Source organism: Actinomadura sediminis, assembly GCF_042675525.1.
GTDB classification, from domain to species: Bacteria; Actinomycetota; Actinomycetes; order Streptosporangiales; family Streptosporangiaceae; genus Spirillospora; species Spirillospora sediminis.
The window spans coordinates 55,768-110,343 of the sequence record NZ_JBHTJA010000012.1 but is presented as its reverse complement, the minus strand read 5'-3'; the positions used below and the strand labels follow the sequence as shown (position 1 = coordinate 110,343).

Annotated in this window: 58 protein-coding genes and 1 pseudogene (2 of these 59 cut by a window edge); 26 read left to right on the top strand and 33 right to left on the bottom strand. The window is 73.0% G+C overall.

The window, feature by feature from the left end:
- On the top strand, window positions 1–1,816 hold the 3' portion of the coding sequence (locus ACFQ11_RS09675) for an alpha/beta hydrolase (RefSeq protein WP_378297658.1). 323 nt of this gene lie to the left of the window's left edge; 1,816 of the gene's 2,139 nt are visible here — the last part of the coding sequence; its start codon lies beyond the left edge, outside the window; its stop codon occupies window positions 1,814–1,816.
- Window positions 1,817–2,757: 941 nt separating this feature from the next.
- Here ACFQ11_RS09675 and ACFQ11_RS09670 read toward each other — a convergent pair.
- From ACFQ11_RS09670 to ACFQ11_RS09660, 3 genes are read right to left on the bottom strand one after another with little or no spacing between them, the layout of a single operon-like run.
- Entirely contained in the window at window positions 2,758–3,900 is a 1,143-nt protein-coding gene (locus tag ACFQ11_RS09670; RefSeq protein ID WP_378297657.1) for a phosphorylase family protein, read from the bottom strand.
- Window positions 3,901–3,910: 10 nt separating this feature from the next.
- Window positions 3,911–4,261 (bottom strand): tetratricopeptide repeat protein, encoded by a 351-nt coding sequence (locus ACFQ11_RS09665; RefSeq protein ID WP_378297656.1) that lies wholly within the window; start codon window positions 4,259–4,261, stop codon window positions 3,911–3,913.
- A gap of 59 nt (window positions 4,262–4,320) precedes the next feature.
- Window positions 4,321–6,054: a pyruvate dehydrogenase gene (locus ACFQ11_RS09660; protein ID WP_378297655.1), complete on the bottom strand. Its 1,734-nt coding sequence runs from the start codon at window positions 6,052–6,054 to the stop codon at window positions 4,321–4,323.
- 126 nt (window positions 6,055–6,180) lie between these two features.
- Between ACFQ11_RS09660 and ACFQ11_RS09655 the strand changes: the two genes are divergently transcribed.
- The 4 genes from ACFQ11_RS09655 (at window position 6,181) to fahA (ending at window position 10,039) form a co-directional block, all read left to right on the top strand.
- Complete coding sequence (locus ACFQ11_RS09655; RefSeq protein WP_378297654.1) at window positions 6,181–6,723, top strand: MarR family winged helix-turn-helix transcriptional regulator; 543 nt, start codon at window positions 6,181–6,183, stop codon at window positions 6,721–6,723.
- 93 nt (window positions 6,724–6,816) lie between these two features.
- Window positions 6,817–8,016, top strand: coding sequence for a homogentisate 1,2-dioxygenase (locus tag ACFQ11_RS09650; RefSeq protein ID WP_378297653.1), 1,200 nt, complete (start codon window positions 6,817–6,819; stop codon window positions 8,014–8,016).
- Window positions 8,013–8,870, top strand: a complete 858-nt coding sequence (locus tag ACFQ11_RS09645; RefSeq protein ID WP_378297652.1) for a hypothetical protein — start codon at window positions 8,013–8,015, stop codon at window positions 8,868–8,870. Before ACFQ11_RS09650 ends, ACFQ11_RS09645 begins: the two co-directional genes overlap by 4 nt.
- Window positions 8,867–10,039: a fumarylacetoacetase gene (gene fahA, locus ACFQ11_RS09640; RefSeq protein ID WP_378297651.1), complete on the top strand. Its 1,173-nt coding sequence runs from the start codon at window positions 8,867–8,869 to the stop codon at window positions 10,037–10,039. Before ACFQ11_RS09645 ends, fahA begins: the two co-directional genes overlap by 4 nt.
- 49 nt (window positions 10,040–10,088) lie before the next feature.
- On the opposite strand, the gene ACFQ11_RS09635 is transcribed toward fahA, so the two are convergent.
- Together ACFQ11_RS09635 and ACFQ11_RS09630 are read right to left on the bottom strand one after the other, a co-directional pair.
- Window positions 10,089–10,649 carry a YdeI/OmpD-associated family protein gene (locus ACFQ11_RS09635; RefSeq protein WP_378297650.1) on the bottom strand — a complete coding sequence of 187 codons (561 nt, stop codon included), beginning with the start codon at window positions 10,647–10,649 and terminating at the stop codon, window positions 10,089–10,091.
- A gap of 59 nt (window positions 10,650–10,708) precedes the next feature.
- Window positions 10,709–11,284 carry a GlcG/HbpS family heme-binding protein gene (locus ACFQ11_RS09630; protein WP_378297649.1) on the bottom strand — a complete coding sequence of 192 codons (576 nt, stop codon included), beginning with the start codon at window positions 11,282–11,284 and terminating at the stop codon, window positions 10,709–10,711.
- Between the two features lie 268 nt (window positions 11,285–11,552).
- Between ACFQ11_RS09630 and ACFQ11_RS09625 the strand changes: the two genes are divergently transcribed.
- Both ACFQ11_RS09625 and ACFQ11_RS09620 read left to right on the top strand, forming a co-directional pair.
- Window positions 11,553–12,815 (top strand): sensor histidine kinase, encoded by a 1,263-nt coding sequence (locus ACFQ11_RS09625; protein ID WP_378297648.1) that lies wholly within the window; start codon window positions 11,553–11,555, stop codon window positions 12,813–12,815.
- The gene (locus tag ACFQ11_RS09620; protein ID WP_378297647.1) at window positions 12,812–13,450 is read left to right on the top strand and encodes a response regulator; all 639 of its coding nucleotides are present in this window, start codon (window positions 12,812–12,814) and stop codon (window positions 13,448–13,450) included. The genes ACFQ11_RS09625 and ACFQ11_RS09620 overlap by 4 nt, the downstream gene beginning before the upstream one ends.
- Window positions 13,451–13,474: 24 nt before the next feature.
- Here ACFQ11_RS09620 and fmdA read toward each other — a convergent pair whose 3' ends face one another.
- The 3 genes from fmdA to ACFQ11_RS09605 form a co-directional block, all read right to left on the bottom strand.
- Entirely contained in the window at window positions 13,475–14,722 is a 1,248-nt protein-coding gene (gene fmdA / locus ACFQ11_RS09615; protein ID WP_378297646.1) for a formamidase, read from the bottom strand.
- Window positions 14,723–14,737: 15 nt separating this feature from the next.
- Complete coding sequence (locus tag ACFQ11_RS09610) at window positions 14,738–15,022, bottom strand: FmdB family zinc ribbon protein (RefSeq protein ID WP_378297645.1); 285 nt, start codon at window positions 15,020–15,022, stop codon at window positions 14,738–14,740.
- 92 nt (window positions 15,023–15,114) lie between these two features.
- Window positions 15,115–16,236: a CobW family GTP-binding protein gene (locus tag ACFQ11_RS09605; RefSeq protein WP_378297644.1), complete on the bottom strand. Its 1,122-nt coding sequence runs from the start codon at window positions 16,234–16,236 to the stop codon at window positions 15,115–15,117.
- A gap of 57 nt (window positions 16,237–16,293) precedes the next feature.
- Here ACFQ11_RS09605 and rpmG point away from each other — a divergent pair, with 57 nt between their 5' ends.
- From rpmG to ACFQ11_RS09590, 3 genes are all read left to right on the top strand, one after another.
- Entirely contained in the window at window positions 16,294–16,458 is a 165-nt protein-coding gene (rpmG, locus tag ACFQ11_RS09600; protein ID WP_378297643.1) for a 50S ribosomal protein L33, read from the top strand.
- Between the two features lie 310 nt (window positions 16,459–16,768).
- Complete coding sequence (locus tag ACFQ11_RS09595; protein ID WP_378297642.1) at window positions 16,769–17,590, top strand: metalloregulator ArsR/SmtB family transcription factor; 822 nt, start codon at window positions 16,769–16,771, stop codon at window positions 17,588–17,590.
- Window positions 17,591–17,649: 59 nt separating this feature from the next.
- Window positions 17,650–18,219 carry a dihydrofolate reductase family protein gene (locus tag ACFQ11_RS09590; RefSeq protein WP_378297641.1) on the top strand — a complete coding sequence of 190 codons (570 nt, stop codon included), beginning with the start codon at window positions 17,650–17,652 and terminating at the stop codon, window positions 18,217–18,219.
- A 42-nt stretch (window positions 18,220–18,261) separates the two neighbouring features.
- Here ACFQ11_RS09590 and ACFQ11_RS09585 read toward each other — a convergent pair whose 3' ends face one another.
- Window positions 18,262–18,858 carry a hypothetical protein gene (locus ACFQ11_RS09585; protein ID WP_378297640.1) on the bottom strand — a complete coding sequence of 199 codons (597 nt, stop codon included), beginning with the start codon at window positions 18,856–18,858 and terminating at the stop codon, window positions 18,262–18,264.
- 344 nt (window positions 18,859–19,202) lie between these two features.
- Complete coding sequence (locus ACFQ11_RS09580; protein WP_378297639.1) at window positions 19,203–20,066, bottom strand: alpha/beta fold hydrolase; 864 nt, start codon at window positions 20,064–20,066, stop codon at window positions 19,203–19,205.
- A gap of 85 nt (window positions 20,067–20,151) precedes the next feature.
- Here ACFQ11_RS09580 and ACFQ11_RS09575 point away from each other — a divergent pair, with 85 nt between their 5' ends.
- Together ACFQ11_RS09575 and ACFQ11_RS09570 are read left to right on the top strand one after the other, a co-directional pair.
- On the top strand, window positions 20,152–20,703 hold the full coding sequence (locus tag ACFQ11_RS09575; protein ID WP_378297638.1) for a CGNR zinc finger domain-containing protein: 552 nt from the start codon (window positions 20,152–20,154) through the stop codon (window positions 20,701–20,703).
- 128 nt (window positions 20,704–20,831) lie between these two features.
- Window positions 20,832–22,298 (top strand): aldehyde dehydrogenase, encoded by a 1,467-nt coding sequence (locus ACFQ11_RS09570; RefSeq protein ID WP_378297637.1) that lies wholly within the window; start codon window positions 20,832–20,834, stop codon window positions 22,296–22,298.
- Window position 22,299: 1 nt separating this feature from the next.
- On the opposite strand, the gene ACFQ11_RS09565 is transcribed toward ACFQ11_RS09570, so the two are convergent.
- The 7 genes from ACFQ11_RS09565 to ACFQ11_RS09535 all read right to left on the bottom strand — a co-directional run bounded on the left by ACFQ11_RS09565 (window position 22,300) and on the right by ACFQ11_RS09535 (window position 28,013).
- Window positions 22,300–22,842: a MarR family winged helix-turn-helix transcriptional regulator gene (locus ACFQ11_RS09565; protein WP_378297636.1), complete on the bottom strand. Its 543-nt coding sequence runs from the start codon at window positions 22,840–22,842 to the stop codon at window positions 22,300–22,302.
- Between the two features lie 203 nt (window positions 22,843–23,045).
- Entirely contained in the window at window positions 23,046–23,864 is an 819-nt protein-coding gene (locus ACFQ11_RS09560) for a RidA family protein (RefSeq protein WP_378297635.1), read from the bottom strand.
- Entirely contained in the window at window positions 23,861–24,931 is a 1,071-nt protein-coding gene (locus ACFQ11_RS09555) for a Rieske 2Fe-2S domain-containing protein (protein ID WP_378297666.1), read from the bottom strand. The genes ACFQ11_RS09560 and ACFQ11_RS09555 overlap by 4 nt, the downstream gene beginning before the upstream one ends.
- A 5-nt stretch (window positions 24,932–24,936) precedes the next feature.
- Window positions 24,937–25,155 (bottom strand): recombinase-like helix-turn-helix domain-containing protein, encoded by a 219-nt coding sequence (locus tag ACFQ11_RS09550; RefSeq protein WP_378297634.1) that lies wholly within the window; start codon window positions 25,153–25,155, stop codon window positions 24,937–24,939.
- Window positions 25,152–25,745 (bottom strand): alpha/beta fold hydrolase, encoded by a 594-nt coding sequence (locus ACFQ11_RS09545; protein ID WP_378297633.1) that lies wholly within the window; start codon window positions 25,743–25,745, stop codon window positions 25,152–25,154. The genes ACFQ11_RS09550 and ACFQ11_RS09545 overlap by 4 nt, the downstream gene beginning before the upstream one ends.
- Before the next feature lie 101 nt (window positions 25,746–25,846).
- Window positions 25,847–27,238, bottom strand: a complete 1,392-nt coding sequence (locus ACFQ11_RS09540) for an MFS transporter (RefSeq protein ID WP_378297632.1) — start codon at window positions 27,236–27,238, stop codon at window positions 25,847–25,849.
- A 133-nt stretch (window positions 27,239–27,371) separates the two neighbouring features.
- Window positions 27,372–28,013, bottom strand: a complete 642-nt coding sequence (locus tag ACFQ11_RS09535) for a MarR family winged helix-turn-helix transcriptional regulator (RefSeq protein WP_378297631.1) — start codon at window positions 28,011–28,013, stop codon at window positions 27,372–27,374.
- 165 nt (window positions 28,014–28,178) lie between these two features.
- On the opposite strand from ACFQ11_RS09535, the gene ACFQ11_RS09530 reads away from it, so the two are divergent.
- The 11 genes and pseudogenes from ACFQ11_RS09530 (at window position 28,179) to ACFQ11_RS09480 (ending at window position 36,999) form a co-directional block, all read left to right on the top strand.
- The gene (locus ACFQ11_RS09530) at window positions 28,179–28,709 is read left to right on the top strand and encodes a cupin domain-containing protein (RefSeq protein WP_378297630.1); all 531 of its coding nucleotides are present in this window, start codon (window positions 28,179–28,181) and stop codon (window positions 28,707–28,709) included.
- A gap of 2 nt (window positions 28,710–28,711) precedes the next feature.
- Window positions 28,712–29,254 (top strand): annotated as a pseudogene (locus tag ACFQ11_RS09525) (ferredoxin reductase); the annotation flags it as partial.
- Window positions 29,255–29,418: 164 nt separating this feature from the next.
- The gene (locus ACFQ11_RS09520) at window positions 29,419–29,661 is read left to right on the top strand and encodes a 2Fe-2S iron-sulfur cluster-binding protein (RefSeq protein WP_378297629.1); all 243 of its coding nucleotides are present in this window, start codon (window positions 29,419–29,421) and stop codon (window positions 29,659–29,661) included.
- A gap of 10 nt (window positions 29,662–29,671) precedes the next feature.
- Window positions 29,672–30,619, top strand: a complete 948-nt coding sequence (locus tag ACFQ11_RS09515; RefSeq protein ID WP_378297628.1) for a VOC family protein — start codon at window positions 29,672–29,674, stop codon at window positions 30,617–30,619.
- Window positions 30,616–31,398 (top strand): aspartate dehydrogenase domain-containing protein, encoded by a 783-nt coding sequence (locus ACFQ11_RS09510; RefSeq protein ID WP_378297627.1) that lies wholly within the window; start codon window positions 30,616–30,618, stop codon window positions 31,396–31,398. The genes ACFQ11_RS09515 and ACFQ11_RS09510 overlap by 4 nt, the downstream gene beginning before the upstream one ends.
- Window positions 31,395–32,126 carry an alpha/beta fold hydrolase gene (locus ACFQ11_RS09505; protein ID WP_378297626.1) on the top strand — a complete coding sequence of 244 codons (732 nt, stop codon included), beginning with the start codon at window positions 31,395–31,397 and terminating at the stop codon, window positions 32,124–32,126. The genes ACFQ11_RS09510 and ACFQ11_RS09505 overlap by 4 nt, the downstream gene beginning before the upstream one ends.
- 55 nt (window positions 32,127–32,181) lie before the next feature.
- The gene (locus ACFQ11_RS09500) at window positions 32,182–32,937 is read left to right on the top strand and encodes an SDR family oxidoreductase (RefSeq protein ID WP_378297625.1); all 756 of its coding nucleotides are present in this window, start codon (window positions 32,182–32,184) and stop codon (window positions 32,935–32,937) included.
- Window positions 32,938–32,948: 11 nt separating this feature from the next.
- Complete coding sequence (locus ACFQ11_RS09495; RefSeq protein ID WP_378297624.1) at window positions 32,949–33,731, top strand: SDR family oxidoreductase; 783 nt, start codon at window positions 32,949–32,951, stop codon at window positions 33,729–33,731.
- Window positions 33,724–35,355: a thiamine pyrophosphate-binding protein gene (locus ACFQ11_RS09490; RefSeq protein ID WP_378297623.1), complete on the top strand. Its 1,632-nt coding sequence runs from the start codon at window positions 33,724–33,726 to the stop codon at window positions 35,353–35,355. Before ACFQ11_RS09495 ends, ACFQ11_RS09490 begins: the two co-directional genes overlap by 8 nt.
- A gap of 295 nt (window positions 35,356–35,650) precedes the next feature.
- Complete coding sequence (locus tag ACFQ11_RS09485; RefSeq protein WP_378297622.1) at window positions 35,651–35,881, top strand: hypothetical protein; 231 nt, start codon at window positions 35,651–35,653, stop codon at window positions 35,879–35,881.
- Window positions 35,882–35,901: 20 nt separating this feature from the next.
- Entirely contained in the window at window positions 35,902–36,999 is a 1,098-nt protein-coding gene (locus tag ACFQ11_RS09480; protein ID WP_378297621.1) for a HigA family addiction module antitoxin, read from the top strand.
- 90 nt (window positions 37,000–37,089) lie between these two features.
- On the opposite strand, the gene ACFQ11_RS09475 is transcribed toward ACFQ11_RS09480, so the two are convergent.
- The 6 genes from ACFQ11_RS09475 to ACFQ11_RS09450 form a co-directional block, all read right to left on the bottom strand.
- On the bottom strand, window positions 37,090–37,791 hold the full coding sequence (locus tag ACFQ11_RS09475; RefSeq protein WP_378297620.1) for a DJ-1/PfpI family protein: 702 nt from the start codon (window positions 37,789–37,791) through the stop codon (window positions 37,090–37,092).
- Window positions 37,792–37,816: 25 nt separating this feature from the next.
- Window positions 37,817–39,148, bottom strand: a complete 1,332-nt coding sequence (locus ACFQ11_RS09470; RefSeq protein ID WP_378297619.1) for a Dyp-type peroxidase — start codon at window positions 39,146–39,148, stop codon at window positions 37,817–37,819.
- 282 nt (window positions 39,149–39,430) lie between these two features.
- Entirely contained in the window at window positions 39,431–40,204 is a 774-nt protein-coding gene (locus tag ACFQ11_RS09465; RefSeq protein WP_378297618.1) for an ABC transporter permease, read from the bottom strand.
- Entirely contained in the window at window positions 40,201–41,172 is a 972-nt protein-coding gene (locus tag ACFQ11_RS09460; RefSeq protein WP_378297617.1) for an ATP-binding cassette domain-containing protein, read from the bottom strand. Before ACFQ11_RS09460 ends, ACFQ11_RS09465 begins: the two co-directional genes overlap by 4 nt.
- 29 nt (window positions 41,173–41,201) lie before the next feature.
- Entirely contained in the window at window positions 41,202–41,867 is a 666-nt protein-coding gene (locus ACFQ11_RS09455; RefSeq protein WP_378297616.1) for a DUF4097 family beta strand repeat-containing protein, read from the bottom strand.
- Window positions 41,868–42,052: 185 nt separating this feature from the next.
- Entirely contained in the window at window positions 42,053–43,015 is a 963-nt protein-coding gene (locus tag ACFQ11_RS09450; RefSeq protein ID WP_378297615.1) for a GNAT family N-acetyltransferase, read from the bottom strand.
- Between the two features lie 197 nt (window positions 43,016–43,212).
- On the opposite strand from ACFQ11_RS09450, the gene ACFQ11_RS09445 reads away from it, so the two are divergent.
- Window positions 43,213–44,103 carry a LysR family transcriptional regulator gene (locus ACFQ11_RS09445; RefSeq protein ID WP_378297614.1) on the top strand — a complete coding sequence of 297 codons (891 nt, stop codon included), beginning with the start codon at window positions 43,213–43,215 and terminating at the stop codon, window positions 44,101–44,103.
- 132 nt (window positions 44,104–44,235) lie between these two features.
- Here ACFQ11_RS09445 and ACFQ11_RS09440 read toward each other — a convergent pair whose 3' ends face one another.
- Window positions 44,236–44,676 carry a MarR family winged helix-turn-helix transcriptional regulator gene (locus ACFQ11_RS09440; RefSeq protein ID WP_378297613.1) on the bottom strand — a complete coding sequence of 147 codons (441 nt, stop codon included), beginning with the start codon at window positions 44,674–44,676 and terminating at the stop codon, window positions 44,236–44,238.
- A 108-nt stretch (window positions 44,677–44,784) separates the two neighbouring features.
- Between ACFQ11_RS09440 and ACFQ11_RS09435 the strand changes: the two genes are divergently transcribed.
- Entirely contained in the window at window positions 44,785–45,621 is an 837-nt protein-coding gene (locus ACFQ11_RS09435; RefSeq protein ID WP_378297612.1) for an SAM-dependent methyltransferase, read from the top strand.
- A gap of 182 nt (window positions 45,622–45,803) precedes the next feature.
- Here the strand turns inward: ACFQ11_RS09435 and ACFQ11_RS09430 are convergent, their stop codons facing one another.
- From ACFQ11_RS09430 to ACFQ11_RS09410, 5 genes are all read right to left on the bottom strand, one after another.
- Entirely contained in the window at window positions 45,804–46,073 is a 270-nt protein-coding gene (locus tag ACFQ11_RS09430; RefSeq protein WP_378297611.1) for a hypothetical protein, read from the bottom strand.
- 28 nt (window positions 46,074–46,101) lie between these two features.
- Entirely contained in the window at window positions 46,102–46,437 is a 336-nt protein-coding gene (locus ACFQ11_RS09425) for a hypothetical protein (protein ID WP_378297610.1), read from the bottom strand.
- Window positions 46,434–46,745 carry a hypothetical protein gene (locus tag ACFQ11_RS09420; protein WP_378297609.1) on the bottom strand — a complete coding sequence of 104 codons (312 nt, stop codon included), beginning with the start codon at window positions 46,743–46,745 and terminating at the stop codon, window positions 46,434–46,436. The genes ACFQ11_RS09425 and ACFQ11_RS09420 overlap by 4 nt, the downstream gene beginning before the upstream one ends.
- A 164-nt stretch (window positions 46,746–46,909) precedes the next feature.
- Window positions 46,910–48,100, bottom strand: coding sequence for a helix-turn-helix domain-containing protein (locus ACFQ11_RS09415; RefSeq protein ID WP_378297608.1), 1,191 nt, complete (start codon window positions 48,098–48,100; stop codon window positions 46,910–46,912).
- A 53-nt stretch (window positions 48,101–48,153) separates the two neighbouring features.
- Window positions 48,154–48,792, bottom strand: coding sequence for an HAD family hydrolase (locus tag ACFQ11_RS09410; RefSeq protein WP_378297607.1), 639 nt, complete (start codon window positions 48,790–48,792; stop codon window positions 48,154–48,156).
- A 149-nt stretch (window positions 48,793–48,941) separates the two neighbouring features.
- On the opposite strand from ACFQ11_RS09410, the gene ACFQ11_RS09405 reads away from it, so the two are divergent.
- Complete coding sequence (locus tag ACFQ11_RS09405) at window positions 48,942–52,205, top strand: S8 family serine peptidase (protein ID WP_378297606.1); 3,264 nt, start codon at window positions 48,942–48,944, stop codon at window positions 52,203–52,205.
- 25 nt (window positions 52,206–52,230) lie between these two features.
- Here the strand turns inward: ACFQ11_RS09405 and ACFQ11_RS09400 are convergent, their stop codons facing one another.
- The 4 genes from ACFQ11_RS09400 to ACFQ11_RS09385 all read right to left on the bottom strand — a co-directional run.
- Complete coding sequence (locus ACFQ11_RS09400) at window positions 52,231–53,160, bottom strand: hypothetical protein (protein WP_378297605.1); 930 nt, start codon at window positions 53,158–53,160, stop codon at window positions 52,231–52,233.
- A complete protein-coding gene (locus ACFQ11_RS09395) occupies window positions 53,160–53,723 on the bottom strand; it encodes a helix-turn-helix transcriptional regulator (RefSeq protein WP_378297604.1) in 564 nt (187 codons plus the stop codon). Before ACFQ11_RS09395 ends, ACFQ11_RS09400 begins: the two co-directional genes overlap by 1 nt.
- Window positions 53,724–53,789: 66 nt before the next feature.
- Entirely contained in the window at window positions 53,790–54,476 is a 687-nt protein-coding gene (locus ACFQ11_RS09390) for a class I SAM-dependent methyltransferase (protein ID WP_378297603.1), read from the bottom strand.
- Between the two features lie 7 nt (window positions 54,477–54,483).
- A protein-coding gene (locus ACFQ11_RS09385) for a hypothetical protein (RefSeq protein WP_378297602.1) crosses the window boundary here: on the bottom strand, window positions 54,484–54,576 show its end. Its footprint extends 495 nt past the window's final position; the window shows 93 of its 588 coding nt (coding positions 496–588); its start codon lies beyond the right edge, outside the window — the gene reads right to left on this strand; the stop codon is at window positions 54,484–54,486.

Below are 54,576 nucleotides of genomic sequence, written 5' to 3'. Positions count from 1 at the left end.
GAGCGGCTCTTTGGAGAAGTCGGCAGATAACTGGCAGAAAGCCGAAGAGCAGATCAAGCAAGAGATCGACCGAATCCGCACAGGGGGGCCGGTAGACATGGTGTCATTCGCGCAGCTACGCGATGCAAAGATCGGCGAACTCGACTCGGCCTGGCGTTCCTGGCGAAAACTGGTCGAGCACCTCGAAAACGCCGAGGACACCTACCAAGGCAAGTTCCTCCAGGGTGTGCGGAAGGCAGAATGGACGGGCAAAAGCGCAGAGGCCGCCATGCGAACGCTGCTCCCAATGCGAACCCGGATCCGCGTCGCCTCCGGCGAGGCCTCTGCCATTGCCAGCGTCCTCAACACCGCCCAGGGCAAGTTCCAAGCCGCACAGAACGAACTCCGATCCGCAATAAATTCAGCGGAAAGCCAATACCTCAAAGTCGGACCAGACGGCTCAATTGACTTCCCCGAAACACTCCCGGCCCGTTACACCAACTGGCAAGAGCTCCAGCGAGTGGCCCAGCAGATCCAAGGCAAGTTCGTAGCCGCCGTCAAAAAGGCCACCGTAGTCGACAACGAGATCGCCGGCGCCCTCCGTGCCCTACACCCCGACGTCCTCAACAGGAAAAACCCGCTAGCCAACCTCCAAAAGGACACAGGAATAGCAACCAAACTGGCAGGCTTCAACCCCAACAACATCCCACCGAGCAACCTCAAGTCCCCGAAAGAGGTCGCCGACTGGTGGCGTAACCTCCCTGAGGAACAACGCCACCTCATGATGAACGCCTACCCGAACAAAATCGGCTGGCTGGACGGCATCCCCTCCGAAGATCGCGACGAAGCAAACAGGACCCGCCTCGACTCTAGAATACACGACCTTCAAACAAAGTCGGATAGAAACAAGTTCGAAGAAAGTGATCTAGCTCGCCTACAAAAACTGAGCGGCGAACTTAATCGCCTTTCAATTGCCGGAAAAGACCCGTATCTACTTGGCTTGGATTCCACAACCCGCGCCGAGACCGAGACGCATGAGTATCGGACGAAAGATGGCCAACATGGCGCTGTCACCCAACCACCGGGCGGACGCGCGATCGTCGCTATCGGGAACCCGGACACCGCCCTACACACGGGAGTCTATGTACCAGGCACCGAGGCAGACCTCGGCAAGTTCGACGACTCCATCTTGCGCGCGGAGCGCCTTTACGACCAAGGTCTCAATTATTCCAACCCCGGAGAGTTGTCCACAATAGCTTGGTTGGGTTACGACGCCCCGAATGAAATCTGGCCCCATGCTGCTTCCCCTGTTTATGCAGAAGAAGGTGGACGTCGACTGGACGACTTCACGGAAGGGCTTCGCGCCGCCCAAAGCCAGGCCGGTCAAGAGAACGCACACATGACGGCCGTAGGACATAGCTACGGGACGGCTGTAATCGGAGAGGCAACCAAAAGTGATGGTAACGGGCTCGGGGTGGACGACATCGTTCTGAACGCCAGCCCGGGCACCAGAACGGATGGCGCAGACGACCTCATCATGACCGATCCGAATAATGCCGCGCGCGGCGAGGGGAATCCTCGCCATGTCTGGGCGCAAACATCACAGGATGACGACATCCGCCTGACACAGGGCGTCCCTCATGGCGGCCTCAGATTTGGCTGGCCACTGGTAGTTACACCAGAGGATGAAGAGTTCGGCGGCAATATTATGCGAAGTGACACTAGCGGCCATAGCGGCTACTGGGACGAAGAGAGTCAAAGCCTTAAAAACCAAGCGCGCGTGATCGTGGGGCAATACAATAACGTGGACCTCGCGCACGGGAGACCGCCAGAGTGAGCATACACTCAAAGTCACGTAAATCGATCATCGTCATCGCGTTGACCGCCTTCGGAGCGCTCAGCTGCCAGCAGGACACCGACACACGGGGGCCAAGCAGTCGTATGACAGTTATGACACAAGCAGACGCAAGAGCTAAAGTTGAGGGATACATTGAGCAGATCGCGCGGCGACTCGCCCCCAAGATCCGCCTACTCCCCACAGACGGAGGTCCTTCACCCTGCACCGAACCTCAGACCCCTGACGATGCCGCGGGCAAAAGCACCGAGGCATATCGATACGTCAAGTGGGCGAGAGCAAGCGACATCTCACCAAGTGAACTCGATTCCGTAGTTCGGGACATCAGAAAGCACTTTGAAGACACCGGCTGGGAAATCACTAGTTACCAACCAGCAGTAGATGGCCGGACCATCACGGACCTAGCAGCGCTCAATTCCTCGGACAAATTTGGTGCCAGTATCGAGTTGCTACACCCTGAACGCCGTCTCGTCATCAGCATTGGTTCACCATGCTTCACGCAACCGCCCGCAAATGATACTCCCGAACCTTAACGAAATGTCCGCCATACGCGCTGCGGGTCCGGGGGCGGGAGAACGATAGGCACAGCATCGCGCCCCAGCCGACGGTCAACGTGAACACCAGCACTGCCATGATCAGCAGGGCTCTTGGTTCGGGTGGCGGCGGGATCGAATCACTGTGCGGCGCCATGCCGGCGGACAGGCTCCACATGAACCTCGGCAGCGCGCACGCGAGAACGATTCCGGACGCTCCGACGAACCCGCCGACGATGGCGCCCGGCCTTGGGCCGGGGCGAGACGCGGTGATGGGCTTCTCCAGGCCGAAGAGTATTTCGGCGACCGCCTTCGCGCTCCTGAGTACGAGTACTCAGGTGCCGGGAGGCGAATGCGGAACGGGTCCCGGGCGCTTTCGCGGGCGTCGGGTCATCGGGTCTGGTCGGCGCCGAGGAGGGGTTCGTCGGGGGATCGGAGTTCCTGGTTGGGGAGGCCGTTGGGGTAGTCGCGGCGGACGCGGTCGAGGGCGGTGAGCGCGATGTCGAGGTGTTGGCGTTTGCTGGCCTCGTAGAAGACGCGGGCGCCGCCGGAGAGCTTGGGTTCGGCGTGGAGGGGTTTGTCGGAGACGCACAGGAGCGTCGCGTTGGGGATGCGGTAGCGGAAGCCGTTCGCGGCGATCGTCGCGGACTCCATGTCGACGGCGATGCAGCGGGCGCTCTTCATCATCGCGAGGGTACGGCGCTGGTTGAACTCCCAGTTGCGGTTGTCGGTGGTGTGGACGACGCCGAGGCGGTAGCGGGCGGAGGCGGCGTCGAGGCCGTCGAGCAGCATCGTGTTGAGGCGGTGGTTGGGGATGACGGGGATGTCGAGGGGGAGTGCGTCGTCGAGGACGTGGTCGGCGCGCTGGTAGGCGGTTGCGAGGACGAAGTCGCCGAGGGCCTGGTGGTTCCGCAGGCCGCCGCAGTGGCCGATCATGACCATGGTGTCGGGGCGCAGGACGGCGAGATGGTCGGTGATCGTCTTCGCGTTGGACGGGCCGACGCCGATGTTGACGAGGCTGACGCCGGTGCCGTCGGGGGCGCGGTGGTGCCAGGCGGGCATCTGGACGCCCGGACGGGACGGGCCCTCGGCGTCGGGGAACCGTTCGCGGAACGACTCGACGTGCATCGCGTAGTTCGTGAACAGGATGTGGCGCTGGAAGTACTCGGCGGGGGTGCCGGTGTAGTGGGTGAGGCGGTCGAGGGAGAGCGCCATCCGTTCGGGGCCGAACAGGAAGAGCTTCTTGCCGCGCAGGTCGACGCGGTCCTCGTCGAGGGCGTCGAAGAAGGCGGGGTCGTCGAACGGGAGGGCGGGGCGGGACGCCCGGACGGACACGGTCGCCCCGGCCCGCATCAGCGCCGACAGTTCGCGGCGCAGGTAGGGGCGGATCGCGTCCGGCCGGGCGAACTCCCCGGAGATCTCCGGGTTGGCCGTCGACCACGGGCGGCGGACGTCGACGGCGGGGTACCAGCCGTCCGCGGCGACGGCGTCCAGGGCGTCGAGCAGTTCCTCGACCGGGGGTTCGGTTGCCACGGGGGGCAGCCTAGGCCAGGTCGGCGGCGGTGAGGGAGACGTCGACGGGGGTCGCCTGGGCGACGCCCATCGCGGCGGCGAGGTTGTGGTGGACGCGCGCCTCGTCGGCCCGGCTCTGGCGTTCGAGGGTCCGGGCGAGGGCCTCGTGGGCCCACCCGTCGCTCGGGTCCAGGTCGAGCAGCCGGCGGAACGTCCGCTCGGCGGGACCGAGCTGGGCGCTGTGGAAGTAGGCACGGGCCAGCAGCTCGACGGCGGACCGGTTGCGCGGGTCGGCGTCGACGATGGCCGCGAGGAGCCGCGCGGCGGTGATGTGGTCCTTGGCGTCGAAGAACATGCGCGCCCGCTGGAAGTCCTCGTACATTTCGTGCCCCCTTCCGTTGCCGGTCCCAACCCGAAGGCGGGCCGTTCTGTTCCCGCGGGTCAGGGGCGGGGGATGTTGCGGAGGTTGCTGCGGGCGAGGTCGAGCATCTTGCCGACGCCGCCGGTGAGGACGGTCTTGCCCGCGGAGAGCGCGAAACCCCGGAGCTGCTGCGGGGTGATGTGCGGCGGGATGGAGAGGGCGTTCGGGTCGGTGACGACGTCGAGGAGGAAGGGGCCCCCGGCGGCGAGGGCGCGTTCCAGGGCGGGACGGACGTCGGCGGGGCGTTCGACGCGGGACGCGTCGATGCCGGAGGCGGCGGCGATCGCGGCGAAGTCGACGGGTTCGTGGTCGGTCTCGTAGGAGGGGAGTCCGTCGACCATCATCTCGAGCCGCACCATGCCGAGGGACGCGTTGTTGAACACGATGATCTTCACGGGCGTGTGGTGCAGGCGGACGGTGAGGAGTTCGCCCAGCAGCATGCCGAGGCCCCCGTCGCCGGACATCGAGATCACCTGGCGGCCGGGGGCGCCGAACTGGGCGCCGATGGCGTGCGGGAGCGCGTTGGCCATGGAGCCGTGGACGAACGAGCCCATCACGCGGCGGCGGCCGTTCGGGGTGATGTAGCGGGCGGCCCACACGTTGCACATGCCGGTGTCGACGGTGAAGATCGCGTCGTCGGCGGCGAGGTCGTCGAGGACGCTCGCGACGTATTCAGGGTGGATCGGCGTGTGCTTCTCGATGTCGCGGGTGTAGGCGGAGACGACTTTCTCGAGCGCGCGCGCATGCTGGTGCAGCATCGTCTCCAGGTAGGTGCGGTCTCGTTTCTGTTCGACGCGGTCGAGGACGAGCCGGAGGGTCTCCCCCACGTCGCCGTGGACGGCGAGGTCGAGCGGTGTGCGGCGGCCCATGCGGGACGGGTCGTGGTCCACCTGGATCGTGTTCCGCAGGGGCAGGAAGTCGTCGTAGGGGAAGTCGGTGCCCAGGAGGACGACGAGGTCGGCTTCCTGCATGGCGTCGTAGCAGGCGCCGTAGCCGAGGAGTCCGCTCATGCCGACGTCGAAGGGATTGGCGAACTGGATCCATTCCTTGCCCCGGAGGGCGTGGCCCACGGGTGCGAGGGTCTTGTGGGCCAGTGCCATGACTTCGGAGCGCGCGTTCCGTGTGCCGGCGCCGCAGAACAGCATGACCTTGCTCGCGTGGTTGAGCGCGTGCACCAGCCGGTCCACCTGGTCGGCGGGCGGACGGACGGTGCCGCGGCGGACGAGGAAGTCGTGGTCGCCCGTCGGGTGGGCGGCGTCGCCGCTGGCGACGTCCCCGGCGAGGGTGAGGACGGAGACGCCGCCGAGGCCGACGGCGTGCTGGATCGCCGTGCGGAGGACGCGGGGCATCTGCGCGGGCCCGTTGATCGCCTCGCAGTAGTGGCTGCAGTCGACGAAGAGGCGCTCGGGGTGCGTCTCCTGGAAGTAGCCGGTGCCGATCTGGGTGCTCGGGATCTGGGACGCGAGCGCGAGGACGGGCGCGCCCGAGCGGTGGGCGTCGTAGAGGCCCTGGACGAGGTGGGTGTTGCCGGGCCCGCAGCTCCCGGCGCACACCGCGAGGCGTCCGGTCGTCTGGGCTTCGGCGGACGCGGCGAAGGCCCCGGCCTCCTCGTTGCGGACGTGCACCCAGTCGACGCCGCCGGTGCGGCGGACGGCGTCCACGACGGGGTTGAGGCTGTCGCCGACGACGCCGTAGATCCGGCGGACGCCCGCCCGGTGCAGAACCTCGATGAACTGATCCGCGACCGTCGGCACCTTGCCACCTCCGCGCTCTCCGTGACGTTCGATACGGAATGCCCGTTCGGCCGCGGACGACACCCCGCGCCCGCACGGCGGGGTGGTCAAACCATGAACCGTCCGGGCGCCGTTAGTGTTGCGGCCATGGACGATCGCGACGGCCGCGCGGCGGACGAGCTCGACTTCTGGTCGTTCGTCGACCTCGCGGGCGGCCGGCTGGCCGAGGAGTTCGGGTTCCCGCACCGGCTGGCGACCCGGCTGCTGCTGACCCTGAACCGGGCGTCGGCGATCGTGACCTACGACCTGGAGTCGACGGTGCACCGGCCGCGCGGGCATTCGTGGGCGGGGTTCCGGCTGCTGTTCGTGACGTGGCTGGCCGGGCCGCTGGAGCCGGGCCGGGCCGCGACGCTGGCCGGGATGAGCCGGGCGGCGGTGTCGAACCTCGCCAAGACGCTCGTCGCGGACGGGCTGCTGGAGCGGGCGCGCGGCGAGCGGGACGGCCGGTCGGTGATCCTCTCGCTGACCGAGCGGGGCCGCGCGGCGATGCTGGAGATCTTCGCGGCCCAGCACGCGCGCGAGAAGCGGTGGGCGGACGTCCTCACCGAGACCGAGCAGCAGATGCTGATCATGCTGTTGACCAAGCTGATCGAGGGACGCACGGCGTTCGACGTCCGCGAGCGCAGCTGACCGGGCGCGGTTACCCCTTCCCTGGAGCGGAGAAGAGCCGTAGTGTCGGCAGAAAATAGTTAATGCGTGTATCACCTTCGGGAGGCGAGGAGCATGGCGCACTATCGCCGGGTCGGCGACGTGCCGCCGAAACGCCACACCCGGCACCGGGACGGCGAGGGTCGGCTGTACTACGAGGAGCTGATGGGCGAGGAGGGCTTCTCCGCCGACTCGTCGCTGCTCTACCACCGCGAGATCCCGTCGGCGATCGTCGACGCGCGGCCGTGGGACGTCCCGGACGTCTCGACCACGCCGAACCATCCGCTGAAGCCCCGCCACCTGCGGCTGCACGAGCTGTTCCCCGAGGAGCGGTGGGCGGGGACCGACCCGGTCACCGGGCGGCGGCTCGTCCTCGGCAACGGCGACGTCCGCATCTCCTACGCCGTGTCGGCCGCCGACTCGCCGCTGTACCGCAACGCGACCGGCGACGAGGTCGTCTACGTCGAGTCCGGGACGGCGACCGTCGAGACGATCTTCGGGACGCTGCGGGCCGAGCAGGGCGACTACGTGGTCGTCCCGATGTCGGCGACGCACCGCTGGCTGCCGACCGGCGACCGGCCCCTGCGCACCTACGCGATCGAGGCGAACGGGCACATCGCGCCGCCCAAGCGGTACCTGTCGCGGTTCGGGCAGTTCCTCGAGCACGCCCCCTACTGCGAGCGCGACCTGCACGGGCCCCACGAGCCCCTCCAGGCGGACGGCACGGACGTCGAGGTGCTCGTGAAGCACCGCACGTCCGGGGGCGTCACGGGAACCCGCATGGTGTACGCGCGGCACCCGTTCGACGTCGTCGGCTGGGACGGCTGCCTGTACCCGTACACGTTCAACATCCGCGACTTCGAGCCGATCACCGGGCGCGTGCACCAGCCGCCGCCCGTGCACCAGGTGTTCGAGGGGCCGGGCTTCGTCGTGTGCAACTTCGTGCCGCGCAAGGTCGACTACCACCCGCTGTCGATCCCGGTGCCGTACTACCACTCGAACGTCGACTCCGACGAGGTCATGTTCTACTGCGGCGGCGACTACGAGGCCCGCAAGGGCTCCGGCATCGGGCAGGGCTCGGTGTCGGTGCACCCCGGCGGCCTCGCGCACGGCCCGCAGCCCGGCGCCTACGAGCGCAGCATCGGCGTCGAGTTCTTCGACGAGCTGGCCGTCATGGTCGACACGTTCCGCCCGCTCGGGCTCGGCGAGGGCGGCGCGGCCTGCGAGGACGACGGCTACGCGTGGACGTGGTCGGGCCGGGGACCGGACCGGTGACCGGCGTCCCCGCGTTCGCCGCCGGGCTGTGCGACGACGCGGCCGTCTTCCCGCCGGGACGCGCGCCGCTCGCCGCGGCCGTCCCGGCGCACCGCCGCCACCGCACCGCCCCGTACGCCGCGCTCGTCGGCCCGCTCGTCCTGCCCGCGACCGCCCTGGACGACCTCGCGCCGCTGCTCGCCGGGGACGCGGGCGGGGCGCTCGACGTCGCCCTCACCGCCCCCGCCGGGCCCGCGCAGGCCGCCGGGGCGCTCGCCGCCGCGGCCGACCTGCCCGTCGAGCTGCACGGCCTGGAGATCGCGGTCCCCGCAGGCTGGACGGCGTCCGAGCTGGTCCGCGCGGTGGACGGGCTCCGCACGGACGTCCCGGTCCACGTCGAGGTCCCGCGGGACGAGCGCCGTCCCGCGATCGTCGCGGCGCTCGCCGCGTCCGGGCACCGCGCGAAGTTCCGCACGGGCGGCGTCACCGCCGACCTCTACCCGGACCCGGACGAGCTGGCCGCCGCGGTCGCGGCCGCCGTCGCCGCGGGCGTCCCGTTCAAGGCGACCGCCGGGCTGCACCATCCGGTCCGCAACACCGACCCCGGCACGGGCTTCGACCAGCACGGATTCCTGAACCTGCTGCTCGCGACCGACGCGGCGCTCGACGGCCGCCCCGCCGCCGACCTCGCCGCGCTGCTCGCCGACCGGGACGCCGCGTCCGTCGCGGCCCGCGTCGCCGCGCTGCCGCCCGGCCGGACGGCCGCCGCCCGCGCGGCGTTCGTCTCCTTCGGCACGTGCAGCATCACCGACCCCCTGACCGAACTCGCGGATCTCGGGCTCCTCCCGGCCGCGCTCACCGAGGAGTACGCATGACGCGCATCGCGATCCCCGACGGCTCGCCGTTCGGGCTCGCCAACCTCCCGTACGGGGTGTTCTCCGCGCCCGGGACGACCCCCCGCGTCGGCGTCCGCGTCGCCGACTCCGTCGTCGACCTCGCCGCCGTCCTCCACGACGACGTGTTCGCGCATCCGACGCTGAACCCCTTCATGGCGCAGGGGCACGAACGGTGGGTGGAGGTGCGGGAGCGGATCCTGGACGCCGTCGACGGCGACCTCCCCTCCGGTGCCGTGCACCCGGTCGCCGACGTCGCCCTGCACATGCCGTTCGACGTCGGCGACTACGTCGACTTCTACGCGTCCGAGCACCACGCGTCGAACCTCGGCCGGCTGTTCCGGCCGGACTCCGAGCCGCTGATGCCGAACTGGAAGCACCTCCCCGTCGGCTACCACGGCCGCGCCGGGACGGTCGTGCCGTCCGGCACCCCGATCGTTCGGCCGTGCGGGCAGCGCAAGGCCCCGGACGACGACGCCCCGGGCTTCGGGCCGTCCCGCCGGCTCGACATCGAGGCCGAGGTCGGGTTCGTCGTCGGCACCGGCTCCGCGCTCGGCACGACCGTCCCGGTGGACGAGTTCTCCGAGCGGGTCTTCGGCGCCGTCCTCGTCAACGACTGGTCGGCCCGCGACATCCAGGCGTGGGAGTACGTCCCGCTCGGCCCGTTCCTCGGGAAGAGCTTCGCGACGTCGGTCTCGCCGTGGGTCGTCCCGCTCCTGGCGTTGGAGGCGGCCCGCGTCGCGACCCCGCCGCAGGACCCCGAACCCCTCCCCTACCTGCGGGAGAAGAGCCCGTGGGGGCTCGACCTCGAACTCGCCGTCGAGTGGAACGGGCAGGTCGTCTCCCGGCCGCCGTACCGGGAGATGTACTGGTCGCCCGCGCAGATGCTCGCCCACATGACGGTGAACGGCGCCGCGACCCGCACCGGCGACCTGTTCGCGTCCGGCACCGTCTCGGGCCCGGAGAAGGACCAGCGCGGCGCGTTCATCGAGCTGACGTGGGGCGGCCGGGAGCCGATGGAGGTCGCCGGGGAGCCCCGCACGTTCCTGATGGACGGCGACGAGATCGTCCTGTCGGCGACGGCCCCGGCGGCGGACGGCGGCCGCCTCGGCTTCGGCGAGGTCCGCAACCGCGTCCACCCCGCCCCCTGACCGTCCGCGCGGCGGCCGGGCGGCGGCCGGGTGAACCGTGCGCCCGGCCTCAGCGCGGGTCGTCCTCCAATCGCTCGATCGTCCTGCGGAGGCGGGCGGCGCGGCCCTCGGGCGTCCGGGCCTTCAGCAGCCCGAGGATCAGCAGGTACCGGTCGGTCCTGCCGAGCGCGTCGAAGGCCGCCTTCGCCCGCGCGCTGCCCTCCAGGGCGCTCGCGAGGTCGGGCGGGACGGTCGCGTTCCGCTGGGCCTCGTAGGCCGCGTCCCAGCGTCCGTCCGCCTTCGCCGCGTCGATCGCCGCGTACCCGGGCGGGCGCATGCGCCCCGCCTCGATGAGCGCCTCGGCCTTCGCGACGTTCACCTTCGACCAGGTGCTCCGCTTGCTCCGCGGCGAGTAACGCTGCAGGTAGTGGCGTTCGTCGAGCGACTGGCGGCGGCCGTCGATCCAGCCGTGGCACAACGCGCCGTCCAGGGCCTCCGACAGCGTGATCGAGGTCGCGCCGGAGTTCTTCTTCGCGATCTTCAGCCAGGCTCCGGTGGCCGTGCCGTGATGCTCGTCCAGCCAGGCGTCCCACTGGTCGGCGCGGTCGAATTCGAGTATCGGCTCGGTCATGGCTGGGCCTTTCGTCTCGCTGACGCCCCCATCTTTCCCCGGCGCGCGGCGGGCCGGGGTCAGCGGCCGTTGTCGATGGCCGCGAGGCCGGCTCGCGCGAACTTCTCGTCCAGGGCGCCGGAGGGCGCGCCCGCGACGCCGATTCCCGCGATCGGCGCGTTGTCGTGCGCGACCGGGACGCCGCCCGCGAGGAACAGCGTGTTCGGGATGTCGGCGAGCGTCGGGGCGTCCTTCAGCCGCTGGACGAGCGCGGACGTCGGGGCGTTCCACGCGGCCGCCGTCCACGCCTTCTTGATCGCGGACTCGTAGGACTGCGGGCCGGCGCCGTCCCCGCGCAGAGTGACCATCGTGTTGCCGTTGCGGTCGACGACCGCGACCGTCACCCGCTGGTCCTCCTTCTGCGCGGCCTTCAGCGCGGCCTGCGCGGCGGTCGACGCGGCGTCGATCGTCAGGTGGTTCGTGGTCGTCGTGGTCTTCCCCTTGAGGGTGGCCGCGGCGGCCTGCGGGGCGGCGGCCTGCGGCTGCGCGGACGCGGCCATCGTGCCGAACGCGCCGACACCGACGATCGCGAGGGCCGAGGCCGACGCGGCGATCTTGACGCGGGTGGAGAACTTCCGGGCCTGCTCGTTCTTCATGGGGGACGGCTCCTTGCTCGTGCGGTTCACTGATGGACGCGGTCCTCTCCGCGCCGTGCCTCCACCCTGCGTCCGCGCCACGCCCGTCTCCGTCGGCGTACCGGGTGCTTCCCGCGCCCCGGACGGACGACCCGGGGGTCGTCCGATCGGATGACCCCGGGGCCGCACGGACCACCGATAATCGAGGTGTCAGCCCAGCTCAGCAAGGGTTCGGACAGGCCGCCCCGGGAACGCTCCCCCGCGAGCCTCCGGCCGGAGAGGACCAGCGATGCCGAGCAGCCGCGCCGCCGCCGAACCCGGCGACGCGCCGTGGCTCGCGATCGTCATCCACCTCACGTTCTTCCTCCTGCTCGGCTCGGCGCTGACCCGGTACGTCCAGCGGCACATCGACAGCCCGGACGCGGCCGCCGTGCTCGCGCTCGCGGGCGTCCTCGCGCTCCTGTACGTCCTCGGCCCGGCCGTCGGGCGGCTCGCGGTGGTCCCCGAGCGCACCGCCGTCCGCTTCTCGCACGGCCCGGGGCGTCCACCGGCGCGGCACCTGCTGTGGCTGGGCGCGGTCGTCGCGGCCTGGGCGGTGCTCGTCGCGCTCGCGCCGTCCTTCTCCTGGTGCGCGGTGCCGCTGTTCTACACGGCGCTGCGCACCCTCCCGCCGCTCGCCGCGTACGTCCTGGTGACGGCCTTCACCGGGTACGTGATCCTCGCGCAGCTCCGGCTGGCGCACCGCTTCGACGTCGACCTGGTGGCCGGGCCGGCGGCGGTCGCGGCCCTGGCCACCGCGGTGTTCGCGTTCATGGACCGGCAGTCCGCCCGGCAGGCGGCACTGATCGGCGACCTCGTGCGGGCCCGCCGGGAGCTGGCCGCGACGGAGCGCCGCGAGGGCACCCTCGCCGAGCGGCAGCGGCTGTCGATGGAGATCCACGACACCCTCGCGCAGGGACTGTCCAGCCAGCGGATGCTGCTGCAGGCCGCCGACCGGGTGTGGGACGACGACCCCGCGCGCGCACGGACGCACGTCCGCACCGCCGCGTCGATCGCCGAACGGAACCTGGCCGAGGCCCGCCGGTTCGTCCACGACCTGGCGCCCGCCGACCTCGCGGCGGGCGGCGGCCTGCCGGAGGCGCTGCGCGGCCTCGCGGCGCGGGAGTCGACGGCCGCACGGACCGTGGAGTGCCATGTGGACGGCGAACCGGGTCCGCTGCCGGACCGCGTCCAGTCGGCGCTGCTGCGGATCGCGCAGGGCGCACTCGCGAACGTCCGGGAGCACTCCGGCGCGTCCCGGGCCGCGCTGACCCTCACCTATCTCGGGGACGAGATCCGCCTGGACGTCGCCGACGACGGCCGCGGCTTCGACCCGTCCCGGCCGGCCGGGGCGGGCACCGGGCCCGGCGGGGCCCGCGGGCACGGGCTCCCCGCGATCCGCGCCCGCGTCGAGCAGCTCGGCGGGACCCTCACCGTCGAGTCCGCGCCAGGCGACGGCACCGTCGTGTCCGCCGCCGTCCCGCTCCGCACCGAGGAGGCCGGCGCGCCATGACCGGCGACCGTCCCGTCCGGGTCGTGCTCTGCGACGACCACGCCGTCGTCCGCGCCGGGCTGCTCGCGCTGCTCGGCAGCGCGCCCGGCATCGAGGTCGTCGGCGAGGCCGGCGGCGGCGCGGAGGCGGTGGCGCTCGCCGCCCGGCACGCCCCCGACGTCGTCCTCATGGACCTGCAGCTCGGCGGCGGCATGGACGGCGTCGAGGCGACCCGGCGGATCACCGAGGAGTCGGGCGGCGCCGTCCACGTCCTGGTCCTGACGACCTACGACACCGACGCGGACGTCACCCGCGCCGTCGAGGCGGGCGCGACCGGCTACCTGCTGAAGGCCGAGCGTCCCGACGAGCTGTTCGCCGCGATCCACAGCGCCGCCGCCGGGCGCGCCGCGCTGTCGGCGCCCGTCGCGCACCGCGTCATGGCGCGGATGCGCAGCCCGCGCCCCGCCCTGACGCCCCGCGAGACCGACATCCTCGAGCAGCTCGCCCGCGGCCTGTCCAACCGCGACATCGCCAGGGCGCTCTTCCTCAGCGAGGCCACGGTCAAGACGCACCTGCGCCGCGTCTACGACAAGCTCGGCGTCGAAACGCGCGCCGGCGCCGTCGCCGTCGCCAAGGAGCAGCGCCTCCTGCCGTGACGGGACGGGCGGGCCGCCGGACGGTCAGGACGTCACGGCGCACTGCCCCCGGTCGGCCCGGCGCGGCCCCTCGGCCGTGGGGCGGACGTCGAAGTCGAAGATCGCGGTCGGCAGGTACAGGGAGCAGCAGGCGTTCGGGATGTCGACGACGCCGCTGAGCCGTCCCTCGATCGGTGCGGCGCCCAGCAGCAGATACGCCTGCTCGCCGGTGTAGCCGAACGTCTTCAGGTACTCGATCGCGTTGAGGCAGGCGTTCCGGTACGCGAGCGTCGCGTCGGTGAACGCGTTCGTGTCGGTGTCGTGGTCGACCGAGATACCGATGAACGAGATGAACTCGTCGTACCGGGGTTCGACGTTGCCGGGCATGAAGATCGGGTTGGTCGTCACCCCGTACTTCTCCATCCCGCCCTTGATCAGGTCGATGCCGAGGTCGACGAACCCGCCCATCTCGATGGCGCCGCAGAAGGTGATCTCGCCGTCGCCCTGGCTGAAGTGCAGGTCGCCGCCGGACAGCAGCGCGCCCGGGACGTGGACGGGGAAGAACACCCGGGAGCCCCGGCTGAAGTTCTTGATGTCCTGGTTGCCGCCGTTCTCCCGGGGCGGGACGGTCCGGGCGCCCTCCCGCCCGATCCGTTCGAGTTCGGCGCCGGTGAGGGTGCCCGCGAGGACGTCCCGCGGTTCGGGCGGCAGGGCGAGCGGCGGCACCCGGTCCGGGTCGGTGTCGATGAGCGCCTGCTCGCGCGCGTTCCAGCGGGCCAGCATGCCTTCGGACGGCGCGGTGCCGAACAGCCCGGGATGCGTGATGCCCGTGAACCGCACCCCCGGAAGGTGCCGTGACGTGGCCGTCTGCCCGTGGAAGTCCCAGATCGCCTTGTAGGCGTCGGGGAACCGGTCGGTGAGGAAGCCGCCGCCGTTGTGCCGGGCGAAGACGCCGGTGTACCCCCACCCCTGGCCCGCGACGTCCCCGGTCTCCTGCGGGACGGGCCCGATGTCGAGGACGTCCACGACGAGGAGGTCGCCCGGCTCGGCGCCCTCCACCGCGATCGGGCCGCTCAGCATGTGGTTGACGTTCAGGTTCAGGTCGCGGATGTCGTTCGCCGAGTCGTTGTTCCCGACCTGCCCGTCCATCCACTCCCGGCTCTCGACGCGGATCTCCGCCCCGGGACGCACGGTCGCCACGGGCGGGATATCGGGATGCCACCGGTTGTGTCCCGGAACATCCTGGTCGCGCATCGACCGCGTCTGGTCGACGCTGAACACGACTTCGGGCATGGCTTCCTCCGTAGGTCAGGGCCGGGGCAGCCGGGCCCGCCGCGGATCGGCGGGCGGCGCGGCCGGGCGGGGCCGGGCGTCCCGCCGGACGACCCGCGGCTCGCGGGCGCTCGCCTCCTGGGCGTCCAGCGCCCGCGCCAGCGGCCCCGGGGTGCGGCCGACGAGCGGCGGCGTGAACACGCGGGTCCCCGCGCGGCCGCAGCCGGGGCAGGGCTCCGCGGCCCCGGCCGTCCCGATCGGGCGGGCGACGTCGAACGTCCCGCATTCCGCGCACCGGTACCGGTAGATCGCCACGGACACCCCCAATGCCTCCGTGGGCCGACTATTCCGCCAGGAGGCGCCACTAAACGGACGGAGCCGCAGGTCAGGCGGGCGGGGCCGGGGCGGGCGGGTCAGGCGGCGTCGAAGAAGGCGGCGAACGGGTCGTCCAGGTCGGCGGCGGGCTCGTCCGGGCGCAGGAGGCAGGCGTCCAGCAGCGCGTGGATCCGGTCGGCGTCGAGCCCCGGCCCGGTCAGGACCAGGTGCTGGACGCGGTCGCCGTGTTCGGCCGTCCAGTCGAGCGCGGCGGCGACCCGGCGGGCGGGCGGGACCGCGTCCCACGCGGCCGCGGGAAGCGCGGCGAGCCACTCCCCGGCGTCCTCCAGGGTGACGACACCGGCGACGGCGTCCCAGGTCAGCATCCGGTCGGGCCGGTTCGTCAGCCAGAACCGCCCCCGGCTGCGCACCGACTCGGTGGCGAGGACGTCCATGGCGTCGAAGAACCGCGCCGGATGCAGGGGCGCGCTCCGGCGCCACACGACGGTGTCGGCGGTGGGGCTGTGCGCCGGGCAGGGCAGCCGGGCGGTGGCCGGGTCGACCCGGTCGGCGAGTTCGCGGACGCACAGCGCGGGGCCGGTGAGCGCGGGCAAGGGATCGTCCGGCATGGCGACCGGAGTGAGCGGCGCCAGGTGCCCGAGCACGTCCCGGCACACCTGCAGGTCGTCCTCGTCGGCACCGCCGGGGACGGCGAGGACGGTCGCGTACTCGATCTGGTGGGCCAGCACCTCGGCGAGGTGGCGCTCGTCGCCGGGGGCGACCGGGGCGCCCGTCTCCGCGAGCCGGTCGCCCCGGCAGATGTCGACGGGCATCAGCTCGGCGTCCACCGCGGTCAGGACGGCCGTGAGCCGGAGCCGGTCGCGCAGCTCCGGGTCGCCGACGGCCTCGGCGACCGTCCTGGGCTCCACGCAGTCCCACAGGTCGACCACCAGCGGCCGGGCGTGCGCGGCCCGGCGCAGCAGCTCGGGGATCAGGTCCTCGCGGACGGTGCAGGTCACGCACCCGTGATCGAGCCTGATCATCGCGCGGTCGAGCACCGCGCGGGCGTCCCGGACCGTCCGCGTGACGAGCCCGCCGGGCATCGCCCGCAGGTCGTGGTGGACGGCGACGGCGCCGGGGTGCTCGCGCAGCAGCCGGTCGACGACGGCGGTCCGCGCGGCGGCGTGCACCCCGGCGACCAGCACGACGGGAACGGACATGGCGACCTCCATGTGAAAATGATTATCGCTATCATGCCATGGTCGAGAGGAGAACCGATGGCACGCAACGACCTGCGACCGGTGATCAAGCTGCGCTCCACCGCCGGAACCGGGCACACGTACGTCACCCGGAAGAACCGCAGGAACGATCCCGACCGCCTGACCTTGCGCAAGTACGACCCGATCGTCCGCAGGCACGTCCTCTACAGAGAAGAACGCTGAGCCCGCTCTCCGCATGCCGCCCGCCCCCCTCGGGCGGCATGCGGCCCCCGCCGCCGGGTCGCGGAACCGGCTCCCCCCGGCCTCCACGACGTGGTACGTCCCGTGGCCCGTCCGGCGGTAGGCCCCCGCGTCCTGCGGTTCGCCCGGCTCCAGGCCCGCGGCGGCGAGGGCCCCTCCCAGGCGGGGCGGACGTCGTGGCCGCGCCGATGGAGCACCGCGAGCGCCCACAGGCGGCCCCGCCGCGAACCGCAACGGCCGAGGCCAAAGTATTCCTTGACACGAATATTCGTCGCGGAGAATACTTCTCTTCATGGACGCACCCCTTCTCGCCGCGCTGGCCGATCCGGCGCGCTTGCGGCTCGTCCGGCTGCTGGCCGAGCGGCCCCGGCCGGTCGGCGTGCTGGCCCGGCTCGCCGACGCGCGCCAACCGCAGACGACCAAGCATCTGCAGGTCCTCGAACGCGCGGGCGTGGTGACGTCCCAGCGCTCCGGCCAGCGCCGGATCTACGCGCTCCGGTCCGGCCCGCTGCGAGACCTGGCGGCCGAGTTCGCCCGGCTCGCCGACATCGCGGACCGGGCCGGCGGCTCCCGCGAGACCTTCGACCGCTACGGGGCCAACCTCGACGCCGAGCGGCGCGCCGCCGAGGCGCCGGGATGGGCGGACGGCCGCTCGTTCGGGTTCGTCCGGTCACCGGCGGCTCCCGCCGAGCTGGTCTGGCGGTACCTGACCGAGGAGTCGCTGCTGGCCCGCTGGTGGACGCCCGACGATCTGCGGGTCTCCGAACTCGTCTTCGAGGCGCGGCCGGGCGGACGGATCGTCCAGGAGTACCGCGACGTCGAGGACACCGACGGCTCGGGCCCCGTCGCCGGGCGCGCGGAAGGGACCGTCGAGGACGTGCGCCCCGCCGAGCGCCTGGCCTACCGGCTGTCCCCGCTGCTTCCCGACGGCGGCCGCGCCTTCACCGCCCACATCACCTTCGACCTGCGGCCCGGCGACGCCGGGACGCGGCTGGACGTCCACTGGCGGCTCACCGGCAGCACCGTCGAGTCCGCCGACTTCGTCGCCGGCATCGAGATCGGTTTCGGCCAGAGCCTCGACCGGCTCACGGCCCTCCTGGCGACCGGCGCGTGAGCCGGCGCCCCCGCCCGGCACGACTTTCCGAGTACGACACCCGACACGAGGAGCTTCCCGTGGGACGACTGATCATCAACGTCGCCATGACCGTCAACGGCGCCTTCGAGGCCCCGGCGGCCGAGGCGCAGGGCGGCTGGCTCGTCACCGACCCCGGCAGCATGCGGGCCGGGCTGGAGATGTGGCAGGCGGCCGACGCCATGGTGCTCGGCCGCAAGACCTACCAGGGGCTGGCCGCCGCCTGGCCGCGGCTCGCCGACGTCCCCGGATTCGAGGCGTACGCGGCCCGGATGAACGGCATGCCCAAGTACGTCGCGTCCCGCTCGCTGACCGGACCGCTGGAGTGGAACGCCACCCTGCTCGACGGCGACCTCGCCGAGAGCGTGAGCCGCCTCAAGGACGGGCACGACGGCAACCTGATCGTCCCCTGCGCCGGCGAACTGGCCCGCGAGCTCATCGCCCGCGACCTCGTCGACGAGTTCTGGTTCAACCTCAGCCCCTACCTGTGGGCGGCCGGGCCCCGGATCTTCGACGAGATCGGCCCCGTCCGGCTGGAACTCTCCAACACCCAGACCTTCCCCTCGGGCGTGGTCCGCCTCTGCTACCGCCCCGCCCCGGCCACCGCATGACCGCAACGCCCCGGCCGCCGCCTCGGTGACCGGGGCCGCGCGTCACTCCTCCGCACCGATCGGAGGGCGCCCGCCCGGCGTGGCCATGGCCGCCATCGCGGCGCGCACCACGGCACGCGGACGGCCTTGCCGCCGGGCGACGTAACCGCGGAAGCTCGTCGCGGCGGTGCCGATGGTGCCGTCGTCGTAGTCGTCGGCCAGTTCTTCGCCACGGCCGAACAGACGCAGCGCATGCGCGTCTTGGCGAACGGCAGCGTGCAACCATCCGGCGAAGACGGTCCACTCGGCCGCTATCCGTCCGAGTGGATCACGCAGCGGCCCAGTCGCGTCACGCAATATGCCCATAACGGCCGCCAGCTGGGAAGCGACCGGCCCGAGCAGCGCCGTGGGCCCGATCGCGTCCTCCGCACGCCGCTGGGCCGCGAGCAGCGCCGCCAGCGCGTCGAGCGCCCCGGTGTCAAGCCGGGCCGGACGCTGCGAGATCAAGGTGAGGCGTTCTTCCTCCTCGGGCGCCGGAGACCAGCGGAAAGGAATGGACGACCTGCACGCCGCGAGTTCGCCGTGGGCCTCGAGCACGTCATCGAGCCGTTCAGCCAGTTCGGCCGAGGGGTTCTTGAGACCATTCGCGATCTTCGACAAATGACCGTTGTCGTCGCGCCACGGCTTTCCCGAGGTACGCGCGGACGAAGCTGCCGCGCACCCGTCCCGTCCGGTCCCGGCCCGCGCCGCCGGTGCGGCGGCCCCGGCGGCTGCGCCGGGGATGGTTGCGGGGCCTGTTCGGCGGTCTCGCCGCCACTTGAGCATCCGGGACGGACCGCACGGCGACCGGTCGTGCGGGCACCGTGAGAGGAGTCGGCACGGTGGGCGAGCACGGCAAGGGGCGACGGGGTGACGCCACCGGACGGTGCAGGCGCGGCCGGGCGAAGCCATCGTCACACCGTTCCGCGCCGGATGCGGCGGGCCTCCGGTTGGACGTGCCCGGGTCACTTCCAGGTGCGGGTGAGGAAGTCGTCGATGAGCGGGGCGATCCGCGGGAGGTGGTCTTCGAGGGCGAAGTGGCCCGTGTCGAAGAGGTGCAGTTCCGCGTCGGGGAGGTCGCGCAGGTAGGCGCGGGCGCCCGGGGCGGGGAAGAACGGGTCGCGGGCGCCCCAGGTGATGAGGGTGGGCGGGGTGTGGGCGCGCAGCCACGCCTGCCAGGCGTCGTAGCGTTCGAGGTTGGTGCGGTAGTCGAACGCGAGCGACACCTGGGCCTCCTTTCGTCCGGGGAGGTCGAGGTAGTGCTGGTCGAGGGTCCAGCCGTCGGGGGCGACGAGGGCGGGGTCGGCGACGCCGGTCTCGTACTGGCCGCGGGTTCCGGGGAGCGTGAGGAGGTCGCGGACGGTCGCCTCGGCGCCGGGGGTGTCCGGGCGCAGGGCGATGAAGTCGCGGGCGGCGTCCGACAGGCCTTCGGTGTAGGCGTTGCCGTTCTGGACGATCAGGCCCGCGATGCGCTCGGGGCGCCGTTCGGCGAGCCGGAAGCCGATCGGGGCGCCGAAGTCGAAGACGTACATGACGAACCGGGACAGGCCGAGCCGGTCGACGAAGCCTTCGGTGACGTCGGCGAGCCGGTCGAACGTGTACGTGAAGCCGTCGGGCGCCTCGGTGCGGCCGAACCCCGGGTAGTCGGGGGCGATGAGGCGGTGGCGGTCGCCGAGGGCGTCGATGAGGCGCCGGAACTGGTGCGACGCGGACGGGAACCCGTGCAGGAGGAGCAGGACGGGCGCGCCGGGGTCCTCGGGGAGCGACTCGCGGTAGAAGACGCGGACTCCGTCGACGTCGAGGTGGCGGTGGGCGATGCGAGCGACCATCTGCTAATGCCTTTCTCGGGCGATGACGCGTTAGTTGTAGCGGGCGAGCGACTAATGAGTCAACCCGTCCATGTACCGTTAGGACATGACCGATGTCGTGCCGCTGGTCGGGGAGCCGCTGGCCCTGGACCTCGTGAACACCCGGACGGCCGCCGGCGACCTGCTCGCGACGCCCGAGCAGTTGCGCGCCTGGGCGCGGCTCCAGGCCGGGCGCCTCCCGGACGTCGCCCCGGACGACCTCGACGCCGTGCGGGACGTGCGCGCGCACACGGCGGCCGCACTGAAGCGCGTCCGGCACGGGGAGCGTCCGGACGAGCGGGACCTGGCGGCGCTCAACGACGCGCAGCGTGCCGCTCCCGCGATCAGCGAGGTGACGTGGGACGGGACGGGGGTGCGGGTCGAGCGCCGGCGGGCGGCGCCGGGGCTGGCGGCGTGGCTCGCGGAGGCGGCCGCGGAGCTGCTGGCCGACCCGGCGGTCACGAAGGTGCGGCAGTGCGAGGCCGACGACTGCGTGCTGCTGTTCCTGCCCGCGCATCCGCGCCGCCGCTGGTGCTCGGCGGCCCGCTGCGGCAACCGCGTCCGCGTGGCCCGCCACTACCGGAAGACCCACGGTATCGATCAAGCACGCATTGATTAAGCACTAAGACATCTCGTAAGGTGGGGGCGCCGCTTGAGGGTGGTGGTCTGGTCGGCGTTCGCCCGCCGCGCCCCGCGGGGCGGGGCGGGCGCGCTCGTCGATGGCGTCTTCGGGCTAAGGGGGTTCTCATGGACGACGCGATCTTCGTCGCCGGGACGTGGCGGCGCGGCCGCGGCGCCCCCGTCGAGACGCGCGACCCCGCCACCGGGCGGGTGATCGGACGGTTCCACGGCGCGTCCGTCGAGGACGTCGACGAGGCCGTGCGGGCGGGGCGGCGGGCGGTCGACGAGAGCGGGTGGCGGGACGCGCTGCCGCACGAGCGGGCCCGGGTGCTGCACGCGATCGGCGAGCGGATCGCGGCGGCGGCCGACGAGATCTCGGCCGTGCAGACGGCCGACACGGGCAAGACGCGGGCGGAGACGCGGGCGCTCGCGCTGAGCGCGGCCGGGACGTTCCGGTACACGGCCGCGGCGCTCGAGACCATGGAGGAGGCCGTCACCCCGTCGCGCGGCCCGTACCTGACGATGACCGCGCACGAGCCCTACGGGGTCGTCGGGGCGATCACGCCGTGGAACTCCCCGATCGCGAGCGACGCGCAGAAGGCGGCGCCCGCGCTGGCCGCCGGGAACGCGGTGGTGCTGAAGCCGCCGCTGTGGGCGCCGTGCGTGTCGCTGCTGCTGGCGCGGCTGTGCGCGGAGGCGGGGCTTCCGAAGGGGCTGCTGTCGGTGCTGCCGGGCCCCGGGACGCCGGTCGGCGACGCGGTCGTCCGGCACCCGCTCGTCGGGAAGGTGTCGTTCACGGGCGGGACCGGGACGGGACGGGCGATCGGCCGCGCGGCCGCGGAGAAGATCATGCCCGTGACGCTCGAACTCGGCGGGAAGTCGCCGACGATCGTGTTCCCGGACGCCGACGCCGAGCAGGCGCTCGCGGGCGTGCTGTTCGGGATCTTCTCGTCGAGCGGGCAGAGCTGCATCGCGGGCTCGCGCGTGTTCGTCCACGAGTCGGTGTTCGACGGGTTCGTCCGGCGGCTCGTCGAGCGGGCGGAGGCGCTGCGGGTCGGGCCGGGCACCGATCCCCGGACGCAGGTCGCGCCGCTCGTCACGCACGAGCATCGCGACCGGGTGGCGGCGATGGTCGACGCGGCCGTGCGGGACGGCGCGACGGTGCTGTGCGGCGGGGCGGTCCCGGACGATCCCGGGCTGAAGGACGGCGCCTACTACCTCCCGACCGTGCTCGGCGGCGTCGCGAACGACGCGGCGATCTGCCGGGAGGAGGTCTTCGGGCCCGTCGCGGTCGTCCTGCCGTTCGCGGGCGAGGACGACCTGGTGCGGCAGGCCAACGACACCGACTACGGGCTCGCGTGCGGGATCTGGACGGCCGACTACCGGCGGGCCTGGCGGGTCGCGCGGAGGATCGACGCGGGGACGGTGTGGGTGAACACCTACAAGCAGTTCAGCATCTCGACGCCGTTCAGCGGCCACAAGGCGAGCGGGCTCGGCACGGAGAAGGGCCGCGAGGGGATCAAGTCGTACATGCGGCAGAAGTCGGTGTACTGGGGGATGGACGAGGCGCCGCTCCCCTGGGCCGCCGGGTGAGTCAGGCGGTCGCCGCGTCGTCCTCGCGCAGGTGGTCGAAGACGTCCAGGGACACCTCCAGGCGGGACAGCAGCCGCGCCAGCTCGCGCCGCTCCGACTGCCGGAGCGCGCCGAGCATCCGGTCCTGCGTGCGGAAGTGCTCCTCGACGACCCGGTCGATGAGGTCGCGGCCCGCCTCGGTCAGCTCGATGTAGACGACGCGGCGGTCGTGCTCGTCCTTGGCGCGGCGCACGAGCCCCGCCTTCTCGAGACGGTCGATGCGCTGCGTCAGGCCGCCGGTGGTGATCAGCCCGATCTGGGCGAGCTCGCCGGCGGTGCGCCGGTACCCGGGGCCGCTGCGGCGCAGCGACGCCAGGACGTCGAACGCCGGGGTGGTGAGGTCGAACTTCGCGAGGGTCTCGGCGACGAGCGTCTGGTACCGGACGTCGCAGCGGTGCAGGCGGCCGAGGACGCGGATGCTGTCGACGTCCATCCCGGGCATCTCGCGGCCCCACTGCTCGATGACCAGATCGATGAGGTCGGACGAAGGACGCTGCGACGCCACGGGGATTCTCCTGAGGGATGAGGGAAATCTTCGGTTGTCCTGCGCGCGCGGGCGGCCGGGACCGGGCCGCCGATGATCCGTCCGGTAGCCGCCTTCCCAGGGTAGACGGTCCGTCGCCGCGGGACGCGGATCGTGCGGCAATTCACTTAGCGGAAAGAGAACGCCGCCGCACCCCGGAGGAGGGTGCGGCGGCCGGCCGGCGGTCAGCGTCCGGACGAGCCGATGACGCCCTCCGCCTCGATCTCGACGGTGAGGCCGGGCTCGGCGAGGCGCGACACCTCGACGAGCGTCGAGCAGGGGAAGTCGCCGGTGAAGAACTCGGCGCGCGCCCGCCCCACCTCGGCCTTGTCGGCGATGTCGGTCAGGTACACGCGGAGGGCGAGGACGTCGTCCATCGTCCCCCCGGCCGCCTCCACGAGCGCCTTGATCTTCGCGAGGGCGCGGCGGGCCTGCTCGTACGTCCCGCCCTCGCCGGTCCCGGCGTGCATGCCGGACAGGACGAACCGGTCGCCGACCCGCTTGCCGTTGCTGAACATCCCCGGGCGCGGCGCCTCCGGGACGGACTCCGCACGGACCGTCTCCGCACGGACCGTCTCCGCACGGACCGTCTCCGCACGGACCGTCTCCGCACGGACCGTCTCCGCACGGACCGTCTCCGCACGGGCCGGTCCCGCGTGCGGGACGTCGTCCGGCGCGTCGTGCCCGCGCGACGCCCGCCACTCCCGCGTCAGCCGTTCGCGCACGGGGACGAAGTCGTACGTCGGGTAGAACTCCGTCTCGAAGACGCCCCACGCGCTCCGTTCCAGTTCGACGTTCACGAGGGCGAGTTCGCTCGCCGGGACGCGGAGGGTGACGATCTGGCCGACGCCCATCGCGACGACCCACGACACGACCTCGGACCGTCCGGGCGGGAAGCGGGTCCACCATTCGCGTTCGCCCAGCGTCGCCTGGATCTCGTGGAGGTTCTTGCCCTGGTCGTGGCGGAGGAGGACGGTCAGCAGGACCGTCTCCTCCCCGCTCACGACGCGGCCCTTCCCCCGGTCCGCGCGGCGGCCTTCGCGGCGGCGGCCTCGGCGAGCGCGGCGGCCTGCTGCTCGGCCTCCGCGCGGAACATGCGGCGGATCCGGACGACGCCGAGGTCGTGCTGGTACAGGTTCTCGCCCGTGTCGGCGTCGGGCGGCATGACCTCGAGCATCCGGCGGTCCTGTTCGAGGACGACCCAGTGCCGTTCCTCGATCGTCGTCCGGTAGAGGAACCGCCACACGTCCCGTTCCCAGCCCTGGACGCGGCGGGTGCGCCAGTGGAAGACGGCCGACTCGGTCGCGGTGATCGGGGTGGCGGTGCCGACGATGCCGAAGGGGCCGCCGGGCCCGGCGAACGCGGCGTACGGGATCTCGAGGTCGACCCAGTCGAGGCCGGTGCGGGCGAACTGGACCCAGTCGAAGTTGACGCCGCGCTGGTCGGTCTTCTCGAAGAAGAACCCGCGGTCGGTCTCCCGGATGCGGAACCGGGCGGTGCTCTCGCCCTCCGCCATCGAGTGCGACTTGCGGTGCAGGAACGCGCCGTGCATCGGGTCGAGGACGTTGTCGATGTAGAACCGCCAGGGGGTCCGCCACTCGACGTAGTTGAGGAAGTGGGACGTCTCGGGGTCGGCGAGCCGGTCCGGGAGCGTGAACTCGACGGGTTCGGGGTGCAGGTCGTCGCCGAAGTAGGCGAAGACCGCACCGGCCTCCTCGCGGAGCGGGAGCGTCTTCACGGCCCGCTTGCCCTCCAGGGCGCAGCCGGGCATGCCGGGCACGGACACGACCGTGCCGGTGCCGTCGACCTGGACGCCGTGGTACTCGCAGGCGATGCGGTCGCCGAGGTGCTGGCCGAGGGAGAGCCGCGCGCCGCGGTGCGGGCAGCGGTCCGCGATCATGTGCGGGGTGCCGTCGGGCTCGCGGAACAGCAGCCAGCCCTCGCCGAGCCGGACCAGCCGCTTCATCTCGCCGGGGCCGACGAGGTGCGACGGGTAGACGGCGTACCAGCGGTTGCGCAGGCCGGTGGCGAGGATGTCCTCGGCGGTCGGCGTCGCCTTCGCGGTCATCATGGTGATCAAGCCCCCAGCCTGCTCATCTCGGCGCGGAACGTGTCTTCGGTGAGGGGTTCGCCGCCCGGCGCGGTGACGCCGCGGGCGCGCAGGCCCGCGACCAGGCCGGGCAGGTCGTGGACGCCGGTGGCGAAGACCTCCTCGATGGCCCCGGCGAGCTTCAGCTCGTAGGGGGTGGGCTCGCGGTCCCGGGTCTGGTGCACCTCGAGATAGAGGTCGCTCATGTTGCACTCCTTCGGGTGTCGGCTCGGTGGGGCAGCCCCTCGGCGATCTGCGCGAAGGACCGCACCCAGGCGTTGAAGGCGTCCGGGCGCTCGTCGTGCACCCGGTGGCCGGCGCCGGCGACGGTGACGAACACGGCGTCGCGGACGCCGCCCGCGTACGTCTGGGCGACCGGCTCGCCGGCGACGCGGTCGTCGTCGCCGCAGATCACGAGGGTGGGCGCGGTGACGCCGTCCAGCGGTGTGCCGGACGGCGCCGCGTGCGGGCCCGCGAGGACGAGGCCGCGCACGAGGCCGGGGCGGCGGGCGGCGAGCGTCACGGCGGCGGGGGCGGCGGCGCCGAAGCCGAGCAGGTGCACGGGGCGTCCGGCGCCGATCGTCCGCACGGCCTCGGCGAACGCGGCGTCGTCCGGTGCGGCCGCGGCTCCGGCCGCGGCGGGGGGCGCCCAGGTCTCGACGCGGAGGTCGGGGTCGAGACCGTCGCGCTGGGCGGCGAACGCGGCGGGCGTCGCGGGCGCGGCGGCGGGATCGCCGAGGCAGACGAGGACGGGCGGCGCGGCCGTCCCGGGTCCGGGCGGATGGTCGTCGTGCACGAGCGCCTCACCTTCAATCCTTGAGCACAAAGAAGCTAAGCGCTTAACTATCGGTCCGGCAAGACCCCCGGGCGCGGGCGCGCCCGGGGGCCGCCGTGCGGTCAGGGGGAGATCTCCTCCAGCGTCCGCCGCGCGGTCTCCTGCGCGAACAGGGCCGCGACCAGGCCGCCCGCGATCGCGACGACGCCGAGCATCAGGAACACCGGCGCGGTGCCGTCGGTGTAGATGAACCCGATGACGATCGGCCCGGCGATCACGCCGATGCGGTTCCAGACGCCGCCCATGCTCACGCCGAGCGCGCGGCTGCGCGTCGGGTACAGCTCGGGCGTGTAGAGGTAGAGACCCATGTTCGCCGCGTTGATGAAGATCGTGGCGAGGCTGATCAGGACGAACACCTGCGTCACGGTCGTCGCGCCGAGGGCGCCGAGCAGCCCCAGCAGCAGCCCGCCCGCGATCATCACGAACGCCATCGCCGGGCGGCGCCCGACGCGGTCGATCGTCAGCGCGATGGCCAGGCAGCCGACGATGCCCGCGAGCAGCGGCACGACGCTGTACTTGAGCGACTCGTCCAGCGGGACGTCGTAGACGGTGTGGTAGATCGTCGGCATCCAGGACGTGATGCCGTAGACGACGAAGTAGGCGGTGAACCAGAGCGCCCAGATGGTGACGGTGCGGCGCGCGTACCGTCCGGCGAACAGCTCGCGGAGCCCGCCGCGGCCCTCGCCCTTGCGCAGGGCGGCGGTCCCGGCCTTCTGCGCGGCCGCGACGTCGGGCGGCGGCAGCGCCGCGCCGGTGGAGCGCTCCACCTCGCGCTCGATGCGGGACATCTCCTTCTCCGCGCCCGCGCGGTTCCCGCGGCCGGCCAGCCAGCGCGGCGACTCGGGGACCATCGTGGCCAGGAACGGGACGACCAGCAGCGGGAGCGCGCCGATCGCGAACAGCCAGCGCCAGCCGAAGGCCGGGACGACGAAGGTCGCGACGACCGCGGCCGTGGCGAGCCCGATCGGGAAGATCAGCTCGTACAGCAGCACGAACCGGCCGCGCCTGGCCGCCTTGGTGATCTCCCCGATGTAGGTGGCGGCCACCGGGACCTCGCCGCCGATGCCGACCCCCTGGACGAACCGCAGCACGAGGAAGATCGCGAGCGACGGGGACGCCGCGAGCGCGAGGCTGGCCAGCGCGTACAGCAGCAGCGAGAACACGATCGTCTTGACGCGGCCGACCCGGTCGGCGAGCCAGCCGGACAGCAGCGCGCCCACGAGCATCCCGAGCGAGCCGGAGGTGATGGCCCAGGTGGCGGCGAGCGGGCTCATGCTCCACTCGTTCTTGATCACGGGCAGCGCGTAGGCGATGAGGAGCTGGTCGAAGGCGTCGAAGAACGTCACGACGCCGATGAGCAGGCGGACCTTCACGTGCCAGCGGCAGAGCGGCAATCGCTCCACGCGCGCGGCCATCTCCGCGGTGAGGCTGGGTGACACGGGGGCTGTCGTCATAGGGCTGGGCTCCTTCGCACGGCACCGCGGACGCCGGGCTGTGCCCGCCGTCACAGGTGCAGTTAGTTAAGAGGCCAGATACTTAGATGTCAATGGTTATGCACCTAACGATCTTTGCGGACGCCCGGCGAACTCACCGGCCGCCCGGGCCGCCCCGCCCGTCCCCGCCGTCCTCCACGGCGCGTTCGGCGGCCTCCAGCGACCGCTCCAGCGCCCGCAGCAGCTCGGTGAGCTGCTCGATCTGCCCGCCGTCCAGCCCGGCGATCATGGCGCGCTCGTTCTCCAGGTGCTCGGCCAGCAGCCGCTCGATCAGCTCGAACCCGCGCTCGGTGAGCCGCGAGTAGACGACCCGGCGGTCCTGCTCGTCCCGCTCGCGGACGATCAGGCCGGCCTTCTCCGCCCGGTCCAGCCGCAGCGTGACCCCGGCCGAGCTGAGCAGGGACGTGTCCGCCAGCTCGCGGGCCGACTGCCGGTACGGCGGCCCGGACCGGCGCAGCGTGATCAGCACGTCGAAGACGGCCGCGTTGATTTCGTGCCGCTCGAACAGCCGCGACAGCAGCCCGCTGTACCGCAGGTAGGAGCGGTGCAGGCGGCCGAGCAGCGCGATCGGCGACGGGTCGAGGTCGGGCCGCATCGCCCGCCACTGGCGCACGATCTCGTCGGTCTCATCCGGCTCCCCCGGGCCGGCCGGCCGTCCCGGCGCGTCCGTTCCGTCCGCCTCGTCCGTCCCGGGGGCGCCGCTCACCGGCCCGGTCCCGCTCTCCCGATCCGCCATCTCCGCTCCCGTTCGCGCAGCTCACCGTGGGGACGGACGGCTCGCCCGAAACCCGGCACGGATCCTAGCCGGGGCATTGCGCCGACCGATCCTTAAGTGCTAAAACGTTTTGCGGTACTTAGCTTAGTACTGAACTTTCTGTCTCCGTCCGGAGAGGAGCGACCCATGACCGAGCACGTCGCGCAGCCCGCCGCCCGGCCGGCCGATCTGGAGGCGCTGATCGACTCCTGCATCGCCGCGCGGGAGACCCGCCACGAGGACTGGGACACCCTCGGCTTCCAGGCCAAGGCGGACGAGCGGTTCCGCCGCGCGCAGATCCGCTACATCGGCTCCGGCGCGACCGGGAACCACGAGACCGACGGCCGGATCCTGCCCGCCGACCACTTCACGTTCTCCAACATGCGGCTCCCGGCCGGGGCGATCGGCCCGGAGCACACCCACCACGACGTCGAGGAGGTCTTCTTCGTCCTGGAGGGCGAACTCGAGGTGACCGTCCACGACGTCGAGGACGGCACGAAGACCGCGTCCCGCATGCTCGGCTACCGCGACCTCGTCCGCGTCCCCGCCGGGGTGCCGCGCAGCCTCCGCAACATCGGCGACACCGACGCGCTGTTCTGCGTCGTCATCGGGACCGGCAGGCCGCAGCTCCCGACGTACCCGCCGACCTCGCCGATGCACGGCGTCACCCGGGACTGACCATGCGGTCACTGCGGCTCGTGCGCTCCACCTGGCTCGCCGACGGCGTCGTCCAGCTCGAGCTCGCCGACCCGGCCGGCGCCGAGCTGCCCGGCTGGGAGCCCGGCGCCCACCTGACCCTGCACCTGCCGGGCGGCCCGTCCCGCGAGTACTCCCTGTGCGGCGACCCCGCCGACCGCGCCCGGTACACGGTCGCGGTGCGGCGCGACCCGGACTCGCGGGGCGGCAGCGCGCACGTCCACGAGCGGCTGCGCGTCGGCGAGATCCTCGACGTGGACGGCCCCAGGAACACCTTCGCGCTGGAGACGGCCCCCGCGTACGTCCTGGTCGCGGGCGGTATCGGCGTCACCCCGATCAAGGCGATGGCCGACGAGCTCGCCGCCCGCGGCGGCGTCCCGTGGACCCTGCTGTACTGCGGCCGGTCGCGGGCGTCCATGGCGTTCGCCGCCGAGCTCGCCGCGCACCCCCGGGCCGTCGTGCACGCCGACGACGAGCACGGCGGGCCGCCCGACGTCGGCGGCGTCCTCGCCAAGGCCCTCGCCGACCTGCCCGGCGGCGCCCTCGTGTACTGCTGCGGGCCCGAACCGCTCCTCCAGGCCGTCCAGGACGCCCTGGACGACCCGTCACGCCTGCGGACGGAACGGTTCCGAGCCCCCGAACCCGTGCGAACCGGCACGGACGGGGACGACGACGCCCCGTTCGACGTCGTGTGCGGGCCCGCCGGTTCACCGTCGAGCCCGGCGCGTCGATCCTCGAGACGCTCCGCGCGGGCGGCGTCGACCTGCCGTCCTCCTGCGAGGAGGGCATCTGCGGCACCTGCGAGACCCGGGTCCTCGCCGGCGAGCCCGAGCACCGCGACCACGTCCTCACCGACGACGAGCGCGCGGCGGGCGCGACGATGATGCTCTGCGTCTCCCGCTCCCGCACCCCCGAACTCGTTCTCGACCTCTAAGGAGCGGGCGATGTCCATGCTTCCCCCCACCCCCGGCGCCTCCCCCGGCCCGATCGCGCGGCTGCGGTCGCTGCGGTCGGTGGCCGTGCGGACGCCCGACGCGGCGGCCGCCGCCGAGTTCTACCAGCACATCTGGGGCCTGAACCCGGTCGAGGCCGACACCGGCGTGACGTGGCTGCGCGGGACGAGCCCGGAGCACCACATCCTCGAGGTGCGGCGGGCGGACGCGAACGCCCTCGGCAAGATCGCGTTCTCGGTGGCGACGCCCCGGGAGGTCGACGAGGCCGCGTTCCGGCTGCGGGCGCACGGCGTCCCGCTCGTCGCCGAGCCCGGACCGCTCGACCAGGCCGGCGGCGGGTACGGGCTGCGGTTCACCGACCCGGAGAACCGGCTGATCGAACTGTCCGCCGACGTCGAGGCGGTCGTCGTCCGCGACCCGAACGGGCTGGAGGCGGTGCCGCGCAAGCTCGCGCACGTCGTCCTGAACACCGTGGACATCGACGCCGCCTGCGACTTCTACACCCGCGTCCTCGGCATGCGGATCTCCGACTGGTCCGAGCACCAGATGGCGTTCCTGCGCTGCAACAGCGACCACCACGTCATCGCGTTCAACCAGGCCGACTGGACGTCGGTGAACCACATGGCGTACGAGATGCCGTCCATCGACCACTTCATGCGCGGCATCGGGCGGCTCCGCCACCACGGCGTCACCCCCCTGTGGGGGCCGGGACGGCACGGGCCGGGCAACAACACGTTCGGCTACTTCGGCGACCCGGCCGGCCTGGTGTGCGAGTACACCTCCGAGGTCGAGCAGGTCGACGAGGACGCGTGGCTGTGCCGCGTGTGGCGCCGCGTGCCCGAACTGTCCGACCTGTGGGGCACCGCGGGACCGCCGTCCACGGACGTCCGGACGCGCATGGCCGGGACCCCCGACGCCGGAGGGTGGTGGGAGAAGTGACCCTCTCCGTCGCCGTGATCGGGTGCGGGGCGATCGGCGGGACCGTCGCGCGCGCCCTGCACGACGGGGACGTCCCGGACGCGCGCCTGGCCGGGGTCGTCGACCCCGCCGGGGCCCGCGGCCTGCCGGAACTGTCGTTCGACGCGGCCCTCCGCGCCGCCGACCTGGTGGTGGAGGCCGCCGGGCAGCGGGCCCTCGCCGAACTCGGGCCCCGCGTCGTCGCGTCCGGCACCGACCTGCTCGTCGTGTCGATCGGCGCGCTCACCGACGACGCGCTGCTGCACGCGCTGAACGGCGCCGGGACGGGCCGCGTCCACCTGGCGTGCGGCGCGATCGGCGGCCTCGACATGCTGCGCGCCGCCGCCCGGATGGGCCCACTGGACGCCGTCCGCATCGTCACCACGAAGAAGCCCCCGGGACTCGTCCAGCCGTGGATGGACGATGCCGAGGCCGCGCGCGTCCGGTCGGCGCCCGGGCCCCTCGAGGTGCGGCGCGGGCCCGCGCGGGAGATCGCCGCCGCGTTCCCGAAGTCGACGAACGTCGCCGCCGCCGTCGCGCTCGCCGCCGGGGACTGGGACGTCGTCGAGGCCGTCGTGGTGGCCGACCCCGGCGCCGACCTGACGTCGCACGTCATCACGGCGTCCGGCCCGGCCGGGGAGTACCGGTTCGAGATCCGCAACCGGCCGTCGCCGCGGAACCCCACGACGAGCCAGGTCGTCCCGTACGCGGTGCTGAAGGCCGTCGGGGACCTCGCCGCCCGGACGGGGGTGTTCCGGTGAGCGCCCCGGTGCTGATGCTGCACGGGATCGGCGGCTGCGCGGCGTCGTTCGACGACCAGGTCCCGGCGTTCGAGGCCGCCGGGCACCGCGTCACCGCGTGGGACGCGCCCGGGTACGGGCCGTCGCCCGACCCCGCATCGGCGCCCGGCATGTCCGGATACGCGGAGGCCGCCGCCGCGCTCGTCGACGAACCCGCGCACGTCGTCGGCGTCTCGTGGGGCGGCGTGATCGCGACCCGCCTCGCCGCCGAACGTCCCGGGCTCGTCCGGTCCCTCGTCCTGGTCGGGTCGTCGCGCGGCTCCGGCCGCACGCCCGGGGGCCGGGCCGCCATGGCGGCGCGCGGACCCGAACTGCGGCGTCTCGGCCCGGCGGAGTTCGCGGCCCGGCGCGGGCCGAGGCTCCTCTCCCCCGAGGCGCCCCCCGACCTGGTGTACCGGGTGGTGTCCGCGATGGCGCGGGCGATCCGCATGCCCGGCTACGCCTTCGCGGCCGCCGCGATGGCCGGCACCGACCACAGCGCCGTGCTCGGCACGCTCGACGTGCCCGCCCTGGTGCTCGCGGGCGACCGCGACACCGTCACCGGGCCGGACGAGAGCCGCGCCATCGCGGCGGCCCTCCCCGGCGCCCGGCTGGAGATCCTCCCCGGCGCGGGGCACGCCACCAACCAGGAACGCCCCGACGAGTTCAACCGGATCGTCCTCGGATTCCTCGCGGAGGTCGAACGGTGAACGCCCCGGACGCGCACGCCCGGATCGTCCTCGAAGGCCCTGCGGGGGTGCGACCATGAGCGCCCCGGACCTGGACGGCCGGCTCGTCGTCGTGACCGGCGCCGGGCGCGGGCTCGGGCTGGAGATCGCGCGCGCCGCCGGGCGCGCGGGCGCCCGGATCGTCGTCGCCGAACGCGACCCCGGACTCGCCGGATCGGCCGTCGCCGGCCTCGCCGCCGAGGGCATCGAGACGCACCGCGTCGACACCGACGTCGCCGACACCGCGTCCGTCGCGGACCTCGCCGGCGCGGTCGCCCGCATCGGGCCCGTGCACGGCGTCGTCAACAACGCGGCCCTCGCGGACGGCGTCGGCGGGCGCCCGTTCTACGACATCGACCCCGAACAGTGGGACGCCGTCCTGACCGTGAACGTGCGCGGCACGTGGCTCGTGTCGCGCGCGCTCTGGCCGCACCTCGCGCGCCCCGGAGGCCGGATCGTGAACCTCGCGTCCGACGCGGCGTTCTACGGTTCGCCCCGGCTCGCGCACTACGTGACGTCCAAGAGCGCGATCGTCGGGATGACGCGCGCGATGGCGCGCGACGCCGGACCGCACGACGTCACCGTCAACGCGGTCGCGCCCGGCCTCACCCTCGGCGAGGCCGCCGACCGCATCCCCGCCGAACGCCACGAGCTGTACCGGCTGAACCGGGCCCTCGACCGGCCGCAGGAACCCGGCGACCTCACCGGCGCCGTCCTGTTCCTGCTGTCGGACGCCGCCTCCTACATCACCGGGCAGACGCTCGTCGTCGACGGCGGCTTCGTCTTCAACTGAAAGGAACACCGATGGATCTCGGGCTCGCCGGGCGGGTCTACGCCGTCACCGGCGCCGGGTCCGGCGTCGGGCTGGCCACCGCCGCGCTGCTGCTCGCCGACGGCGCGCACGTCGCCGCCTGCGCCCGCGACGTCGACCGGCTCCGCGCCGCGCTCGGCCCGCTGCCCCGCGCGGGCGGCGCCCGGACGTACGCGGTGTCGTGCGACGTCCGCGACGGCGCGGCCGTCGCCGCGTTCGTCGATGGCGCGGCCGCCGAGTTCGGGCGCCTCGACGGGGTCGTCAACAACGCGGGCCGCTCCCTGCTCGCGCCCGTCGCCGAGACGTCCGACGAGCAGTGGCGCGACGAGTTCGACCTCAAGATCTTCAGCGTGCTGAACACCGTGCGGGCCGCCGAGCCGCACCTGCGCCGGTCGGACGCGCCCGCGATCGTCAACGTCAACGCGATCCTCGCCCGGCAGCCCGAGTCGCGGCTCGGCGCCACCTCGGCCGCCCGCGCCGCGCTGCTCAACCTCAGCCGGACCCTCGCCGCCGACCTCGCCCCCGTCCGGGTGAACTCGGTGTGCCTCGGCCTCATCGACACCGGCCAGTGGCGCCGCAGGTACGAGACGTCCGGCACCTCCCTCTCGTACGACGAGTGGACCGCCGGGCTCGCCGCCGACCGCGGCATCGCGCTCGGGCGCCTCGGCCGTCCCGAGGAGGTCGCCCACCCGATCGTCGCGCTGCTGTCGCCGCGCGCGTCCTACGTCACCGGATCGTCCCTCGACATCGGCGGAGGAGTCGCCCGATATGTCTGACCCCACCGGCGGTGACCTGCTCGTCCAGGTCCTCCGCGAGCACGGCGTCACCACCGTCTTCGGCGTCGTCAGCGTCCACAACCTGCCGCTGGTCGAGGCCGTCGACCGCGACCTGCGCTTCGTCGCCGTCCGGCACGAGGCCGCCGCGGTCAACGCCGCCGACGCCCACGCACGCGCGTCCGGCGGCCTCGGCTGCGCGCTGACCAGCACCGGGACGGGCGCGGGCAACGCCGCGGGCGCCCTCATCGAGGCGCTCACCGCGGGCTCGCGCGTCCTGCACGTCACCGGGAACATCGACAGCGAGTACCTCGGGCAGGGGCGCGGCGTCATCCACGAGACCAAGGACCAGCTCGGGATGCTCGCGTCCGTCTCCAAGCACGCGGCGGCGATCGCGTCGGCCGCCTCCGCCGGGGACGTCCTGCGCCGCGCGGCGCGCGCGGCGCTGACCCTCCCGCAGGGCCCGGCGAGCGTCGAATGGCCCATCGACCTGCAGTACGCCGCGCAGACGATCGTCCCGGCGGACGCGCCCGCCGCGCGGCCGGCGGACGAGGGGTGGCGCGGCGCGGCCCCGGAGGCGGCACGGCTCCTCGCGTCCGCCCGCCGCCCCGTCATCTGGGCGGGCGGCGGCGCCCGCACCGCCGGACCCGGACTCCGCGCCCTCGCCGAACGCCTCGGCGCGCCGATCCTCACCTCGAACGCCGGGCGCGGCGCCGTCCCCGAGGACCACCCCCTCGTCGTCGGCAACTTCGCCACGAGCCCCGCCGCCGAACCCCTCCTGCGGGACGCCGACCTGCTCCTGAGCATCGGCACGCACTTCCGCTCCCAGGAGACGAAGCACTACAAGCTGAACCTCCCCGAACGCCACGTCCAGATCGACGTCGACCCCGCCGCGATCGGACGCGCGTACCCGGTGACGCTCGGCCTGTGCGGCGACGCGTCGGCCGTCCTCCCGGCGCTCGTCCCTTCCGAGACCTCGGTCGAGGACGGCTGGCGGGCACGCGCGTCCGAAACCCGCCGGGCCGTCCGCGACCGGCTCCGCGCCGACATCGGCCCCTACACCCTCATCAACGACGCCATCCGGGCGCACCTGGACGACGCGTCGCCCATCGCCCGCGACGTGACGATCCCGTCGAGCCAGTGGGGCAACCGGCTCCTGCCGATCCTCGACCCGGCGACGAACATCTTCCCGCTCGGCGGCGGCATCGGGCAGGGCCTCGCGATGGGCATCGGCGCCGCCACCGCCCGCCCGGACGTCCCCACCCTCGTCATCGCGGGCGACGGCGGCTTCTCCGTGCACCTCGGCGAGATCGCGACGCTCGCCCAGGAACGCCCGTGGCTCGTCGTCCTGCTGTTCAACGACGGCGGCTACGGCGTCCTGCGCAACATGCAGGACCGGCACATGGACCGCCGCTCGGGCGTCGACCTGTTCACCCCCGACTTCGCGGCCGTCGCGGCCGCCGCCTCCATGCCCTACGCGCTCGTCCGCGACGCCGCCGACTTCGACGCCGCCTTCGCGAAGGCCGTCACCGCCCGCGAACCGTACTTCCTCGAGGTGGACGTCACCGCGCTCGGCCCGCCCCCGACCCCCTTCGTCCCTCCCGTCCCGGTCCCCTCCACCCGCTGACCGGCCCGCCGCGCCCGTCCCGGCGTGCTCCGCCGTGGCCGCCACCCGGTCACGGCGGAGCCGTTGCGACGGACGTCCCGCAAAGCCCCCCGTCTTTTCCGGACCGTATGCGCGCGAGCACGATCCGTGGCACACTCACGCTTCGTGCGGGGTTTCGCGTTTACCTATCCGGTTAATAATGAAGGGGGAGCCGCGATTGGAGGTGTGTTATGCCGACCGCGCCCTGCGAGATCTCTGCTCATCGGACCGGGATCTCCGCAGGAAGTACGGCGACGCGTGCGCGAGGAGGATCGGGTTGCGCCTTCGCACGCTGGAAGCGGCGGAGAGTCTTGACGACCTCATGCGCGCGCCGGGTCACTGCCACCCGCTCCGCGGCGAGTACTACGAAGACTGCTACGCGTTCCGGCTCCACGGAGCCATGCGGCTCGTCTTCCGCCTGATGACGCCGGAAGAGAAGAAGGACAACGACATCGCGGCCGACACGGCGGCGCTCGTCGTCGAGATCATCGACTACCACCAAGGTTGAGCAGGAAGGGAGTGAGGACGATGGCGACCCCAGAAGTTCATCCGGCCGCGGAACCCGACTATGTCGTGCCGCCGGGGGAGGCCATCCGCGAGTTCCTGGACGACCTGGGCATGACCCAACGGCAGCTCGCCGCGCGCCTCGGCCTCACCCCCAAGCACGTGAACCAGCTCGTCCAGGGCCTGGTGCCGTTGTCCCCGGACGTGGCGGCCCGCCTCGAGCTGGTCACCGGCATGCCCGCCCGCATGTGGAACCGCCTGGAGGCCGACTACCAGACCGAGGTCACGCGGCTGCGCCGACGCGACGATCTCGCCGAACTCGCCGCCTGGATCAGGGACGAGATCCCCGTGAAGGAACTCGTCAAGCGAGGCGCTCTCCCAGCCGACCCCAAGGATCCGGGCAGCCGGGTGCAACAGGTGCTCAGGTTCTTCGGGGTCGCACACCTGGAGACCTACCGCGAGCTGTACGAGTCGAACGCGGTGAGCTTCCGCCAGAGCAAAGCGTTCGAGGTGAAGCCCGGTGCCGTCGCCTCATGGATTCGGATGGGCGAGCTCAAGGCCCAGGACGTCCGCTGCGAGCCGTACAACAAGGCGGGAATCGAGGCCGACCTGCCGCGGCTGCGACTCTTGACCGTCCAGCCGCAAGAAGTGTTCTTCCGGCTCACCAGGGACATTTGCGCGGCACACGGGATCGCGGTGGTCGTGGTGCCCGAGATCGCCGGCACGCGGTCCTGCGGTGCCACCAAGTGGCTGTCGCAGTCGAAGGCCATGGTGATGCTCAGCGGGCGGTACAAGAAGAACGACCAGCTATGGTTCACGTTCTTCCACGAGCTATGCCATGTCATCAAGCACGGCAAGGACCACGTGTGGATCGAGGGCGGCTCCGAGCCGGATCACCCGCGTGAAAGGGAGGCCGACGAGTTCGCCCGGGATCTTCTGATCCCGCCGGAGGACGCGGCGCGCCTTCCCTCCCTGCGCACCCTCACCGCCATTGAACGATTCGCCGAGGAGATCAACGTCGCTCCCGGGATCGTCGTCGGCCGGATGCAACGCGAAGGCCTGCTGGGCTACAAGATCGGCAACAGGCTCAAGCAGGACATCGATCTGGCGGCGGTCGGCTGACGAGCGGGGCCGCGGAGACGTGTCGGCGCGCGGCCGATGCCGGCCGGGCCCCGCGGCCCGGCCGGCCTCCACCGGTGGCCCCGCCGTCCGCTACCCGGAGCGCCAGACGGTGCCGCGTCGCTCGTATTCGAGCACCATCTCGGCGAACAGCGCGGCTTCGGGGCCGTACAGGCGCTCGACCAGCCACAGCGCGAGGTCGAGGCCCGAGGTCACGCCGCCGGAGGTGACCAGGTCGCCGTCGTCGACGACCCGGCCGGGGACCACCTCGCCGCCCCGGGCCTCCAGCTCCTTCTTGGCGGCGTGGTGCGTCGTGCAGGGCCGGCCGTTGGCGATCCCGGCGGCGGCCAGCAGCAGCGCCCCGCTGCACACCGACGCCGTGATCAGGCCGGGGCGCCGCGCGGCCGCCAGCGCCCGGGGAAGGACGCCGCGGCGGATCTCCCGGTCCACCGGAGACCCCTCGCCCAGCCCCCCGCCGGGCACCAGGATCACGTCCGCCGCCCGGGGCGACCACGGCGTGCGCACCGCGACGTCCATGCCGGAGAACGTGGTCACCGTGCGGGGCCCGTCGGCGGTGACGAACTTCTGCTCCACTCCGTGCTCGTCGGCGATGACGCCGAGGACCTCGACCGGCCCGGCGAAGTCCTGCTCCTCCACCCCGTCGTAGAGGACCGTGTGCACCCGCAACGGCCTGCGGGGAGGCCCGGGGGCGGGCGACGCCGGGGCCGCGAACGCACCGAGGCCGAGCGCCGTCGTGGTGACCGTGCCCGTGCGCAGCAGGTCGCGCCTGTTCATCCCGCTCCTCCGCTGCCGGGGCACATCACGTGCGGGGGAACAGCTTCGCGGCCACCGGCTCCCCGGGCGCCGCACCCGGGGGGATGGCGAAGACGGCGCTGCCGGTGTGCCGGATGAAGGCGTTCAGCCGGTCCGCCCCGGCCAGCGCGTTCTGCGCGCGGACGAACTCCCCGGGATCGCGCACGTAGGCGCAGAACAGCACGCCGCTGTCGAAGGCCGCGTGAGCCGACTCGTCGTGCGCGGGCATGCCGTCGCCGTGGTCGTGGCCGTCGTCGTGCTCGTGGTCGTCGTCCTGCGCGCCGCCCGGCTGGAAGCCGTAGTCGTAGTTGTACGAGCGCCGCAGCATCGGGACGTCCCGGACCAGGGCGAGGTGCGAGTCGGCGGGGATGAGGGGCTTTCCGTCCGGTCCCTTCTTGCCGAAGTCGGGGGTGCTGAACTCGTGCCCGCCGCTGAGCGGGGCGCCGTTGTCGCGCCGCCGCCCGATCGTCTCGTCCTGGACGCGTGCCGTGACGGTGTCCCACTTCGGCAGGTCCATGCGGATCTTGCGGAAGACCAGGTAGGTGCCGCCCGAGAACCAGGCCGGTTCCTCCGCGGCGTCGGCCCAGACGACCGCGTCGAACGCTTCCGGGCGGGGATTGACGGTGCCGTCCTTGTGGCCGAACAGGTTGCGCGGCGTCGCGTCGCCGAACCCGCCCAGGAAGCCCTGCTGCGTCCAGCGGAGCCGCGCCAGGCCCGGGGCCCGGCTGCGCAGGGCGCGGAACGCCCGGCTGATGACCTGGAGATCCTCGCCGCAGATCTGGATGAGCAGCTCGCCGCCGCTCCACGCGTCCTCCAGCCCGTCGCCGCGGAAGGCGGGCAGCGGCTCCAGCCGGTGCGGACGGGCGTCCGTCCGGCCGACGCGCTCGAACAGGTCCGGTCCCAGCCCGAAGGTGACGGTCAGCCGGGACGGTTCGAGGCCGTCGGCGATGCCGGTGTCCGGGGGGACCTGCGGCCCGGCGCCCGGCATGGGCCCGGGCAGGCGCCCCTGCGTGAGCCGCTCGGCGACGGCCGTCCACCGTTCCATGAGCCGCCGGAAGTTGCCCGCGAGCCGCTCGGAGCTCAGGCGGTCACCGCTGACCGGGTCGGTGTCCTCCAGGTCGAACGCCACGAACAGCGCGTGCCGCTGCTGCGGTGTGGCGATGCCCGCCTGGTGCGCTCCGTGGAACGGCTCGATCCGCCGCTCCGGCCCGGACGGGCGCGGCGCCTCGTCGCCGCGCGCGTTCACCACCAGCGCTCCGCCCGCCGCCGCACCGGCGGTCGCCGCGACCGTGGTGATGACGGCGCGCCGCGAGAAGGGACGGCTGGACTGTTCCGACATCGAGACCCCCAGAGGAAACACAACCTTCAGCCTTCCTGAAGCCTAACTCCGGCTTCAGGAAGGCTGAAGGTGGGGTGGTTCCAACGGCCGGGAGCCGCTCAAGCGCCAGGTCAGGACATGGCCGGGGCCCCGGATCCTCGACGTCCCCGCGGGAACACCCCTGCGGCCACGCCCCGGCAACGAGCCCGCCGATCATGTGCCGATACGCACCGACCGCGGCCGGAAAGGGCTCAGGGCCGTCAGACCGGTGGGGTCTGACGGCCCTGTCGGCCGGTTTCACGGTCAGGCCTTGTTGAAGGTGTTGCGGGCCCAGAGGTAGGAGGCGATGGCGATGGCGGTGCACCAGGTGGCGGCGATGGCGGCGTTGTTGCCGATGGGCGTGCCCAGGAGGAGCCCGCGGAGGGTCTCCATGATGGGGGTGAAGGGCTGGTAGTCGGCGAACCAGCGGATCGCGGCGGGCATGGAGTCGGTGGGGACGAACCCGCTGCCCAGGAAGGGGAGCAGGACCAGGGGCATGGGGGCGTTGCTGGCGGCCTCGGGCGTCGGGGACTTCATGCCGAGGGCGACCGACAGCCAGGTGATGGCGAGGATGAACAGGGTCAGCAGCCCGGCGGCGGCCAGCCACTCGACGGCGGTGGCGTTGGGGCGGAACCCGATCGCGAAGGCGACCGCGACCAGGACGGCGGCGCCGAGGAGCTGCTGCACGATGCTGCCGGCGACGTGTCCGGTGAGGACGGAGGCGCGGGCGATGCGCATGGTGCGGAAGCGGGCGATGATGCCTTCGGTCATGTCGGTGGCGACCATGACGGCGGTGCCGGTGGCGGCGGTGGCGGCGGCCATGAGCAGGATGCCGGGCAGAACGTAGTTGACGTAGGCGCCACGACCGCCGCCGATGCCGTCGCCGAGCGTTCCGCCCAGGACGTAGACGAACAGCAGCAGGAGGATGACGGGGGTGATGATGAGCTGGATGGTCATGGAGGGGTAGCGGGCGATGCGCTTGAGCTGGCGGCGGGTCATGGTGGCCGAGTCGCGCAGGGCCAGGGCGGGGCTGCTCATCGGGTGGTCTCCTGCTTCTGCTGGTGGTTCTGGCCGGTGAGGGTGAGGAAGACGTCGTCGAGGTCGGGGGTGTGCACCGACAGTTCGGCGGGCTCGACGTCGGCGGTGTCGAGGCGGGCGAGGAGGTCGCGCAGGGCGCGGACGCCGCCGTCGGAGGGGACCTGCAGGGTGAGGCGGTCGTCGTCGGAGGGGTCGATGAAGCCGGTGCCGAGTGCGTCGAGGGCGCGGGCGAGGGTGGTGTCGTCGGTGAACCGCAGCGATATGTGGCCGCCGGGGATGAGGCGCTTGAGTTCGTCGGGGGTGCCCTCGGCGATGAGGCGGCCGCCGTCCAGCAGGGCGATGTGGTCGGCGAGCTGGTCGGCTTCTTCGAGGTACTGGGTGGTCAGGAAGATCGTGACGCCGCTCGCGACGAGGTCGCGGACGACGTTCCACATGGAGCGGCGGCTGCGGGGGTCCAGGCCGGTGGTGGGTTCGTCCAGGAAGATCAGGCGGGGGTCGCCGACCAGGGTCATGGCCAGGTCCAGGCGGCGGCGCATGCCGCCGGAGTAGGTCGAGGCGGGCTTGCCGGCGGCCTCGACCAGGTCGAACTGCTCCAGCAGTTCGGTGGCCCGCCGCTTGCCGTCCTTGCGGGACAGGTGCCGCAGGTCGGCCATCAGGAGCAGGTTCTCCTCGCCGGTGAGGAGCTTGTCGACCGCCGAGTACTGGCCGGTGACCCCGATCGCGCCGCGCACGTCGTCGGGCCGCCGGTGCAGGTCGTGTCCGGCGACGCGGACCTGTCCGGCGTCGGCGCGGGTGAGGGTGGACAGGATCTGCACGGTGGTGGTCTTGCCGGCCCCGTTGGGGCCCAGCAGGGAGAAGATCGTCCCTTCCGGGACCTGGAGGTCGATGCCGTCGAGCACGACCTTCTCGCCGCTCTTGTCCCGGTAGGACTTGCGCAACCCCTCGGCTGCGATCGCCAGATTCGTCATCGGTTCTGCTCCTTCGGCTGCTGCGGGGGTCAGAGGCTGCGGGCGGTGATGTCGCCGTGGGAGGTGGTGGCCTTGATGGCGAGCCCGGGGGTGCCGTCGTTCTTCAGGGCGTTGCTGACACGGCCACGGCCCGTCTGGGCGTCCAGGGCGGCCGACACTCCGGCGGCGGCACCCACCGAGATGTCACCGGACTGCGTCGACAGCACCACCGAGCCGCCACCGGCCTCGGCGATCCGGATGTCGCCGCGCTGGGTGCTGATCTCCGCCGAGCCGCCCAACCGGTCGATCTCGACGTCGCCGTCTGTGGCGGTGAGGCGGACGCCCGCGGCCTCGTCCACCTTGATCTGGCGGTAGGCGCCGTCGAAGGCGACCTCGCCCAGGCGGCCGACGCCCCGGAACTCGGTGGCGGCGGCCGTGACCTCGACCCGGGAGCCGGCGGGCAGCTGAACCGTCACCGCGATGGCGCCCGAGCGGCCGGTCACCTGGTTCCCGGCCGGCGGGGCCTGGACGCGCAGGACGCCGTCCGCGTAGTCGACCGTGGTCTGCTCGGCCGCCTTGACGTCGCGGCCCTTGGAGGCGTCGGCCGGCAGGACCTCGACGGCGGTGTCGGCGCGGTCGGCGGCGACGAACTGCACGCGGCCGGCGGGGACGTCCAGGACGGCGGTGATCGGGGCGGGGGTGTCGTACTCGTTCATCGTGCTCTCCTTGGGGTTCGTTCTTTCCGACACCGCAAACGCTACGTTGCGTTTATGAAGTTGGCAACATCTATGTTGCACAGAAGAGGAGTCATCGCAGGTCAATTGCCGAATATCATTGCAATGGCTCTGACATTCATCGCAACAACGTCTTCGTAGTTGCGTTGCAATGAATGAGGTGAAGGCTATGGGGATCGGTGTCCGAGAGCATGGGGCCCTCGGGCGCCGAGGCGCGGGCGGTCTCCGGGCTCGACGTCCAGCCGGTACTCGTTGGTGCGGTGGTGCAGCCGGAACCCCAGATGCCGGTTGACGGCCAGCAGGGCGGCGTCGTTCCCGGCAGTGTCGGTGGCGACCTGCGTGACCTGCGGGTAGTCGTCGTACAGCAGGCGCAGCATCGACGCCTTGACCCACAGGTCCAAGCCCAGGCCGTGATGGTCGTCGGCCGGCGGGCGGTCGTGCTGGGTCGCACGGGCCCCGCCTCCTCCGGGGACGACGACCTCGGTGCAGCCGACGACCTTGCGGCCGTGCTCGGCGGCGACCGTCAGGAGCACGTCGCCCGGGACGGCGTCCTCGCGGCCCGGCGGAGCGATCCGCGCCGTCTTCGTCAGCCGGTAGCCCGGATGCTCCACCGCGACCATCTCGTCCAGCCACCCCGGATGCACGTCCCGCAGCGACAGCAGCAGGTGGTGCAGCGTGCGCAGGCGGGTCAGGCCGCGCCGCAGGCAGAAGGCGTCGCCGGTCCCGCCCGCGGGCACGGCCACGACGACGCGGCTCAGGCCGCGGACGCGCGCCTCGGCGGTCAGCGTGTCCACCAGCCGGGCGCCGACGCCGCGGCGCCGATGCGCCGGGTGGACGTGCACGTGCGCGCGTCCCGCCGCCGTGGTGGACGGCAGGCGCAGGACCGCCAGGCCCACGACCCGGCCCGCGCGGGTGGCGGTCCAGACGGCCGTCGCCCCGGCGGTCAGGTGAGCGTGGAACCGGTCGGGGGGCGCGGGCGCCGTACCGGGCGCGTCCGCGGCCATGGAAGCCGCGACCACCGCGTACCAGGCCCGCAGGCGCGGCCCGTCCGGTTCCTCCCGTGCCGGTTCGGCCCGGGCGACGCGCAGCCGGGCCGGCCGGGACCGAGCGTCGTCAGCGGCCTGCGTCATCGGTCATGTCCCATTCCCTGGTCGCCGGCGGGCGGTCCCGCCCGGTCGGGGCGACGAGTCGCCCGTTACAGGCTCGCGGGGCGGCGGCCCCGGAACAACGGCCATGTCGGGAAGGCAGCGTTGCCCGAACGGTCATCGATGCGAGTTGTGTCAACGGAGCGTTGACGGCTAGGTTCACGATCGGTTCAAGGGGGTCCATGGAGCTTCGAGACATTGAGATCTTCTTGGTGTTGGCTGAGGAAGTGCACTTCGGACGTACCGCCGAGCGGCTGCGCATCACCCCGTCCCGGGTCAGCCACGTCATCAAGAAGACCGAACGCCGCATCGGCGCCCCGCTGTTCGCACGCACCTCCCGGACCGTCCGTCTCACCCCGCTGGGCGAACGGCTCCGCGACGACCTCCTCCCGGCGCACCTGCGGATCCAGCAGGCCGTGGACCGGGCCGTCGCCGAGGCGCGCGGCATCACCGGCACCCTGCGCATCGGCTACTCCACCCCGTGGTGCGCCGACCTGCTCCTCAAGGCGGCCCAGACCTTCCGCGCCCGCTACGCCGACTGCACCGTCCACATCCAGGAGATCCAGCTCAACGATCCGCACGGCCCGCTGCGCCGGGGCGAACTCGACCTGCAGCTCAGCGAGCTCCCCGTCGCCGAACCCGGCATCACCGCCGGACCCACCGTCCTGTCCGAGCCCCGGGCCCTGCTCGTCCCCGCCGACCATCCCCTCGCCCAGCGGGAGCACATGTCGATGGAGGACCTCGCCGACATCCCCCTGATCACTCCGGGCGGGAACTTTCCGCACTACATGGCGGCCGTCCACCTGCCCACCCACACCCCGTCCGGCCGCGCCATCCCTCGCGGGCCGGTCTTCACCTACTGGGCCGAGGTGCTCTCCCTGGTCGCCGCCGGCCTCGGCGCCTTCCCGGTCTCGGCGCGCGGCGCGGACTACTTCGCCCGGCCCGGCGTCGCCTTCGTCCCCTTCCTGGACGCGCCGCCCGTCGAGTACGGCCTCCTGTGGCCGACCAGCGGGCAGTCCCCCCGCGCCATGGCGTTCGTCGACCTGCTCGGCGACCTCGCCGAGGACGAGTGACCAGGACGCACCCGACGACGCCCGCGATCATCGTGCTGGAGCCGACCGCACGACGGCCCCGCCGATCGCGGCGGCACCTCTCCACGCGGGACGCCCGTGACGCGGGTGCGGACGGACGAGCCGGTCCGTTCGTCAGCGGCCGGGCTCGATCGCCGCGCGCACCGCGTCCCGGATCGCCTGGTGCAGCGGTTCGGCGTCCGCGCCGAAGATCCGTTCGTCGACCTCGGCCACCGCCTCCCGCGCCGCCTCCAGCAGCCGGGCGCCCTCCGCCGTGATCTCGATCGTCGAGGCGGACCCGGCACGCGCGTTGCGGTCGCGCACCAGGCCCGCCGCGGCGAGCGACTTCACCGCCGCGTGCACGCTCTGCACGGTGATCCCGGACATCCGCGCCAGATCGCTGAACGACGCCCCCGGCACGGTGGCGATGTGACCGAGCAGGCCGAGCCTGCCGACCGTGAGCCCCAGCGGCGCGAGGACGGGGGCGAGTTCGGCCTCGATCCGGCGCGCGAGCGACAGCACGAAGACGGACGTGCTCGTCACCCGGGGTCCGGTCCGTCCGCTCTCGGTGCTCACCCTCCCAGTCTCCCGCAGATCGAGCACCCCGCGGCGGGTCCGCGCCCGCCGTGACACGCCGGCCGGGCATGTCCGAAAAGGACCCATGAACCCCCAGGTGCAGGCAAGATGAAGATCGACACCCGGCATCGCGGCATGGAGCACCTCGTGAACGACATACCCGGCATCGACACGACTGTGCCGAGTTCGGCACGGATCACCAACTACTGGCTCGGCGGCAAGGACAACTACCCGATCGACCGCGAGGTCGGCGACGCGATCGCGCGCGTCCACCCCGACATCGTCACGATGGCGCGGCACGACCGCGCCTTCATCGGCCGCTCCGTCCGGTACCTGGCGGGCGAGGCCGGCGTCCGCCAGTTCCTCGACATCGGCACCGGCCTGCCCACCCAGGACAACACCCACGAGGTCGCGCAGCGCGTCGCCCCCGACTCCCGCATCGTCTACGTCGACAACGACCCGATGGTCCTGGCGCACGCCCGCGCGCTGCTCACCTCCACGCCCGCGGGCGAGACCGCCTACATCGACGCCGACCTGCGCGACCCCGACGCCATCATCGAGAAGGCCCGCGAGACCCTCGACTTCTCCGCGCCGATCGCCGTCATGCTCATCGGCATCCTGCAGCACATCGTCGACGACGCCGAGGCCGAGTCGATCGTCCGGCGGCTCATCGAGCCCCTGCCGTCCGGCAGCCACTTCGTCCTCGTGCACGACACCGCCGACTTCCACGGCCAGTCCGTCCTGGACGCGATGGAGACGTTCATGGCCGAAGGCGGCCTGCCGATCTGCGCCCGCGACCACGCGCAGATGGAGCGCCTCATGGACGGCCTCGACCTCGTCGACCCCGGCATCGTCTCGACGTCCCGCTGGCGCGTCGGCCTCGACAGCCCATGGGGCGAGGCCGAGAACGTCGCCCAGTACAGCGCGGTGGGCCGCAAGCCCTGACCCGTCAGCCCGCCATGTCGAGGACGAACCGGTAGCGGACGTCGTTGCGCGCCGGCCGTCCCAGCGCGGCGTCCACCGCCCGCGCCGGGACCACCTCGGTCTCCGCGACGATGCCGCTGCCCCGCGCAACCGTGCCGAAGGAGGTCAGGCGGACGCGACACCGGCCCGGCGATCCTGCGCGGTCACGACACCTCCGCGCCCATCTCCCTGGCGATCTCCGCCGCCGCCTTCTCGGCGTCATCGGGCAAGCGCCGTCCCGCGGCGGGCCCGGTCCGCCATCGGTAGGTGCCGCCGTCCCAGGCCACGAACCGGGGGCCGAGCCACCTGTACGTCACTCGCACGTGCGGCAGGTCCCGGTCGTCGCGTTCCAGGGAGGCCGCCATCTGGGGCGCGCACCGGCGGAGCGCGGCGTGCAACTGCGCGTCCCGGCCGAACATTTCGATGCTTTCCATTTCTCCTCACGGAAGTCGCGGGACGGTGTCAGGGCGCGACGAGGCCGCCGAAAGCGGCCCGCAGCCATCCCCGGCGCGGCGCGCGCCGGCGGCGTCCGCTGCGGCGGGGCGCCGGAGCGGGCGGCGCGGCGGCGAACCGGGCGCGGACGTCCCTCGGTCCGGGCGGTGGCGCGGCGCGGCGGACGCCGAGGGCGTTCAGGCGGCGGGCCAGTTCGGCGGGCGTCGCCGCTTCGACCAGGTGGCAGGCGCCCGCGCGGTCGCGGGCCAGCGCCCACCAGCTCCCGGTGGCCGCGCCCAGCCAGGCGGACGTCCCGGGGAACCGGCGCGCCACCTCGGCGGCCACCCGTGCCTGCGGCGTGCTCACCGCGCGGTCTCCGTCCCGACCTGATCGGACGCGAGGCGGCCGAGGGCCCACGTCACCGCGTTCATGATCTGGTCGGCCTCGGCGACGGGCTCGTGCCCGGGGCCGAAGAACCACACCCGGCCGCCGTCGTCGGTGCGCGGACGGCACGTGACGGTGACGGTCGCGGGGCTCGCCCCGGGCCCGCACCCGGGGACGTCGGGATTATCGATGCGCAGCCCGCTCGAACTCAGCTCGACCTCGAGGCGTCGCGCCGACAGGTGCGCGGCGAGCGCCGCGAGATGGTGTTGCGGGGTCGTACGATCCGTCATGGGTCGGAACCGCCTTCCGGCCGAGGCCCCGGATCTTCGGCTGTGAGCACAGCGGGCGGGGGCCGCCTTACGTTCGGACGTGCGGGCGTCGCACGCCCACGCACCGATGCTGAAGGCCGGCAAGGCTCGGGAGTGACACAGCTTGTGTCACCGCTCCGAGCTGCTCAGACGATCCGGGCCCACTCCGCGAACGCCACCAGAGGGTGCGGCGGGGACACGTGCAGACGGAGCAGGGTGTCGAGCGCGTCGTGCACGAACGGGTGCTCACGCACGTGTTGTGGAGCGATCTGGCGCGCGGCACGCAGCGACGCGAACGCCTCGTCGCGCTTCCCCAGCCAGAGCTGCGCTCGGGCGACGTCGATGAAGTAGTGCGAGCGTCGTTCGGCGGGCAGAGCCCTGAGCAGGCTTTCCCGCTGCTCGCGATCGGCTCGGGCCGCCAGCGCCACGGCACGCGCCGGATCGCCGAGTTCGGTCGCGACCGAGACCTCGTGGACGTGCAGTGACGCGGGGCCGAAGGCGGTCCCGTTGTAGACGCCTTCGGGGACCCGCTCCGCCAGGACGCGGGCCTGCTCGAGATGTTCGTCGACGGCTGCGGCGTTCTCGGTCAGCCGGGCCGCCACGACGGCGGCGCGCATGTGCAGAGCGCCCGCTGCGGCGCGGAGGTCCGGCGTGTCCGGTTCGGGAAGAGCGTCGAGGGCGTTTTCCAGCGCGCGTAGTCCGGCCGCGAGATTGCGGCCGGCCGCGAAGAAGACTTCCGTGCGCACATAGGCGGCAGTGGCGACCAGCGCCGGATCCTCGGCGAGGTCGGCAGAGCGGCGCATCAGCTCGATCAGGCGCGCCGAGAGATCGTAGTAGCCGTACTTGTAGGCGACGGCGTCCGCCGCGCGGTGGGCGGCCACCGACAGGGCCGCGGCGGTTCGGCGCTCGGGGCCGCCGTTCAGAACGGCGCGCGACAACTCGGCCAGCAGCGGCGGCAGTTCTTCGGCGAGGCGGGTGTACTGGGACGTCAGGCGCCGCTGTGTGGCGGCCGCCACCGCCGATGCCAGCCGCTCCGGCGACCGGACCGGGCCGTCGTCGGGGATGTCGTGAACGTCGATGGCGGCGCGCAGGTTCGGCACCGCGGCGTGCACCCGGCTGTCGGTGTGCGCGCGGCGGCCGGTCAGGGCCTCCGGGTCGGTACCGAGCGCGGCGGCGAGCGCGTCCAGGACGCGATCGGTCACCGGCCGGGCACCCTGCTCGACCTTGCGGAGCAGGCTCAGCGAGATGTGGGCGTCCTCGGCCAGCCGTCGCTGGCTGAGGCGGCGCGCCTTCCGCAGGCCGGCGATTCGCCGACCGATCTGTGCGTCCGGGATCACTGCGGGCTCCGTAAGGGCTGGATCCTGCGGGGACGGTACCTCGCGCCGGAAGATCAGCGCAGGAGTTCCGGGAGGTCGGTCAGGCGATCGACCAGCCAGTCCGGGGCGCCGGCGCCGGTCGGGTCGTCCGCCCACAGGTATCCCCACGGGCCCCGGCGTACGAGCGCCGTCCGCAACCCGGCCGCCTTGGCCGGAACGATGTCGTTGGCCGGGTGGTCCCCCACGTACACGATTTCGTGCGGGGCGCCGGGAGCCCATTCGGCCAGCCGGGCGAAGAAGGCGGGATCCGGTTTGGCCGCGCCCCACTCCTGCGAGGTGACGATCGCGTCGGCGGGGAGGTCCAGCGCCCGGAGGCATTCGCCCGCACGGGCGGTCTGGTTCCCCGCGATGCCGATCCACAATCCCCGTCCGCGGAGCTCGGCCAGCGCCGGACGGACGTCGCCGTACAGGTCGTCCTCCGTGATCCGCTCCCCGCGTCCCGCGTCCTCACGGGCACGGCGTTCGGCCGGCAGGTCGAGGCCCGGCCGGATGAGGCGGAGCGCCTCGGCGTTGTCGCGCCCCTGCGCGGTGACGGCGCCGACCAGTGCCGACATGGTGTGCGCGGGGACGCCGAGCCAGTCGGCCCACGCCCGCCACTCTCGCGTGTCGTCCACCAGGGTTTCGCCGACGTCGAACACCACAGAGATCACCATCCCAGCGTACGAGCAGGGCGCGTCTCGCTCGTCCGGTCGCGCGGGGCGGGGTGTGCGGGCGGGGCGGCGGCCGGGTTCGGTCAGTGGGGGTGGGCGGGGCGACTGTGCCAGCATATGGTGGCGGGGTAGCCGTGCCGAGGGGTGGTCGCGTGGTCCGAGAACGGAATCGACTCCGTTGCCGAACGGTCAGGGCCGCGGTCGCCGCGGCCGCTTCGCTCGCCTGCGCCGCCGCGCTCGCGACCGCCGCGGACGCCGCGCCGGGCGAGGCCGCGCCCGTCCGGGCCACCCCGCCGGACGGGCCGTCCCGCGGCGTCACGCTCGTGACCGGCGACCGGGTGGCCGTCACCCCGCGGGACGGACGGACGCCGCGCGTCGACGTCGAACCCGGTCCGGGACGCGACGGTGTCGGGTTCTCCGTGCACGTGACGGAGCACGAGATCACCGTGACGCCGATGGACGCCGTGCCGCTGCTCGCGAAGGGACGGCTCGACCGGCGGCTGTTCGAGGTCCATCGGCTGCTGGCGTCCGGATACGGGGACGAACGGGACGACCTGCCGCTGATCGCGTCGCGTCCGGTCGCCTCCCTGAAGGCCGGACGGACGATCGCCGCCGGTGGGCTCACGGCGGTGCGGGCGGACAAGGACGGGCTGTCGAAGGCGTGGCGCGAGTTCGTCGGCGAACCTTCCGCGCGGCTGTGGCTGGACGGGAAGGTGAAGGCGAGCCTGGACGGCAGCGTCCCGCAGATCGGCGCGCCGGCCGCGTGGGAGAAGGGGCTCACGGGCGAGGGCGTCACGGTGGCCGTCCTCGACACGGGCGTCGACGCGGAGCACCCCGACCTGGACGTGGCGGAGGCGGCGAACTTCACGCCGGGCGCGTCGGCCGATGACGCGCACGGGCACGGGACGCACGTCGCGTCCGTCGTCGCGGGGTCGGGCGAGGCGTCGGGCGGCAAGTACCGGGGGGTCGCGCCGGACGCGCGGATCATCAGCGGCAAGGTGCTGGACGACACCGGGCAGGGCCAGGAGTCGTGGCTGATCGCCGGGATGACGTGGGCGGCGAAGGAGGCGAAGGCCGACGTCGTGAACCTGAGCGCGAGCTGCTTCTGCGACTCGCCGGAGGTCGATCCCGTGGAGCGGGCCGTCAACGAACTGTCGGCGGAGACGGGTGCGCTGTTCGTCGCACCGGCCGGTGATCTGTCGTGGCCGATCCCCGGGTTCGTCGCGCTCCCGGCGGCGGCGGAGTCGGCGCTCGCGGTGAGCGGCGTCGACCGGGAGGACCGGCCCGCGTCGATGGTGCAGGGCCCCCGGACGTGGGACTACCTGGTGAAGCCCGAGCTCCTGGCGCCCGGCGTGGGGATCGTCGCGGCGCGGGCGGGCGGCACGTCGGTGGGGGCGCCGGTGGACGGCTCGTACACCCGGCTGTCGGGGACGTCGGTCGCGACGCCGCACGTGACGGGCGCGGCGGCGCTCGTCGCGCAGCGGCATCCGGGGTGGGACGGCGAGCGGATCAAGTCGATGCTGATGGGCTCGGCGAAGCGGCTGCCGGTGGCGGCGGCGTCGCAGGGGGCCGGACGGGTCGACGCGGGCGCGGCCGTCGCGCGGAGCGTCGCGGCGTCGCCGCCGAGCCTGCACGCGGACGTGAAGTGGCCCGACTCCGGGACGTCCGAGGTCACGCGGACGGTGACGTACGCGAACTCGTCCGACGTGCCGGTCGAGCTGGAACTCGGCATCGACCTGGAGGGGCCGGACGGGGCGCGGCTCCCGGACGGGGCCGTGTCGCTGGACGCGCGGCGGGTGACGGTGCCCGCGAACGGCGAGGCGACCGTGGTCGTCGCGTTCCGGGGCCTCGACGACGTCACGGCGGGCGTCTACCAGGGCACGCTGACCGCCACCGGGACGGACGGCGCCGTGGTGACGCCGGTCGCCGCGTTCATGGAGCCGCCGACGAGCGTCGTCACGATCACGGGGACCGATCGTGACGGCGAGCCGGTCCCGTACTTCTGGGCGACCCTGACGAACCTGGAGACGGGCCGGTACTACGACGCCCGGCCGAACGGCGACGGCACGGCCACGGCGCGGGTGCCCGTGGGGACGTACGACGTCGCGGGGCAGTTCGCGACCGGTTCGTCCTGGACGAGCGGGTTCCGGAAGGTCTACGCGCTGAAGGCGGGGGCCAACGCCGTCCCGATGGACGCGCGGCGGACCACGCCCGTCGAGTTCACCAACGACACGCCGGGCGCGGAACTGACGGGCGCGACCGTGACGCTGAACCGGGTCGCCGGGCCCGGCTACGCGATCATGTACCTGTACGGGGACGCGCGGCGGCGGGTCTCGGTGCAGACGGGCGCGGACGAGCGGCTCGGGTACACGGCGCTGTCGACGTGGCAGAAGGCGGGCGCCGAGACCGGCCCGTACGTCTTCCACGACTTCCGCGACGCGGGCGGGGGCATTCCGGACGATCCATCGCTGCACACGCGCCGCGCGGACATGGCACGGATACGGACGTCGATCCGCGCTCTGGACGACGCCGCGAGCGGGTCGCTGCGCACGTCCGCCATCGGCACCGTGGAGACCGGGAGCCTCGGGACGAACGTGCCGCGGCCCGTGCCGGGCGACTTCACCCTGTACCTGCGGGCCGGTGGGGCCGTGCGCTGGGCCCAGGACCTGCGCATGTACGACGGCGCGGGCGGCGAGGTCGCGCGGATCTTCCGGGACGCGCGGTCGTACCGGGCCGGCCCCCACGTGGACGCGTGGAACGCGGCCGTCATCGGCCCCGCGCTCGACGACTGGGGCAACGAGCGGGACGGCAACGCGCTGGCGGTGGCGCCGGGCTGTTCGACGACGGGGGCGCTCGACTACTGCGGTCGCGGTTTCACGGGCACGGGCACGTTCTCGCTGAGCCGGGACGGCACGGTGCTGGCGGAGAAGGCGGTGACGCGAGGCGGCACACCCGACATCGAGGTGACGGTCCCGGCGGAGGAGGCCGCGTACACGATGCGGCACACGATCGCGCGGCCCGGCCGGCCGGTCTCGACCGAGCAGGAGACCGTCTGGACGTTCCGGTCGGCCGAGACCGGGGAGGCGGAGCAACTGCCGCTGCTGGTCGCGCGGTTCCTGCCCGCCGGGCTGGACGAGCGCAACCGGGCGCCCGGCGACCGGGCGACGCTCGTCCCGTACTGGGTCGAGCGCAACCCGGGCGCCGCGGCGGTACCGGTCGCGTCGATCAAGGTGGAGGCGTCGTTCGACGACGGCGCGACCTGGCGGGAGCTGCGGCCCGCCGGGGGCGCCGCGCTCGGCGTCGTCCGGATCGACCCGCCGGGCGGCGCCGAGTTCGTCTCGCTGCGGGCGACGGTGAAGGACCGCGACGGCAACGCGGTGACGCAGACGGTCGTCCGCGCCTACGGCCTGTCGTGAGGGGCACCGGCCGGTGGCCGCGCGGTCACCGGTCGGCGGCGAACGTCCGGTAGACGTCGAACGCGGGCTTCGGGGTGTAGTCGTCGTGGAGGAGCCCGAACCGGTGGAACAGCCCGTCGCGGGACGAGTCGGCGTCGCGGAGCGCGAAGTGCAGGTAGGCGCCGATCCCCGCGGGCGAACGGACGACCGCGTCCAGGACGGCCTCGAGGACCTCGGCCTGGCGTTCGGGGGTGCGGTCGGGGCCGGTCGGCCACCCGTTCTCGGTGATGTGCAGCGGCACGGTCGCCGGGATCCCGGCCGCCGTCATCGACTCGCGGTGCATCGCCAGGAGCCCGGTGGCGGCGGCTCCCGGGTCGGGCGCGGGCATGAACACGTCGGGGAAGAAGTCGAGGCCGACGTAGCCGAGCGCGTCCACGAAGGGGCCGCCGCCGAGGTCGGTCAGCTCGGTGAGGAAGCCGGCGGACGGGCCGAACAGCGGCGTCGTGTTGAAGCCGACGCGCAGGCCGTGCAGGCCGAGCCGGTCGGCCTCCGCGCGGGCGGCGACGACGCCCTCGACCAGGGCGCGGCGGACGCCGGGGTAGTGGCCGTCGAGCGTGGCGATACCGGCGACGTTGGGCTCCTCGGTGATCTGCAACGTCGCGGTCAGCGGGCCGTGGCGGCGCACGACCTCGCGGACGAACTCCAGGTAGCCGGGCACGTCGCCGGATTCCGACTGGTACTGGACGACGAGGTCGAGGCGGCGTCCCTCGCCCGCGTACCGCTCGACGTCCTGCGGGGTCTCCGTGCGGGGGCGTCCCGGGTCGGTGAAGGCCCGGTAGCCCCGCACCAGGAACGGCCCGTTTCCCTGCAGCGTCCGCAGGGCCGCGAGGATCTCCGCGGGGTCGTCGGCGGGTCCGGTGGCGAGGCCGCCCTCGTCGTCGCCGGTGACCCCGCCCGGGTAGATGCCGAACTCCATCAGTCCTCCTCGACGTCGGGCCAGGCGAGCGTGCCGTCGGCGATCTCCGCGAGGACCCGCTCGACCCACGCCAGCTCGGCCTGGACGAGCGCTCGCGCGTACTCGGCCTCGATGACGTACAGGCGCGGGACGTCCGCTTCGGCGAGCCCGGTGTCGAGCCGGGCGAGGTCGTCGCGGAGCCGTCCGGCCCGTTCGGTGAGGGCGTCCGCCGCCCCCTCGGGCCCCAGCGCCCCGAGGTAGGCGACGGCCGTGAGGAACACCGGGTACTCCCGCCGCGGCACCCGGACCAGCTCGTCGAGCCGCCGGGTGAAGGCGTCGCGCCCGTCGCCGGTCAGCTCGTAGACGGTCCGGGCGGGGCGGCCCCCGTCCTGGACGGTCTCGCGGGCACGGGCCCAGCCCTGCCGTTCGAGCGCCGCGACGACGTCGTACAGCGACCCCCGGTTCGTCCGGACGTTCGTGCCGCGCTCGCGCAGCACGACGCCCATCTCGTACGGGTGCATCGGCCGTTCCAGCAGCAGGCCCAGCACCGCGAGGGCCAGCGGGTTGTCCACACTTCGCGCCATAGTCGCCCCCTGATATCAGAAACCGACTATAGCGCGATGCGTCCGCGCGCGGCACCGGCCTGGGCGCTACCGGGGGTCGGGAATGAGCCGGAACGCGATGAACGCCGGGAAGGTGTTCAGGTACGCGTGGTCGTCCGGGTGGGTGGCGGCCATCTCGGGGGCGGGCCGCGGTTCGAGCAGTTCCTCGATGAGGAAGCCGGCCCGCCGGAACACCGCGTTGAGGTCGGTGAGCGGGCGCCGCCACGCGCGGATCGGCCAGTCGTGATCCTCGCTGAGCGACTCCTCGACCACCTCGACGTCGAAGTAGGACCCGCCGAGCCGCTGCCACGACTTCGCCGGGTGCTCGGTGGACAGGACGACCGCGCCGGCGGGCGTCAGCACGCGGCGGAACTCGCGGAGCAGCGCGACCGGATCGTCCAGGTAGTGGACGGCGAGGGCGAGGACGACGAGGTCCACCGAGCCGTCCGGCACCCAGGTCAGCGGCTCGGCGAGGTCGTGGACGCGCAGGTCGGCGCGGCCGCCCGTCCGCTCCCGGGCCAGCTCGACGAACGTGGGGCTCGCGTCGCAGCCGAGGACCCGCGCGCCCCGCTCCAGCAGTTCGGCCGCGTACAGGCCGGGGCCGCACGCCGCGTCGAACACCGTCGCGCCCGCCACGTCGCCCGCGAGGCCGAGCACGGCCGGACGGTCGTAGAGGGCGTTGTATGCGCTGGACTCGGCGTGGGCGGCGTATTCACGGGCGAAGCGTTCGTACATGCCCCGATCATCCCAGCCGGGACCGCCCGGACGGTTCGTGCAGGTGCCCGCGGTACTCCCGGCCCTTGACCCGCAGGTCGACGCGGCGGAAGTCGGCCTC

What these genes read in the sequence shown, in the direction of transcription:
- ACFQ11_RS09420 (WP_378297609.1), bottom strand. Translation starts at nt 46,745, where the DNA reads ATGACGGATCGTACGACCCCGCAACACCATCTCGCGGCGCTCGCCGCG.
- ACFQ11_RS09570 (WP_378297637.1), top strand. Translation starts at nt 20,832, where the DNA reads ATGGACGACGCGATCTTCGTCGCCGGGACGTGGCGGCGCGGCCGCGGC.
- fmdA (WP_378297646.1), bottom strand. Translation starts at nt 14,722, where the DNA reads ATGCCCGAAGTCGTGTTCAGCGTCGACCAGACGCGGTCGATGCGCGAC.
- ACFQ11_RS09515 (WP_378297628.1), top strand. Translation starts at nt 29,672, where the DNA reads ATGTCCATGCTTCCCCCCACCCCCGGCGCCTCCCCCGGCCCGATCGCG.
- fahA (WP_378297651.1), top strand. Translation starts at nt 8,867, where the DNA reads ATGACGCGCATCGCGATCCCCGACGGCTCGCCGTTCGGGCTCGCCAAC.
- ACFQ11_RS09580 (WP_378297639.1), bottom strand. Translation starts at nt 20,066, where the DNA reads ATGGTCGCTCGCATCGCCCACCGCCACCTCGACGTCGACGGAGTCCGC.
- ACFQ11_RS09470 (WP_378297619.1), bottom strand. Translation starts at nt 39,148, where the DNA reads ATGTCGGAACAGTCCAGCCGTCCCTTCTCGCGGCGCGCCGTCATCACC.
- ACFQ11_RS09595 (WP_378297642.1), top strand. Translation starts at nt 16,769, where the DNA reads ATGGACGCACCCCTTCTCGCCGCGCTGGCCGATCCGGCGCGCTTGCGG.
- ACFQ11_RS09400 (WP_378297605.1), bottom strand. Translation starts at nt 53,160, where the DNA reads ATGGAGTTCGGCATCTACCCGGGCGGGGTCACCGGCGACGACGAGGGC.
- ACFQ11_RS09550 (WP_378297634.1), bottom strand. Translation starts at nt 25,155, where the DNA reads ATGAGCGACCTCTATCTCGAGGTGCACCAGACCCGGGACCGCGAGCCC.
- ACFQ11_RS09430 (WP_378297611.1), bottom strand. Translation starts at nt 46,073, where the DNA reads ATGGAAAGCATCGAAATGTTCGGCCGGGACGCGCAGTTGCACGCCGCG.
- ACFQ11_RS09395 (WP_378297604.1), bottom strand. Translation starts at nt 53,723, where the DNA reads ATGGCGCGAAGTGTGGACAACCCGCTGGCCCTCGCGGTGCTGGGCCTG.
- ACFQ11_RS09435 (WP_378297612.1), top strand. Translation starts at nt 44,785, where the DNA reads ATGAAGATCGACACCCGGCATCGCGGCATGGAGCACCTCGTGAACGAC.
- ACFQ11_RS09535 (WP_378297631.1), bottom strand. Translation starts at nt 28,013, where the DNA reads ATGGCGGATCGGGAGAGCGGGACCGGGCCGGTGAGCGGCGCCCCCGGG.
- ACFQ11_RS09480 (WP_378297621.1), top strand. Translation starts at nt 35,902, where the DNA reads ATGGCGACCCCAGAAGTTCATCCGGCCGCGGAACCCGACTATGTCGTG.
- ACFQ11_RS09455 (WP_378297616.1), bottom strand. Translation starts at nt 41,867, where the DNA reads ATGAACGAGTACGACACCCCCGCCCCGATCACCGCCGTCCTGGACGTC.
- ACFQ11_RS09450 (WP_378297615.1), bottom strand. Translation starts at nt 43,015, where the DNA reads ATGACGCAGGCCGCTGACGACGCTCGGTCCCGGCCGGCCCGGCTGCGC.
- ACFQ11_RS09655 (WP_378297654.1), top strand. Translation starts at nt 6,181, where the DNA reads ATGGACGATCGCGACGGCCGCGCGGCGGACGAGCTCGACTTCTGGTCG.
- ACFQ11_RS09665 (WP_378297656.1), bottom strand. Translation starts at nt 4,261, where the DNA reads ATGTACGAGGACTTCCAGCGGGCGCGCATGTTCTTCGACGCCAAGGAC.
- ACFQ11_RS09605 (WP_378297644.1), bottom strand. Translation starts at nt 16,236, where the DNA reads ATGTCCGTTCCCGTCGTGCTGGTCGCCGGGGTGCACGCCGCCGCGCGG.
- ACFQ11_RS09625 (WP_378297648.1), top strand. Translation starts at nt 11,553, where the DNA reads ATGCCGAGCAGCCGCGCCGCCGCCGAACCCGGCGACGCGCCGTGGCTC.
- ACFQ11_RS09465 (WP_378297618.1), bottom strand. Translation starts at nt 40,204, where the DNA reads ATGAGCAGCCCCGCCCTGGCCCTGCGCGACTCGGCCACCATGACCCGC.
- ACFQ11_RS09475 (WP_378297620.1), bottom strand. Translation starts at nt 37,791, where the DNA reads ATGAACAGGCGCGACCTGCTGCGCACGGGCACGGTCACCACGACGGCG.
- ACFQ11_RS09460 (WP_378297617.1), bottom strand. Translation starts at nt 41,172, where the DNA reads ATGACGAATCTGGCGATCGCAGCCGAGGGGTTGCGCAAGTCCTACCGG.
- ACFQ11_RS09410 (WP_378297607.1), bottom strand. Translation starts at nt 48,792, where the DNA reads ATGGTGATCTCTGTGGTGTTCGACGTCGGCGAAACCCTGGTGGACGAC.
- ACFQ11_RS09620 (WP_378297647.1), top strand. Translation starts at nt 12,812, where the DNA reads ATGACCGGCGACCGTCCCGTCCGGGTCGTGCTCTGCGACGACCACGCC.
- ACFQ11_RS09540 (WP_378297632.1), bottom strand. Translation starts at nt 27,238, where the DNA reads ATGACGACAGCCCCCGTGTCACCCAGCCTCACCGCGGAGATGGCCGCG.
- ACFQ11_RS09650 (WP_378297653.1), top strand. Translation starts at nt 6,817, where the DNA reads ATGGCGCACTATCGCCGGGTCGGCGACGTGCCGCCGAAACGCCACACC.
- ACFQ11_RS09575 (WP_378297638.1), top strand. Translation starts at nt 20,152, where the DNA reads ATGACCGATGTCGTGCCGCTGGTCGGGGAGCCGCTGGCCCTGGACCTC.
- ACFQ11_RS09630 (WP_378297649.1), bottom strand. Translation starts at nt 11,284, where the DNA reads ATGAAGAACGAGCAGGCCCGGAAGTTCTCCACCCGCGTCAAGATCGCC.
- rpmG (WP_378297643.1), top strand. Translation starts at nt 16,294, where the DNA reads ATGGCACGCAACGACCTGCGACCGGTGATCAAGCTGCGCTCCACCGCC.
- ACFQ11_RS09530 (WP_378297630.1), top strand. Translation starts at nt 28,179, where the DNA reads ATGACCGAGCACGTCGCGCAGCCCGCCGCCCGGCCGGCCGATCTGGAG.
- ACFQ11_RS09500 (WP_378297625.1), top strand. Translation starts at nt 32,182, where the DNA reads ATGAGCGCCCCGGACCTGGACGGCCGGCTCGTCGTCGTGACCGGCGCC.
- ACFQ11_RS09495 (WP_378297624.1), top strand. Translation starts at nt 32,949, where the DNA reads ATGGATCTCGGGCTCGCCGGGCGGGTCTACGCCGTCACCGGCGCCGGG.
- ACFQ11_RS09445 (WP_378297614.1), top strand. Translation starts at nt 43,213, where the DNA reads ATGGAGCTTCGAGACATTGAGATCTTCTTGGTGTTGGCTGAGGAAGTG.
- ACFQ11_RS09635 (WP_378297650.1), bottom strand. Translation starts at nt 10,649, where the DNA reads ATGACCGAGCCGATACTCGAATTCGACCGCGCCGACCAGTGGGACGCC.
- ACFQ11_RS09490 (WP_378297623.1), top strand. Translation starts at nt 33,724, where the DNA reads ATGTCTGACCCCACCGGCGGTGACCTGCTCGTCCAGGTCCTCCGCGAG.
- ACFQ11_RS09390 (WP_378297603.1), bottom strand. Translation starts at nt 54,476, where the DNA reads ATGTACGAACGCTTCGCCCGTGAATACGCCGCCCACGCCGAGTCCAGC.
- ACFQ11_RS09555 (WP_378297666.1), bottom strand. Translation starts at nt 24,931, where the DNA reads ATGATGACCGCGAAGGCGACGCCGACCGCCGAGGACATCCTCGCCACC.